This is a genomic window from Pseudomonas sp. HMWF032 (genome assembly GCF_003060885.1).
Taxonomy (GTDB): Bacteria; Pseudomonadota; Gammaproteobacteria; order Pseudomonadales; family Pseudomonadaceae; genus Aquipseudomonas.
In genome coordinates this window covers 526,588-569,371 of sequence record NZ_QAIG01000013.1, presented here as the reverse complement: position 1 = coordinate 569,371, position 42,784 = coordinate 526,588, and the positions used below count along the sequence as shown (strand labels likewise).

The 42,784-nt window shown below is 61.8% G+C and carries 40 protein-coding genes and 3 riboswitches; of the genes, 8 read left to right on the top strand and 32 right to left on the bottom strand.

The window, feature by feature from the left end; all coding sequences use genetic code 11:
* The 4 genes from DBR00_RS20365 to cbiE all read right to left on the bottom strand — a co-directional run.
* The coding region (locus DBR00_RS20365; protein WP_256583096.1) for a TonB-dependent siderophore receptor at positions 1 to 2,019 on the bottom strand (2,019 nt) is incomplete at its 3' end.
* 173 nt (positions 2,020 to 2,192) lie between these two features.
* A riboswitch (cobalamin riboswitch) is annotated at positions 2,193 to 2,398 on the bottom strand.
* Positions 2,399 to 2,460: 62 nt separating this feature from the next.
* On the bottom strand, positions 2,461 to 3,177 hold the full coding sequence (locus tag DBR00_RS20360) for a (2Fe-2S) ferredoxin domain-containing protein (protein ID WP_108487980.1): 717 nt from the start codon (positions 3,175 to 3,177) through the stop codon (positions 2,461 to 2,463).
* 225 nt (positions 3,178 to 3,402) lie between these two features.
* Entirely contained in the window at positions 3,403 to 4,119 is a 717-nt protein-coding gene (locus tag DBR00_RS20355) for a cobalt-precorrin-6A reductase (protein WP_108487981.1), read from the bottom strand.
* On the bottom strand, positions 4,116 to 5,318 hold the full coding sequence (gene cbiE, locus DBR00_RS20350) for a precorrin-6y C5,15-methyltransferase (decarboxylating) subunit CbiE (protein ID WP_108487982.1): 1,203 nt from the start codon (positions 5,316 to 5,318) through the stop codon (positions 4,116 to 4,118). Before cbiE ends, DBR00_RS20355 begins: the two co-directional genes overlap by 4 nt.
* A 58-nt stretch (positions 5,319 to 5,376) precedes the next feature.
* Positions 5,377 to 5,578: riboswitch (cobalamin riboswitch) on the top strand.
* Between the two features lie 237 nt (positions 5,579 to 5,815).
* On the opposite strand from cbiE, the gene cobG reads away from it, so the two are divergent.
* The 6 genes from cobG to DBR00_RS20320 all read left to right on the top strand — a co-directional run bounded on the left by cobG (position 5,816) and on the right by DBR00_RS20320 (position 12,313).
* Positions 5,816 to 7,171 carry a precorrin-3B synthase gene (cobG, locus tag DBR00_RS20345; protein WP_108538114.1) on the top strand — a complete coding sequence of 452 codons (1,356 nt, stop codon included), beginning with the start codon at positions 5,816 to 5,818 and terminating at the stop codon, positions 7,169 to 7,171.
* Entirely contained in the window at positions 7,164 to 7,790 is a 627-nt protein-coding gene (locus tag DBR00_RS20340) for a precorrin-8X methylmutase (protein WP_108488673.1), read from the top strand. Before cobG ends, DBR00_RS20340 begins: the two co-directional genes overlap by 8 nt.
* Positions 7,787 to 8,539, top strand: coding sequence for a precorrin-2 C(20)-methyltransferase (locus tag DBR00_RS20335; RefSeq protein ID WP_177480037.1), 753 nt, complete (start codon positions 7,787 to 7,789; stop codon positions 8,537 to 8,539). The genes DBR00_RS20340 and DBR00_RS20335 overlap by 4 nt, the downstream gene beginning before the upstream one ends.
* Positions 8,540 to 8,673: 134 nt before the next feature.
* Positions 8,674 to 10,335 carry a precorrin-3B C(17)-methyltransferase gene (cobJ, locus tag DBR00_RS20330; protein ID WP_108538108.1) on the top strand — a complete coding sequence of 554 codons (1,662 nt, stop codon included), beginning with the start codon at positions 8,674 to 8,676 and terminating at the stop codon, positions 10,333 to 10,335.
* Positions 10,336 to 10,625: 290 nt separating this feature from the next.
* Positions 10,626 to 11,252 carry a GNAT family N-acetyltransferase gene (locus tag DBR00_RS20325; RefSeq protein ID WP_108489268.1) on the top strand — a complete coding sequence of 209 codons (627 nt, stop codon included), beginning with the start codon at positions 10,626 to 10,628 and terminating at the stop codon, positions 11,250 to 11,252.
* A 272-nt stretch (positions 11,253 to 11,524) separates the two neighbouring features.
* Entirely contained in the window at positions 11,525 to 12,313 is a 789-nt protein-coding gene (locus DBR00_RS20320) for a PDZ domain-containing protein (RefSeq protein WP_108489267.1), read from the top strand.
* A gap of 45 nt (positions 12,314 to 12,358) precedes the next feature.
* Here the strand turns inward: DBR00_RS20320 and cobF are convergent, their stop codons facing one another.
* Genes cobF through cobW form a run of 5 tightly spaced genes read right to left on the bottom strand, consistent with a single transcriptional unit; the run spans position 12,359 to position 19,691 of the window.
* Positions 12,359 to 13,132 (bottom strand): precorrin-6A synthase (deacetylating), encoded by a 774-nt coding sequence (cobF, locus tag DBR00_RS20315; protein WP_108489266.1) that lies wholly within the window; start codon positions 13,130 to 13,132, stop codon positions 12,359 to 12,361.
* Entirely contained in the window at positions 13,129 to 13,815 is a 687-nt protein-coding gene (locus DBR00_RS20310) for a VWA domain-containing protein (RefSeq protein WP_108489265.1), read from the bottom strand. The genes cobF and DBR00_RS20310 overlap by 4 nt, the downstream gene beginning before the upstream one ends.
* A 2-nt stretch (positions 13,816 to 13,817) precedes the next feature.
* Positions 13,818 to 14,834, bottom strand: a complete 1,017-nt coding sequence (locus DBR00_RS20305) for an ATP-binding protein (RefSeq protein ID WP_108489264.1) — start codon at positions 14,832 to 14,834, stop codon at positions 13,818 to 13,820.
* Between the two features lie 10 nt (positions 14,835 to 14,844).
* The gene (gene cobN / locus DBR00_RS20300) at positions 14,845 to 18,579 is read right to left on the bottom strand and encodes a cobaltochelatase subunit CobN (RefSeq protein ID WP_108538107.1); all 3,735 of its coding nucleotides are present in this window, start codon (positions 18,577 to 18,579) and stop codon (positions 14,845 to 14,847) included.
* Positions 18,580 to 18,638: 59 nt separating this feature from the next.
* Positions 18,639 to 19,691 (bottom strand): cobalamin biosynthesis protein CobW, encoded by a 1,053-nt coding sequence (gene cobW / locus DBR00_RS20295; RefSeq protein ID WP_108486397.1) that lies wholly within the window; start codon positions 19,689 to 19,691, stop codon positions 18,639 to 18,641.
* Between the two features lie 99 nt (positions 19,692 to 19,790).
* Positions 19,791 to 19,987, bottom strand: a riboswitch (cobalamin riboswitch).
* On the opposite strand from cobW, the gene DBR00_RS20290 reads away from it, so the two are divergent.
* Positions 19,954 to 20,517, top strand: coding sequence for a cobalamin biosynthesis protein (locus tag DBR00_RS20290; RefSeq protein ID WP_256583095.1), 564 nt, complete (start codon positions 19,954 to 19,956; stop codon positions 20,515 to 20,517). (Overlaps the previous riboswitch by 34 nt.)
* A complete protein-coding gene (gene cobM / locus DBR00_RS20285; RefSeq protein WP_108486396.1) occupies positions 20,514 to 21,269 on the top strand; it encodes a precorrin-4 C(11)-methyltransferase in 756 nt (251 codons plus the stop codon). Before DBR00_RS20290 ends, cobM begins: the two co-directional genes overlap by 4 nt.
* Before the next feature lie 7 nt (positions 21,270 to 21,276).
* Here cobM and DBR00_RS20280 read toward each other — a convergent pair whose 3' ends face one another.
* From DBR00_RS20280 to rpmH, 23 genes are all read right to left on the bottom strand, one after another.
* Positions 21,277 to 21,507 carry a hypothetical protein gene (locus tag DBR00_RS20280; RefSeq protein ID WP_108486395.1) on the bottom strand — a complete coding sequence of 77 codons (231 nt, stop codon included), beginning with the start codon at positions 21,505 to 21,507 and terminating at the stop codon, positions 21,277 to 21,279.
* A 14-nt stretch (positions 21,508 to 21,521) separates the two neighbouring features.
* Positions 21,522 to 23,372, bottom strand: coding sequence for a glutamine--fructose-6-phosphate transaminase (isomerizing) (gene glmS / locus DBR00_RS20275; protein WP_108486394.1), 1,851 nt, complete (start codon positions 23,370 to 23,372; stop codon positions 21,522 to 21,524).
* 15 nt (positions 23,373 to 23,387) lie between these two features.
* Positions 23,388 to 24,155, bottom strand: coding sequence for a DeoR/GlpR family DNA-binding transcription regulator (locus DBR00_RS20270; RefSeq protein ID WP_108486393.1), 768 nt, complete (start codon positions 24,153 to 24,155; stop codon positions 23,388 to 23,390).
* Between the two features lie 98 nt (positions 24,156 to 24,253).
* Positions 24,254 to 24,763: a M23 family metallopeptidase gene (locus DBR00_RS20265; RefSeq protein WP_108486392.1), complete on the bottom strand. Its 510-nt coding sequence runs from the start codon at positions 24,761 to 24,763 to the stop codon at positions 24,254 to 24,256.
* A gap of 14 nt (positions 24,764 to 24,777) precedes the next feature.
* Positions 24,778 to 26,139 carry a bifunctional UDP-N-acetylglucosamine diphosphorylase/glucosamine-1-phosphate N-acetyltransferase GlmU gene (glmU, locus tag DBR00_RS20260; RefSeq protein WP_108486391.1) on the bottom strand — a complete coding sequence of 454 codons (1,362 nt, stop codon included), beginning with the start codon at positions 26,137 to 26,139 and terminating at the stop codon, positions 24,778 to 24,780.
* 130 nt (positions 26,140 to 26,269) lie between these two features.
* Positions 26,270 to 26,695 (bottom strand): F0F1 ATP synthase subunit epsilon, encoded by a 426-nt coding sequence (locus DBR00_RS20255; RefSeq protein WP_108486390.1) that lies wholly within the window; start codon positions 26,693 to 26,695, stop codon positions 26,270 to 26,272.
* 83 nt (positions 26,696 to 26,778) lie between these two features.
* On the bottom strand, positions 26,779 to 28,155 hold the full coding sequence (gene atpD, locus DBR00_RS20250; RefSeq protein ID WP_108486389.1) for a F0F1 ATP synthase subunit beta: 1,377 nt from the start codon (positions 28,153 to 28,155) through the stop codon (positions 26,779 to 26,781).
* A 30-nt stretch (positions 28,156 to 28,185) separates the two neighbouring features.
* Positions 28,186 to 29,046: a F0F1 ATP synthase subunit gamma gene (atpG, locus tag DBR00_RS20245; protein ID WP_108486388.1), complete on the bottom strand. Its 861-nt coding sequence runs from the start codon at positions 29,044 to 29,046 to the stop codon at positions 28,186 to 28,188.
* A gap of 50 nt (positions 29,047 to 29,096) precedes the next feature.
* Entirely contained in the window at positions 29,097 to 30,641 is a 1,545-nt protein-coding gene (gene atpA / locus DBR00_RS20240; RefSeq protein WP_108486387.1) for a F0F1 ATP synthase subunit alpha, read from the bottom strand.
* Between the two features lie 21 nt (positions 30,642 to 30,662).
* A complete protein-coding gene (locus tag DBR00_RS20235; RefSeq protein ID WP_108486386.1) occupies positions 30,663 to 31,199 on the bottom strand; it encodes a F0F1 ATP synthase subunit delta in 537 nt (178 codons plus the stop codon).
* Between the two features lie 15 nt (positions 31,200 to 31,214).
* Positions 31,215 to 31,685 carry a F0F1 ATP synthase subunit B gene (locus tag DBR00_RS20230; RefSeq protein WP_108486385.1) on the bottom strand — a complete coding sequence of 157 codons (471 nt, stop codon included), beginning with the start codon at positions 31,683 to 31,685 and terminating at the stop codon, positions 31,215 to 31,217.
* Between the two features lie 56 nt (positions 31,686 to 31,741).
* Positions 31,742 to 31,999: a F0F1 ATP synthase subunit C gene (gene atpE, locus DBR00_RS20225; protein WP_003097235.1), complete on the bottom strand. Its 258-nt coding sequence runs from the start codon at positions 31,997 to 31,999 to the stop codon at positions 31,742 to 31,744.
* 114 nt (positions 32,000 to 32,113) lie between these two features.
* On the bottom strand, positions 32,114 to 32,983 hold the full coding sequence (atpB, locus tag DBR00_RS20220; RefSeq protein WP_090378672.1) for a F0F1 ATP synthase subunit A: 870 nt from the start codon (positions 32,981 to 32,983) through the stop codon (positions 32,114 to 32,116).
* Positions 32,984 to 32,997: 14 nt separating this feature from the next.
* Positions 32,998 to 33,405 (bottom strand): F0F1 ATP synthase subunit I, encoded by a 408-nt coding sequence (locus DBR00_RS20215; protein WP_108486399.1) that lies wholly within the window; start codon positions 33,403 to 33,405, stop codon positions 32,998 to 33,000.
* 157 nt (positions 33,406 to 33,562) lie between these two features.
* Positions 33,563 to 34,435, bottom strand: coding sequence for a ParB/RepB/Spo0J family partition protein (locus DBR00_RS20210; RefSeq protein WP_108486384.1), 873 nt, complete (start codon positions 34,433 to 34,435; stop codon positions 33,563 to 33,565).
* Positions 34,436 to 34,445: 10 nt separating this feature from the next.
* Positions 34,446 to 35,234, bottom strand: coding sequence for a ParA family protein (locus DBR00_RS20205; protein ID WP_108486383.1), 789 nt, complete (start codon positions 35,232 to 35,234; stop codon positions 34,446 to 34,448).
* 12 nt (positions 35,235 to 35,246) lie between these two features.
* Positions 35,247 to 35,894 carry a 16S rRNA (guanine(527)-N(7))-methyltransferase RsmG gene (gene rsmG, locus DBR00_RS20200; protein WP_108486382.1) on the bottom strand — a complete coding sequence of 216 codons (648 nt, stop codon included), beginning with the start codon at positions 35,892 to 35,894 and terminating at the stop codon, positions 35,247 to 35,249.
* Positions 35,894 to 37,786: a tRNA uridine-5-carboxymethylaminomethyl(34) synthesis enzyme MnmG gene (mnmG, locus tag DBR00_RS20195; RefSeq protein WP_108486381.1), complete on the bottom strand. Its 1,893-nt coding sequence runs from the start codon at positions 37,784 to 37,786 to the stop codon at positions 35,894 to 35,896. Before mnmG ends, rsmG begins: the two co-directional genes overlap by 1 nt.
* A 621-nt stretch (positions 37,787 to 38,407) precedes the next feature.
* Complete coding sequence (mnmE, locus tag DBR00_RS20190; protein WP_108486380.1) at positions 38,408 to 39,775, bottom strand: tRNA uridine-5-carboxymethylaminomethyl(34) synthesis GTPase MnmE; 1,368 nt, start codon at positions 39,773 to 39,775, stop codon at positions 38,408 to 38,410.
* 75 nt (positions 39,776 to 39,850) lie between these two features.
* Entirely contained in the window at positions 39,851 to 41,599 is a 1,749-nt protein-coding gene (yidC, locus tag DBR00_RS20185) for a membrane protein insertase YidC (protein ID WP_108486379.1), read from the bottom strand.
* Between the two features lie 2 nt (positions 41,600 to 41,601).
* Entirely contained in the window at positions 41,602 to 41,847 is a 246-nt protein-coding gene (yidD, locus tag DBR00_RS20180; protein ID WP_108486378.1) for a membrane protein insertion efficiency factor YidD, read from the bottom strand.
* Positions 41,840 to 42,241 (bottom strand): ribonuclease P protein component, encoded by a 402-nt coding sequence (gene rnpA / locus DBR00_RS20175; protein ID WP_108486398.1) that lies wholly within the window; start codon positions 42,239 to 42,241, stop codon positions 41,840 to 41,842. The genes yidD and rnpA overlap by 8 nt, the downstream gene beginning before the upstream one ends.
* A 14-nt stretch (positions 42,242 to 42,255) precedes the next feature.
* Positions 42,256 to 42,390 carry a 50S ribosomal protein L34 gene (rpmH, locus tag DBR00_RS20170; RefSeq protein ID WP_002551315.1) on the bottom strand — a complete coding sequence of 45 codons (135 nt, stop codon included), beginning with the start codon at positions 42,388 to 42,390 and terminating at the stop codon, positions 42,256 to 42,258.
* Positions 42,391 to 42,784 lie beyond the last annotated feature (394 nt).

The window sequence follows — 42,784 nt, the reverse complement described above, 5'->3', positions numbered from 1 at the left end:
GTCGAACAGGTTGTTCAACTCCAGGCCCATACGCACATCCGCCTGCACCTGCCAGCCGACAGTGGCATCGACCACGGTGTAGCTCGGCAGCGTCACGCTGTTCGCCGTGTCGGCGTAGCGCGCATCGACATAACGTGCGCCGAGCCCGGCATCCACCTGCTCGCTCAGCGCCTTGCTCAGCCACAGGTTGGCGGTGCGCCGTGGCACGTTGGTCGGCCGATTACCACTGCGGTCACCACCGGCTTCACGGAAGTCGTCGTACTCGGCACGCACCCACGCGGCGTTGGCCGAGACCTGCCAACCCTGGCCCAGCGCCAGCTCCAGGGTGGCTTCCAGGCCGTCGGAAGACTGCTGGCCGATCTGTTCGGTCGGCGCGGTCGGGGTGGCGCGGCTGAGCAGCTTCTCCTTGACGATGTGGTAAGCGGCCAACGTCCATTCGCCCTGGCCATTCCAGAACGCCTGCTTAAGGCCGATTTCGGTCTGCTTGGCCTCGCTGAGGTCGAACTGCTGCTGCGTCGGATTGAGCGTCAGCAGGTTGCTCACGCCTTCGGTGCTGGTGGCGTACTGGCCGTACAGCGACAGCTCGGGCGTGACCTCGAAGACCAACCCGGCACGCCAGTTGTCGCCCGTCAGGCTGCGGTCGGCGCTGCTGTCGTTCAGCAGGTTGTCGCGCTGGATATGCAGCTGATCGCGGCGCACACCGCTGACCAGCGACAGGCGTTCGGTCAGCTGAGTGCGGTTCTCGGCGAACAGCGAGAACTGCCGCGCCAGGTTGCGTTCGCGCGGCCCATACCCCAGCGGATCGGTGCTCTGGTACTGACCGCCACCGCTGCCGGCGAGCGGCACGCTGTCCGTGAAGCTGCTGGCAAAGTCGTGCTGGCGGGCGAAGTGGATGCGGTTGTAATCCACGCCCACCACGCTGCGGCTATCCAAGCCGAACAGGGCGTGCTCCAGGGTGAAGGTCTGGCGGTCGCCGACCTGCTCCTGGGTGTGCTTGATCTCGTAGAAATCGCTGCGCTTGACCTGATCACCCGGCTGCCAGCGATAGGACTCGGCATTACGCCAGTAGCGCTGGGTCTTGATGTAGTAGAGCTGGTTGCTGGCGCTCAGGGCATCGTTGATGCGCCAGTCACTGACCAGTCGGGTGATCTGGTCGTTGTAGCGAACCTCGGCGTTATCAACGTTGTAATTACGCTCGCGCAGGCGCTCGCGGTACTGGCCGGCGACCAGCGGCGTGCCCAGGTAGCGCTGCGGGTCCTGATCGCCGTGATCATGAGACAGGGTAAAGCTCAACGCATCGCTGGCATCCCAACGCAAGGCGGCGCTCAGCGCCTGGCTCTGCGACTCACCGTCATCGACCCAACCGTTGCTGGCCAGCTGATTGAGGTTGAGGCGGTAGCTCAGTGCATCGCTCAGCGAGCCGCCGCTGTCCAGCGCAGCCTGGCGGCGGTCGTCGCTGCCGTAGCCGAGGCGCAGCTGGTTGCTGATGGCGCCGCTGAACGGCTTTTTCGGCACCACGTTGATCACCGCGCCGGTCGCGCCTTCACCGTAGAGCACCGAGGCCGGGCCGCGTAGCACATCAACGCGCGCCACCGACCAGGTGTCGACCGGGAAGGTCACGGTGCCGGCCCCGACATACTGACGGGTGCCGTCATACAGCTGCATGGTCGCACTGTGCCCGGTAAAGCCACGCGCCGACAGCGCGGTGCCGCCATTGCCAGGGCTGCCGATGCTGCTGATGCCAGGGGTGCGGGTGACCGCGTCCTGCACGCTGAGGTTGTTACGCCCGCGCACCTGCGCGCCGCTCAGGCTGCTGGTGCTGGCCGGGGTTTGCAGGGCGCTCAGGCCCAGGCGCGAACCGCTGCTGGTGGGCGTATGCAGATCGCTTTCGCCCTCCGCAGCAGCCTTGGCCTGAACGGTCGTGGCCGGCAAATTGACCGGGGGCTCGCCCGCCACAGCCGTACCGGCCAGGCACAGGGCAAGGGAAACAGAGAGTTGAGACAGGGGATAGCGCGCCATGATGCTTCCATCGCAAAAGGGATAGGCACGGCAATCCCGATGGAAACGCGCAACAGCAAAACACGGGCGCACAGGCACCCACGATCGGCGTCAACGCCCGCCCACCGCGGGTTGCCAAACAGTTGGGAGTTGCCGCTGCATCACGGGCAGCGCACAACATCCCTAAGAACCTATTCAGGCTCTTAGAATCAGGCCGGTCTCCGGGCTTACGAGGGTCATGAAGCCATCGCCTTCCCATGCAGAAACTGCACAGTGGCATCGTGATGACGTCGCTCGCTTACCGTTGCGGGGGCAGCGTCGGACTGGCCCAAAGGGCGCACCGACTTCCCGTTTAACCTCACGCACGGCGGCGTGAGACACCTGAAACGGCGCGGATATGACCATTCAGGCCAATCCGCGTCAAGTTTTTAGCTGTTGCCGAATGGCTCTACAGCGGTCTTCTCAGCCTTGATCAATGCGCAGCTCGGGCACGGCGCGACCAGCCACCAGGCGCTCATCGACCAGACGGATCAGCTCGGCTTCATCACGCACGCGAAACCACTCACCGGCCGGATAGAGGCTGGCGGTCGGACCCAGATCACAGGGGAACTGACACTGCGTACGGGTGATATGCACACCACCCTCGCACTCCAGTTTGCCGGCGGCCTTGAGCCGCTGACGCAGGGTTTTCCACAGGTCCAGCGCGCCACGCCGGGTGCAGCGCGGACCGTTGCACAGCAGCAGGCGCTGCGCGTGCGGCGGAATCTGCGACCAGGCGTGATGCCCCGGCACGGCGGCCACCCCCACACAGGGCAGGTGCAGCTCGGGGCGCTCGATCAGCGCGCAGGCAGCCTCCACCGGCAGGCCTTCAGCCTGGCCAATGGCGCTGGCGACAAACAGCTGCTCAGGGTTGGCCTGCTGGCACAGTTCGCTGCGCAGCCAATCGAGGTGCGGGCTGCTGCTCTGCGGCTCCAGGTCGATCACCAGCAACGGCCGCTCAGCCTCGGCCACGCGCTGCCAAAGCGGCGCATAGCCCGCGCTGGTATCGACGATATCGGCCAGCGCCGCTTCCCCGCGTAGCTCAACCAGACGGCGGCGCAGCAGCTCGGCAAACGAGCCCTCGGCCAGGTCGGGGCCGACAAACAGAATGCGGGCGTAAGGGGAAACGGGCGTGGTCATGGCGGCCTCCAAAGCGGGGCGGCAGTCTAACAGGCGCTGTTTTCCGTTGGGCAACCCAGCCGCCCCGTAGGGTGGGTTAGGCGCATAGAACAGGTCGTGAGCCAGCTGCATTGCCCGATGCGCCGAAACCCACCGTGGCAGACTCAGCCGCTATTCGATGGGTGACGCGCTGCGCAGGACTCAGTGGCTGTCCGCCTGACCGTCGATTGGCAGCGCTAACCCATCCTACGACAGCGCCTCGGCCAGCGCTTCAAGGCTGACAAACTCGCGATCCACCGCTGGCAACTCGGGCCGACGCAGCAGCAATACCGGCAAACCCAACTCCCGCGCCACCTGCAGTTTCGGCTCGGTGGACTGGCTGCCGCTATTCTTGCTGATCAGCACATCGGTGCCTAAACGAGCAAATAACGCACGCTCCTCATCCAGCGCAAACGGCGCGCGCGCGCCGATAATCTCCGCACGCGGCACGCCTTGCTGGGCCGTCAGGCAGCGCACGGTCCAGTGCTGATGCGGGGGTATCTCGTGCAGGTGTTCCAGCGGCTCGCGGCCGAGGGTAAATAGCGGACGGCGGAAATCCTTCAGGGCTTCGATCAAACCGGCCCAGTTATCCACTTCACGCCAGTCATCACCCTCGCCGGCCTGCCAGCCGGGGCGGCGCAGCGCCCAGCAGGCAATCCCGCTCAGCTCGGCGGCGCGGGCGGCATTGGCGCTGATCTGCGCGGCATAGGGGTGGGTCAGGTCGAGCAGCAGTTCGATGCCCCGCTGGCGGATAAACGCCGCCAATCCTTCCGCCCCGCCAAAGCCGCCAACACGCACCTGACAGGGCAAATCATCCGGCACCCGGCCCAGCCCGGCCAGGCTGTAGATGCTTTCAGGGCCAAGGCGGCGCGCCAGACGCAAGGCCTCGGTGGTGCCGCCGAGCAGCAAGATGCGCGGACTCACGGCTTGCGCACCACCAGCAGGGTGATCGGCAAGGCGCTGCGCCAGGTGTCGAAGCCGCCCAGCGGCTGCGCCTGGGCCACGCTGATGCGCGTCAGCTCGCCGCCCACCTGCTCGCGCCAGGCCACCAGCGCCGCTTCGCTTTGCAGGGTCACGGCATTGGCCAGCAAACGCCCGCCCGGCTTGAGGCTGGCCCAGCACTGCTCGAGCACGCCAGGGATGGTCACCCCGCCACCAATAAAGATCGCATCCGGCGCGGCCAATCCGGCCAAGGCTTCGGGCGCGCGGCCGGCCACCAATTGCAAGCTGGGCACGCCGAGGGCATCGCGGTTGTGCTGGATATGCGCCTGACGACCGGCATCAGCCTCGATGGCCAGCGCCCGGCAGCTGGGGTGCGCGCGCATCCACTCAATGCCGATGGAGCCGCAGCCGGCGCCGACATCCCAGAGCAGCTCACCGGGTTGCGGCGCCAGGCGCGCCAGGGTGATAGCGCGCACATCGCGTTTGGTCAGCTGGCCGTCGTGCTGATAAGCATCGTCCGGCAAACCTGGCGTGAGCGGCAGCAAACGCGCACAGGCGCCCGCCACACAGTCGATTGCCAGCAGATTGAGGTCAGCGACGTGCGGCGCGGTCCAATCACTGGCCAGGCCGTCGATGCGACGCTCCTGATCGCCGCCCAGATGCTCCAGCACGGTCAGCCGGCTGGGGCCAAAACCGCGTTCACGCAGCAACTCGGCCACCGCCGCCGGGCTGTCGCCGTCATTGCTCAACAGCAGCAGCCGCGCGCCGGGGAAAATCTGCGCCTGCAGCGCCGCCAACGGCCGCGCCACCAGCGACAGCACCGTCACGTCCTGCAGTGGCCAACCCAGGCGAGCAGCAGCCAGTGAGACGGATGAGGGCGCAGAGAACACCCGCAATTCATCCGCCGGCAGCTGCCGCGCCAGGCTCGCACCCACGCCATAGAACAGTGGGTCACCGCTGGCCAGCACGCACACCGGCATCCCGCGCCGCGCCATTACCGGCTCCAGGCTAAAGGGGCTGGGCCAGCGCTCGTGCTGCCCTGGCAGATCGCTGGGCAGCAGCGCCAGCTGGCGTGGGCTGCCGACAATCCACTGCGCCTCGCCCAGCGCCTGGCGCGCTGCCTCACCCAGCCCGGCGTAACCGTCTTCACCAATGCCCACCAGGGTTAACCAGGCCGTCATACCCACTCCTCTGCCCCCGCCCGACAAGCTAGGGTGTCAGCGCATCAAACAAAGCGGGCATAATACAGCCTTCGTCGGTGCCCACCGCCATGGTGCGAGGGGCCTAAGAGGGAATCCGGAACGATCCGCTGATCGTGACCGAGCTGCCCCCGCAACTGTAAACAGCGAGTCTGCCGCCACTGCGCCACTGGGAAACTGGGAAGGCCGCGCCAGATGATGACCTGTCAGCCAGGAGACCTGCCGACGACGCGAGTCGCGAGTGCCAACATCGGGCGGGGTGTACCGATGCCATGAAATCCCCTGTGGGCGGATTTCGCTGGTTCGGTCGCCGCGTCGTAGAACCTGTTTTCGATCTAGCGAGCTAGAGACCTACAAGGCAAAAACAGGCGAGGAAGCGGAATGTACGAGCTGTACATGAGCATTCCGAGCCTGGTTTTAACGCAGTAGGGCCGACGCGCAGCAGATCGTAGACAGGTTCGTTGTTGCTGGTGAACTTGTTGCGCGACCTTGCCACCACTGTCGAGATACCGGCCCCACGCCCCGATAAACCGGGATCGGCGTGCCCCGGCCTGCTGCGTATCGTTCCGGCGCTGGACGGCGGCATCTGCCGGGTCAAGCTGGCCGGCGGCGTACTCAGCAGCCAACAGGCACGCGCCATCGCCGAAGCCGCCGAGCGCTGCGCCAGCGGTGTGCTGGAGCTGACCAACCGCAGCAATCTGCAGATTCGTGGCGTATTGCCCGGCCAGCAAGCCGAGCTGATCGAGCGCCTGCTGGCTGCCGGCCTCGGCCCGAGCAACCCGGCCGCCGACGATGTGCGCAATCTGCTACTCAGCCCTGCCGCCGGCATCGATCCGCAGGCCTTGCTCGACACCCGCCCGCTGGCCGCCGCGCTGCTTGAGCTGCTGCAAACCACCCCGGCGCTGCATGGGCTATCGGCCAAGTTCGCTATTCAGCTGGACGGCGGCGAAGCCCTGGCCATGCTCAAACACCCCCACGATATCTGGCTAAGCGCCCTGCCCGGTAAGTCAGCTCGCTTGGCCTTTGGCCTGGCGGGTTGCCCAGGTGATCAGCCGCTGGGCGTGGTCAACGTTGAGCAAGCCGTGCCGTTGGTGGAACAGCTGCTCAGGCTGTTCCTCGATCTGGCTGGCAGCGAACACAGCCGGATGCGCCAGCTGCTCAGCGTGATTCCAGCCAACCAGCTGCTTCAGCAGCTGCAAAAGCGCCTGCCCTTTGCCATCCAAGTGCCACCGACCGACTGGCAACGCAAACCAGTCAGCCCGCGCGCGCCGATGGGCATTTATCCACAGCAGCAAGCGGACCTGCGCCTGGTCGCCGCCGCCTCGCGCCTGGGCCGGATCGACGGCGCACAACTCAAAATCCTGGCCGATCTGGCCGAGCACTGCGGCGATGCCAGCCTGCGCCTGACGCCCTGGCAGGGTCTGTTGCTGCCGAATATCCCCGAGCACTCGGCAGACAACCTGCTGCACACACTGGCCGAACTCGGCCTGCTGATCGATGCGCAGGAACCACTTAGCAATCTGATCGCCTGCACCGGCTCAGCCGCCTGCGGCAAAGGCCTGAGCGACAGCAAGGCCGATGCCCTGCGCCTGGCCGAACGCCTGCGCGCCAGCACAGCGCGGCCGCAGGTGCATCTCAGTGCCTGCCCACGCTCCTGCGCCGCCGCGCACACCGCGCCCTTTACCTTGCTGGCCAGCAGCGCCGGGCATTACCAGCTTTATCAACGCACGCCTGAAGCGGCCGGTTTCGGTCAGCTGCTGGCCAGCGCCATGACTATTGACGAGGCCGGCGACTGGTTCGCCGCCCACTGCGCAACAGGAAACAGTGATGCTTGAGTACATCCGCGACGGCCAGGAAATCTACCGCCAGTCCTTCGCCACCATCCGCGCCGAGGCTGATCTCAGCGCTATTCCGGCCGATCTGGAAAAGCTCGCGGTGCGGGTTATCCACGCCTGCGGCATGGTCGATGTGGTGCAAGACCTGCGCTTCTCCCCCGGCGCAGGCGCTGCCGGCCGCGCCGCGCTGGCCAAGGGGGCGGCGATTCTCTGCGATGCGCGGATGGTCGCCGAAGGCATCACCCGCTCACGCCTGTCTGCCGCCAATCCGGTGATCTGCACGCTGCATGAGGCCGATGTTCCGTCCCTCGCCCGCGAGCTGGGCAACACCCGCTCGGCAGCGGCACTTGAGCACTGGCGCGAGCACCTGGAAGGCAGCGTGGTGGTGATCGGCAACGCCCCCACCGCGCTGTTCTACCTACTGGAAATGCTCGACGCCGGCGCACCGAAACCGGCGCTGATCATCGGCATGCCGGTGGGCTTTATCGGCGCCGCCGAATCCAAGGACGCCCTGGCTGCCGACAGCCGTGGCGTGCCCTATGTGATCGTGCGCGGCCGGCGCGGCGGTAGCGCCATGGCGGTGGCGGCGGTCAACGCCCTGGCCACGGAGGTGGAATGATGACGCTACAAAAAGGCCGCCTGCTGGGGCTCGGCGTCGGCCCCGGCGACCCCGAGCTGATCACCCTCAAGGCCCTGCGCCTGCTGCAATCGGCGGCGGTGGTTGGCTACTTCGTGGCCAAGGCTAAAGCCAACAAAGGCCAGGGCGGCAATGCCTTCGGCATCATCGAGCAGCACCTGACGGACGCCCAGCAGCGCCTGCCGCTGGTCTACCCGGTGACCACGGAAAAACTCGCCGCACCGCTCAGCTATGAAGATGTGATCAGCGACTTCTACGACACCTGCGCGGTGCAGATCGCCGCCCGACTCGACGCCGGCCAGGATGTGGCGGTGATCTGCGAAGGCGACCCGTTTTTCTACGGCTCCTACATGTACCTGCACGACCGTTTGGCCGGCCAGTACGACGTCGAAGTGGTGCCCGGCGTGTGCTCCATGCTCGGTTGCGCCTCGGTGCTCGGCACCCCGCTGGTGTACCGCAACCAATCGTTAAACGTGCTCTCCGGCGTGCTCCCCGAAGACGAACTCAAGCAGCGCCTGCACAGCGCCGAAGCCGCCGTGATCATGAAGCTCGGGCGCAATTTCGAGAAAGTCCGCCGTGTGCTGCAGGAGCTGGGCATCGACCAGCGCGCGCATTACGTCGAGCGCGCGACCATGGGCAACCAGCGCATCGTGCCGCTGGACGAAGTGGAGCCGATGTCCTCGCCCTACTTCTCGATGATCGTCATCCCCGGCGAGAAATGGCGCGGTTAGCAAACTGCAAACAACCCGTGGGAGGGGCTTTAGCCGCGACATGCTGTGGCCATTGCGGCTAAAGCGGATCGCCCCCCGACCACGCCCACAAAAGCGCCATCGCACAGCCCACTCACCGTAGCCTGGAACACCTTATGACCGCCGCTCCCGCCATCATCATCCTCGGCCCCTCTGCTCTGCCCTGCGCGCGGCGCATCCAGGCGCGGTATCCGCAGGCTGAGATCCACGGCCAGGGCAGCCGAGTGACAGACGTTGAGCGCACCTATGAGGATTTCGGCGATAACCTGCGTGCGCTCTACCGCACCGGCACGCCGCTGATCGTGCTGTGCGCCGCCGGCATCGTGATTCGCAGTTTGGCCGCCGTGCTCGGCGAGAAAGACCGCGAGCCGCCGGTGCTGGCCGTGGCCGAAGATGGCAGCGCCGTGGTGCCGCTGCTTGGCGGCTTGGGCGGGGTCAACCGCATGGCGCGTGAGTTGGCCGCGCACCTGCAGGTCAGCGCGGCGATCACCACCAGCGGCGAACTGCGTTTTGGCACCTGCCTGCTCGAGCCGCCCGCTGGCTATGTGTTGGCCGATCTTGAGCAAGGCAAAGGCTTTGTCAGCGACCTGCTCGGCGGCCAGGCCGTGCGTATCGAAGGTGACGCGCCCTGGCTGATCCAGGCCAAGCTGCCGGTGACTGACGACGCCGCACGGGTGATCCATATCAGCCCACACAGTCGAGCGGCGAATGCCGATGAACTGCTGATCCACCCGCAGCAGGTCGCCGTATGGATCGACCGCGCCAGCGCCGACTTACTCAGCGAACTGCAACAGGCGCTACAAGCCAGCAACCTGGCCGCGCAAAGCCTGGCCTGTCTGCTGGCCGCACCAGAGTTGATGGCCAACGCCGGCCTGCACGCCGCCGCCGCACAGCTCAACTTGCCGCTGCGTTTTATCGACGACGCGCAGCAACTGCCGCCGCTGCACAGTCAGCACGCCAACCTGCGCCTGCTGCTGGCCGCAGCACCCATCGATGCCAGCCAACTCGGCCGCCCCCGTGGCCGCCTGACGGTGATCGGCCTCGGCCCCGGCGCCGCCGAATTTATGGTGCCCGCTGCGCGCCAGGCGCTGGATGAGGCGCAGGACCTGCTCGGCTACGAAACCTATATCAAGATGGCCGGCCCACTGCGCCCGGAGCAGGTGCGCCACTGCACCGATAACCGCGAAGAAATGCAGCGCGCCCGCCATGCCTTTGCACTGGCCGCCAGCGGTCGGCGCGTGGTGGTGGTGTCGTCCGGTGACCCCGGCGTGTTCGCCATGGCCGCCGCCGTGCTGGAAGCCCTGCATGAATCGACCGACGCCGAATGGCAGCGGGTCGACTTGCAGGTGTTCCCCGGCGTTTCCGCTGCGCTGGCCACCGCCGCCAAAGCCGGCGCGCCGCTGGGCCACGACTTCTGCCTGATCTCCCTGTCGGACAACCTCAAGCCCTGGGCGATTATCGAAAAACGCCTGGCCCACGCCGCCGCCGCCGACCTGGTGATGGCCTTCTACAACCCCATCTCCAAAGCCCGCCCCTGGCAGCTCGGCAGCGCGCTGGATATCGTCCGCCAGCAACGCACACCAGACACCCTGGTGGTCCTCGGCCGCGACATCGGCCGCCCCGGCGAAACCCTGCGCACCCTCACCCTGGGCGAACTGACGCCAGAGATGGTTGATATGCGCACCCTGGTGATTATCGGCTCCAGCCAAACCTGCCGCTTCCCCCGTGCCGAGGGTGGGGAGTGGGTGTATACGCCGCGCAGCTACCCACAGACGTAACAAACGTAGGACGGGTTGAGCGTGCGATACCCATCAGGGTTTTTACGGTTCATAAATGATGGGCTTGCAGCAGCATGGGTATCGCTGCGCTCAACCCATCCTACGAGATTCAAGCGCTGGGCGGAAAACGCCCAGCAGCCGCCTGACAGCGGTAAATAAATCTGTGCCACTTTATTCCTTGTCCCACTTTGTTCTTCTCTGTACCACCCAACCCCCGCCTAGCTGTCCCTGTGCTCCTGTACCCTTTGCTGCGAGCATACCGGCACTGAACTAATCCTATGAGTCGGACCATGAAGTACCTTCCTGACGAGTTTCCCGAATTCTGCCTGCCCCGCTGCACGCTGCGGCGGATTCAGCGCCGTGACGTCAATGCGATTTTCACTGGGCTATCCCATCCGCAGGTGATTGCCCACTACGGAGTGTCTTACGACAGCCTCGAAGCGACAGACGAGCAGATGCGTTGGTACGACGCGTTGCTGGAAGAGCGCCGGGGCATCTGGTGGGGCATCGCCTTGCCGGGGAGAGATGAGCTAGTGGGCGCCTGTGGCTTCAATGAAGGTTCCTACACCGACCGCTGCCTGGACATCGGCTACTGGCTGATGCCGGAGTACTGGGGGCGGGGGCTGATGCAAGACTGCCTGCCCACCATCCTGCGCTTTGCCTTGGGCACCCTCGACGTGCACCGCATCCACGCCGATGTCGAGCCAGAAAACCCCGCCAGCGGCCGCTTGCTGGAGCGGCTTGGCTTTGTACTTGAGGGAACTCTGCGGGATGTGGAGTACAAAAACGGACGTTTCCTCAGCCTGCACCAATACAGCCTGCTGGCCACCGATCCGGCGGCGCGCACGTTGCTGGCGGACGACACACCGACCCTGCGCCCGGCCCGTGGAGAGGACGCACCAGCGCTCAGCAAGTAGCTTGGAGATCTGCTGGTGGGCAACGCTTTGCTTACCCATCAAGTGCCCGCCATTACCCCTTACGCAATAACTAGCTATCCATAATCCATCCATGCTGCTCACGCAGCTCCGCAGGCGGCTGCGGATAATCTCGGCGACCTCGCTTAGCGGCCCGGCGACCAGAACGTAGGATGGGTTGAGCCGCACCCGCGTTGGGGGGCTGACAGCGCAAAGTTGAGGCGCTATACCATTACGCTGAACGAGTTCACGTGACTAACAGGGAGTATCGATGCATGAGTGGCGTTATTAAATACAGTGCTGGTCTTGCCATCGCCGCGTCTTTCATGGGCTTGGCTGGCTGCGCCGGCGATAACGCGGTGGGGGGTGCAGCCCTTGCTGCCTCCATGATGGGTGCCGATGTCGGGATGTTAGCGCCAGTTGCCGAGATGGCGGCGGGAGCCTATGTAGCCTCTGCGGTTATGGGCCCCGATGGAGAAACGATCGCTCCAGCTTCAGCCGCAGCATCAAGCCCTGCGCCCACCGTAGCATCCTCATCGCCCTCTGCTTTGGCCATGACCGGAACCAAGACGCTGCCTCTGGAGACACCTGAGCGCTATCGCCACAAGTCATGCGAGTACATTGAAGTGTCGCTTACAGATGCTCATGCCTATGAGACAAGCGGGGATCCCGTTTGGAAGCAGGTCGGAACAACCCGCAAAGCATTAGCCAACCAGGCATGGTTTGACAAAGGCTGCCAGCGCGCCAATTTACCATGGGGCAAAATTGGCTTGAGTATTCATACCGTCGACCCGCAGCTGGCGCAGCTTAGATCCTATCCAACAAGTGGAGTAGTGGTTGTCTCCGCTCTGCCAGGCAGTCCAGCCCAGCAAGCGGGAATGTTGCCCTGGGACATCGTGATTGCTGTCGGCGACCAGCCTGTTGCCGACTCCGAGGATTTCCGGATTCAAGTCGGCAAGGTGGCTATTGGTTCATCTATCACGCTGAAGACATGGCGTGCAGGAACCTATTCGAACATACCGGTTGTGGTAACAGCGGGAGATACGCAGAAAGCCACAAAATAATTGACTCGCTCTGCAGGATGGACACTTGCTTGTCCACCCTGAACCTCAAGCCCTCGCCTTTTCCAGTTTGCGCAGCAAATAACTATCCATAATCCACCCGTGCTGTTCGCGCAGTTCGGCGCGGCGGGTGCGGATGGTGTCGGCGACCTCACTCAGCGGGCCGGCGATCAGCACTTCGTCCGGAGTGCCTATATAGGCACCCCAGTAGATGTGCATGGCTTGCTCGACAAAGCGTTGGTAGGTGTCCTGGGCGTCGAGCATCACCAGCACGCTGTCCAGCCCATCCGGAAAGCCGTCTTCGGCCAGGCGGCGCGCCGGGGTGATCTGGAAGGCCTGGCCGATGCTGTTGAAGCAGACCTTATGCTTGGCCGCCAGGGCTTGCAGGCTGGTGATGCCGGGGATCACTTCGTACGCAATCTGCTCGCTGCTGTTGGCCACGATCTGTTCGACGATGCGCAGGGTGCTGTCGTACAGCGCCGGGTCGCCCCAGACCAGAAAGGCGCCGGTTTCGCCATCGCGCATCTGCTCGCGGATCATGCCTTCGAACACCTGCTGCTTGTCCTGATTCAGGTCGACCACGCTGCCGCGATAGTCCGGCACATCGCGCACCCGCTCCGGGCAATCGGCGCTGACAAAGCGGTAATCGCGGCCCTGGATAAAGCGCTCGCAGATGGTCTTGCGCAGGCCGATCAAGCTGTCTTTGGCGCTGCCCTTGTCCATCAGGAAGAACACGTCCGTGCGGTTAAGGGCGTTGATCGCCTGCACGGTCAGGTAGTCCGGGTCGCCGGCACCGATGCCGATGATCAACAGGGTTTTCATAAAGCGGTCTCCAGGCTGCCGGCTAACAGCGGCAGCGAATCAATATGGCGGTAGTCGGCGCCCAGCTCAGTGGCCAATTGGCGCGCTCGGCCGAGGCGGATCGGCGCACTTTCGATATCCACCAGCAGCGCCGGGCAAGCGCTCGGCGCTAACGCCGGCCAATCGCGCAAGCGGCCATCGGTGATGATCAACACACGCTGACGCTCGCCCGGGTGCAACCGCTGACGCCGCGCCTGCCAGTCAGCGCCCTGCTGCAACGCATCAAATAGCGGCGTGCCGCCGCCCGCGCCCAACTCGGCCAACCACTGCTGCAAGGCCTGGGAAGCTTTCTGCCCTTGCCATAGCCATTGCGCCTGACGGCCGGTGGCGTGCAATAAAGCCAGCCGCGCGCGTTGCCGACGGGCCTGCTCGAACACCTCACTGAGCAGGCCTTTGGCTTTGCTCAGCGCGCCATGCCGGCGGGTCGAGGCCGAGGCGTCGACTATTACCAACCAAAGTTCGCCGGGCTTGGCGCTGCGCGGGCGCAGCACGAGATCATGCCGAGTGCGCGGGCGGCCTTTAAGCAGGCTCGCCGGCCAGTCGATACGCCCCGCCGCGCCATTGCGACTGGCACCGTTGCGACCATTGCCGAGTGTGCCGGGAGCGGCCCGGGCATCCGCGCCTGGGGCTGTGCGCGGGCGGATGCCTAGGGCTTTTTTGACCAGCGCGGCGGTTCACGCCGGACGCCGAGGCTCTGCGCCTGGGCGGGTAATTCGCCCCATTGCCCTTCGCCTTGCGGCGCTTGTGGCTGCTCACTGGCGGCGCTGTGGTCGGGTTGCGCTTGCGACTGCGGCGGTTGTGCAGCAGACGGCGGATTATGGCGGCGACGATGACGCAGAACGAAGTCGGCCACCGCGTCGATATCCTCCACTTCAATCCGCTCGACGCCACGCCAGGCGGCATGGGCGCGGGCGGCGCGCAGCCAGACCAAATCGGCGCGCAGACCATCCACCGCTGCTGCGAAACAGCGCTGGCTGATCTGCTCCAGAGCGGCGTCATCCAGCGGAATCGCCGCCAGTCGCACACGGGCACTCTGGCAACGCTCGCGCAGTTCATCCTGCTGCGCTTGCCAGCGCTCAAGAAACGCCTGCGGATCGGCATCGAAGGCCAGGCGGCGGCGAACGATTTCGGCGCGCTGGGCCGGTTGCGGCTGGGCGTCCAGGGCCAGGTTAAGGCCGAAGCGATCGAGCAACTGCGGGCGCAACTCGCCCTCTTCCGCGTTCATGGTGCCGATCAGCACAAAACGCGCGGCATGCCGATGGGAGATGCCGTCGCGCTCGATATGGTTGACCCCGCTGGCGGCGGCATCCAGCAGCAGGTCGACCAGATGATCGGGCAGCAGATTGACCTCATCGACGTACAACACGCCGCCATTGGCCTTGGCCAGCAAGCCCGGAGAAAACTGCGCGCGACCCTCACCCAGGGCGGCGTCGAGATCGAGGGTGCCGACGATGCGCTCCTCACTCGCGCCCAGCGGCAGGGTGACAAAGGTGCCGCTGGCCAGCAGATCGGCCAGGCCACGGGCCAGGGTCGATTTGGCCATGCCGCGTGGGCCTTCGATCAGCACGCCGCCAATGGCCGGATCAATGGCCGCCAGGCACAGCGCGAGTTTCAGGTCATCAGCGGCGACCACGGCAGCGAGGGGGAAGTGGCTATCGGTCATGGCAGGTTCTCTAGGATTCTTCGCTATCAATCAGCAGGTTTTCCAACGCCTCGCGGTACTCGCCGGGATCTTGCCAGAGGCCGCGTTGCTGGGCTTCAAGCAGACGTTCGAGGATGTCCTGCAGGGCGCCGGGGTTGTGCTGCTGGATAAAGTCGCGGGTGTTTTTGTCGAGCAGATAGGCATCGGTGAGCAGTGCGTACTGGTGGTCGTCGACCAGCTCGCTGGTGGCGTCGAAGGCGAACAGGTAGTCGATGGTTGCCGCCAGCTCGAACGCGCCCTTGTAGCCGTGGCGCTTCATGCCGTCGATCCACTTGGGATTGGCCGCACGGGCGCGTACCACGCGGTTGAGCTCTTCCTTCAGGGTGCGGATGCGCGGCGTGTCCGGCTGACTGTTGTCGCCGTGATAACTCGCCACCTTGGCCCCGCGCAGGGTTTCCACGGCCGCGAGCATGCCGCCCTGGAACTGGTAGTAGTCGTTGGAGTCGAGAATGTCGTGCTCGCGGTTGTCCTGGTTGTGCAGCACCGCCTGCATCTGCTCCAGGCGCTCGGCGAACTGCGCGCGCGCCGGGGTGCCTTCGCTGTGGCTGCCGTAGGCGTAGCCGCCCCAATTCAGGTAGACCTCGGCGAGGTCCTCGCGGGTTTGCCACAGGCGTTCTTCGATGGCGTTCTGCACGCCCGCGCCATAGGCCCCCGGCTTGGAGCCGAACACCCGCCAGCCCGCCTGTTTGCGCGCCTCGTGTTCGTCCAGGCCCCTGTCCTGCAGGGTCAGGGATTCGCGCCAGACCCGCGCCGACAGCGGGTTCATGTCTTCCGGCTCATCGAGATCCACCACCGCCTGCACCGCGTCATCGAACAGACGAATCAGGTTGCTAAAGGCATCGCGGAAGAAGCCGGACACGCGCAGGGTCACGTCCACCCGTGGGCGGCCGAGTTGCGCCAGCGGCAGCACCTCGAAACGCTCGACGCGCTGGCTGCCGGCCTGCCACAGCGGACGCACGCCGAGTAGGGCCAGGGCCTGGGCCATATCGTCGCCGCCGGTGCGCATGGTCGCCGTGCCCCACATCGACAGGCCGAGCTGACGCAGGTGGTCGCCGTGGTCCTGCAGATGCCGCTCCAGCAGCCGATCCGCCGCCTGCACGCCGATACGCCAGGCGGTCGGCGTGGGCAGGTTGCGCACATCGACGCTGTAGAAATTGCGCCCGGTGGGCAGTACATCCAGACGGCCACGACTCGGCGCGCCACTTGGCCCGGCCGGGACAAAACGCCCACTTAGCGCCGCGAGCAGGCCGTACATTTCGGCCGGGCCGCAGGCGTCCAGCAGTGGCGCGATCTGCTCATGCAAACGCTGCAGTACCTGGCTACTTTCCATACCAACGGATTCGAAACCCGCTGTATCGATCAGACGCAGCGCCAGCAGCTCAAGGCGTTCGCGGGTATCGCCGGCACTGCGCCAGGCATCACTGCTCAGCTCTGCCAGCACGGCCGGGCGCGGCCCCTGCCAAGGTGCAGCCATGTCGCAGTCGAGCGGATCGAAGCCCAGCGCCAGATCGCGGGCCAGAGCCCGCAGCAGGCTGGCATTACCGCCCTGGCCGTCGCCACGGGGAATGCGCAGCAGCGCCAGCAGGGTGTCGCGGCGCAGGGTGCCGGCCGGTGACTCGCCGAATACATGCAGGCCATCGCGGATCTGCGATTCCTTTAAATCGCACAGGTAGGCGTCGATCTGCGGCAGCCAGCTGTTGGGATCTTCATTCAGTTGCAGGCCCAGCTCGCGGTCGAGGCTGGCCTCGCGCACCTTGAGCAGAATCTCGCCGCGCAATTCGGCGGCGCGACGCAGGTCGAGTTGGCTGGCTTCGTAGTACTCGTCGGCCAGGCGCTCCAGATCGCGCAGCGGGCCGTAGCTTTCCGCGCGAGTCAGCGGCGGCATCAGGTGATCGATGATCACCGCCTGAGTACGGCGCTTGGCCTGGGCGCCCTCGCCCGGATCGTTGACGATAAAGGGGTAGATATTCGGCAATGGACCGAGAATCGCGCTCGGCCAGCACTGCTCGGACAGGCCGACGCTCTTGCCCGGTAGCCATTCCAGATTGCCGTGCTTGCCGACGTGGATCACCGCGTCACACGCAAAGGCGCGGCGCAGCCAGCAGTAGAACGCCAGGTAGCCGTGCGGCGGCACCAGGTCAGGATCGTGATACACCGCCGCCGCGTCCAGCTGATAACCGCGCGCCGGCTGGATGCCGACAAAGGTCAAACCAAAACGCAGGCCGGCGATCATCAGCCGACCGCTGCGGAACATCGGGTCCTGCTGCGGCTCGCCCCAACGCTCGCGCACCGCCTGCTGGTTGGCTTGCGGCAGGCTGTGGAAGAACGCCAGGTACTCATCCAACGCCAGGCTCTGGGCGCAGGGCCGCGCATCGAGGCTGTCCAGATCATTGGTCACGCCGCCGAGCAGCTGGTGGATCAATGCGGTGCCGCTGTCGGGCAAGCCTTCCACTGGATAGCCCTGCTGTTCGAGGGCGCGGAGGATATTCAGCGCCGCCGCCGGGGTATCCAGGCCGACGCCATTGCCGATGCACCCATCGCGGGTCGGGTAGTTGGCCAGCACCAGGGCGATGCGCTTGTCGGCGTTGTGTTTGTGCGCCAGGACGACCCAGTTGCGCGCCAGTTCGGCGACGAAATCCATCCCCGGCAAATGAGGCTGGTAACAGACCACATCGCTCTGGCTGCGCTCGCTACGCCAGGCCAGGCCCTTGAAGCTGATCGGCTGGGTAATCAGCCGGCCGTCCAGCTCGGGCAGCACGATATGCATGGCCAGGTCGCGGGAACCCAGGCCCTGGGTATTGGCCTGCCACTGCTCATGGTTATCCAGCGCGCAAATGGCTTGCAGCACCGGAATATCACGGCGGAAAGGTCGTGCGCTCGGCGCTTCCGGGTTAGACAGGGCGAAGGCGGTGGTGTTGATAATCAGACGGGCATCGGCTTCGTCCAGCCAGTCCTCGACCTGAGCCAGGCAGGCGGCTTCCTTGAGGCTGGCCACGGCAATCGGCAGCGGATTAAGGCCCTGGGCCTGCAAGCGCTGGCAGAACACATCGATAAACCCGGTATTCGCCGCCTGCACCTGGGTGCGGTAGAACAGCAGCGCCGCCACCGGCGCACCGACCTGCCAATGGGCTTGCCAATCGACCAGGCTCGGGGTGCTCAGCTGCGGGTGATACAGGCCCACGCGCGGCAGCGGCTGCGGTTCGCCCCAGGGGTAGTCACGCTGCAACCAGTGGCTGGCGATGCAGTTGAACAGCTGCTGGGCATTGGCCGCACCGCCCTGGCGCAGGAACTGCCAGAGCCGCTCGGCCTCCGCCAGCGGCACGCTACTCAACGCCATCAGTTCTGGATCAGGGTTGTCGCAACCCGGCACCATGATGACCTGCGCGCCGCGCTCGGCCAGTTCGACCAAGCGCTCGATGCCGTAGCGCCAGTAACTGACGCCGCCGTGCACGGAAATCAGAATGACCTTGGCGTGCTGCAACACCTGCTCGACGTAGAAGTCCACCGAGGCGTGATTGCTCAGCTGCGCCGGACTGGCCAGGCGCAGGCTCGGGTAATCCGCCGGCAACTGCCGCGCCACCTCCGCCAACAGCGACAACTGCGAATCGCCGGTGCACAGAATCACCAGCTCGGCCGGGGTCTGGCCGAGGTCGGCAATGCTGTCGACCGGCAGCTGGCTGCCGGGTTGGGTGCGCAATAGATGCATGATCGCTCTTCTTGTGGGTGGGGTCGGGCCTAGTCGCGGCTAAAGCCCCTCCCACCTATTTAGGCCAGCGCTGCTTGCAGCTCAGCTTCGATGGCGGCCTGATCCAGGGTCTGGCCAATCACCACCAGGCGGGTGATGCGCGGCTCATTGACCTGCCAGGCGCGGTCGAAGTGTTTGTCGAAACGCTGGCCGACGCCTTGCAGCAGCAGGCGCATCGGCTTGCCGGGAATCGCCGCAAAACCCTTGATGCGCAGGATGCCGTGTTTGCTGACCGCCTCCTTCAGCGCTTGCAGCAAACGCGTTTCCTCGGCTTCAGGCAGTTCCACGTGGAACGAGGCGAACTCGTCGTGATCGTGGTCTTCATGGCCTTCCAGGTCATGGTGGGTCTTGCGGCCCTCGATATGTAGCTCGGTCTCGCAGTTCAGCCCCAGCAGCACGTCCAGCGGCAGCTCACCGCCATGGGCTTCGATGATTTTCACTGCGGGCGGCAGCTCTTCCGCCACTTCCGCGCGCACCGCCGCCAGGGCGGCGGCGTCGAGCAGGTCGGCCTTGTTGAGGATCACCAGGTCGGCGCTGGCCAGCTGGTCGGCGAATAGCTCGTGCAGCGGCGATTCGTGGTCCAGATTGGGGTCGAGCTGGCGCTGCGCATCGACCTGATCGGGGAAGGCGGCGAAGGTGCCTGCGGCCACGGCCGGGCTGTCGACCACGGTGATCACCGCATCCACCGTGCAGGCGTTGCGGATTTCCGGCCAGTTAAAGGCCTGTACCAGTGGCTTGGGCAGGGCCAAACCCGACGTTTCAATCAGGATATGGTCGAGCTCGCCGCGACGTGCCACCAGCTCGCGCATCACCGGGAAGAACTCTTCCTGCACGGTGCAGCACAGGCAGCCGTTGGCCAGTTCGAAGATGCGCCCGTTGGCTTCTTCTTCGCTGCAACCGATGGAGCACTGCTTGAGGATTTCGCCGTCGATGCCCAGCTCGCCAAACTCGTTGACGATCACCGCGATACGCCGCCCGTCGGCATGGCCGAGCATATGCCGCAGCAGGGTGGTTTTGCCGGCGCCGAGAAAGCCGGTAACGATGGTGACGGGGAGTTTGGCGAGGGTTTGCATGGCGAGTCCTGCGTGACGTCGAAAGAAAGACGAGCAGGAGGTGGCACAGACATGACAGCCACGGGGCGTCAGCCAACACCACCGGATCACCCCGCCCGGTTGTCGAAAACGTGACGAGGCAGGTCTCCTGGCTCACGGTCTGCGCATTGCGCGACCCTTCACCTTCCCGCCATACGGCAGTGGTGTATCGAAGGGCTTTGGACCGTTTACAGTTGCGGGGGCAGCCAAGGCATCAACCTTGTTCCCTCTTAGCTTCATGGGCATGCCCACGAAGAACCTCGAACGCGACAAGGCTACGCAGGCCATGGCGGCCGGTCAATCGCGGTTGACCGGTGCCGGCCGCCATGTTGAGCTACGCCGCCGCACACACCGAGTCGCCTTGATGATGTCCAGCCCTGCCCATACTCGCCCCGCTGCCGCCGTTCAGGTGGTCGCCGGGTTGGGCTGCCGCAGTGGCTGCAATGTGGAGGACTTACTCAACCTGCTGCTGCACAGCCTGCAGGCGCATGGCCTGACTGTGGATAACCTGGCGGGGCTGGCCAGCATCACGCACAAACAGAGCGAGCCGGGCCTGCTGGCACTGGCTCAGCGCCTCGGTTTGCAGTTGAGCTGCTTTAGTGCCGAAGAACTGCAGCCCTATCAGCAGGGTGTGCAAGGCTCGCCGCTGACCCTGGCCGCCACCGGCAGCCCGGCCGTCGCCGAACCCTGCGCCCTGGCCCTGGCTGAACACCTGAGCGGCCAACCGGCGCGTCTGCTCGGCGAAAGAACCCGCAACGCCAGCGCCACCTGCGCGCTGGCGTCGAGTGCACCCAAGGATCTGTCATGACCGTCTACTTTATCGGCGCCGGCCCCGGCGACCCCGAGCTGATCACCGTCAAAGGCCAACGCCTGCTGCGCAGCTGCCCGGTGATTCTCTATGCCGGTTCGCTGGTGCCCGAGGCGGTACTACAGGGCCATAGCGCCGAACAGGTGATCAACACCGCCGAGCTGCATCTGGATGAAATCATCGAGCTGATCCGCCAGGCCGATGACAAAGGCCAGGATGTGGCCCGCGTGCATTCCGGCGACCCGTCGCTGTATGGCGCGATTGGTGAGCAGATCCGCCACCTGCGCCGGCTGGGCATCGCCTTCGAGATCATCCCAGGGGTGACGGCCACGGCCGCCTGTGCTGCCCTGCTGGAAAGCGAACTGACCCTGCCCGAGGTGTCGCAGACGCTGATTCTCACCCGCTACGCGAGCAAGTCGAACATGCCCGAGGGCGAGGCACTGGGCGACCTGGCGCGCCACGGCGCGACCATGGCCATCCACCTGGGCGTGGTGCACCTGAGCAAGATCGTCACTGAGCTGCTGCCGCATTACGGCGCGGATTGCCCGATTGCCGTGGTGCATCGCGCCAGCTGGCCGGATCAGGATTGGGTCAGCGGCACCCTCGCCACCATCGTGGAACAGGTGCGCGCCAAGGGCTTTCGCCGCACGGCGCTGATCCTCGTCGGCCGCGTGCTGCATGCCGAACAGTTCGCCGACTCGGCGCTGTACAACGCCGAGCATCGGCACCTGTTCAGGTCGGCAGATGATTAACAGGCTGCTAGAGATGAATCTCCGCAGCTTTGATCCCCAGTAAACGCAGTTCCTCGATCAACCCATTGAGATCGGCGAAGGACTCCACCTGCTCCTGGTCATCGACCAGAAAGAAGCTGGTGCCTGCGCCTTTCTTCAACAGCACGATCCATTCCCGGGTATTGGCCGGGTTGGCGATGATATGGGTATCAAAGAGCACGCCTTGAGCCTGCTTGCTCTTTACATCCTCACGCCGCATCGGCTGGCTCCTGCTTACTCAACCGTTACGCTCTTGGCCAGGTTGCGCGGCTGGTCGACGTCGGTGCCCTTGAGCACGGCGACGTAGTAGGACAGCAGCTGCAGCGGAATGGTGTAGAGGATCGGCGCCAGGGCGTCGTGGATATGCGGCATGTTCACCACATGGGTGCCCTCGCCATTGCTCATGCCGGCCTGCTCGTCAGCAAACACCACCAGCTCGCCGCCGCGGGCGCGCACTTCCTGCAGGTTGGATTTGAGCTTTTCCAGCAGCTCGTTGTTCGGCGCCACGGTGACCACCGGCATGTCGCTGTCCACCAACGCCAGCGGGCCGTGCTTGAGCTCGCCAGCCGGGTAGGCTTCGGCGTGGATATAGGAAATTTCCTTGAGTTTGAGCGCGCCTTCCATCGCCACCGGGTACTGCGCGCCACGGCCGAGGAACAGGCTATGGTGCTTCTCGGCGAACAATTCGGAGACTTTCTCCACCACGCTGTCCATCGCCAAGGCTTCACCCAGGCGAGTTGGCAGACGGCGCAGTTCTTCGACCAGTTCAGCTTCCAGGGCCTTATCCAGGGTGCCACGCACCTGGCCGAGGGACAGGGTCAGCAGCATCAGTGCGACCAGCTGGGTGGTGAAGGCCTTGGTCGACGCCACGCCAATTTCCGGGCCGGCCTGGGTCAGCAGGGTCAGGTCGGATTCACGCACCAGAGAGCTGATGCCAACGTTGCAAATCGCCAGGCTGGCCAGGTAGCCGCCCTGGCCAGGCGCATGCTCCTTGGCGTTGCGCAGCGCGGCCAGGGTGTCGGCGGTTTCACCGGACTGGGAGATGCTGACAAACAGGGTATCCGGCTGTACCACCACCTTGCGGTAGCGGAACTCGCTGGCCACTTCGATCTGGCAAGGGATGCCAGCCAGGCCTTCCAGCCAGTAACGGGCGACCATACCGGCGTGGTAACTGGTGCCGCAGGCGACGATCTGCACGTTGCGCACCTTGGCGAACAGCTCGGCGGCCTGCGGACCGAAGGCCTGAACCAGTACGTGGTCAGAACCCAGACGGCCTTCCAGGGTGCGTTGCACAACCTTGGGCTGCTCGTGGATCTCCTTGAGCATAAAGTGGCGGTACTCGCCCTTGTCGGCGGCCTCGGCACCTTCGTGGTACTGCACACTTTCGCGTACCACCGGCTGGCCGGATACATCCCAGATCTGCACGCTGTCGCGCTGGATTTCGGCGATATCACCTTCTTCCAGGTACATGAAACGGTCGGTGACCTGACGCAGAGCCAGCTGGTCGGACGCGAGGAAGTTCTCACCCAGGCCCAGACCGATCACCAGCGGGCTGCCGCTGCGAGCGGCGAGCAGGCGGTCCGGCTGCTTCGCGCTGATCACCGCCAGGCCGTAGGCACCGTGCAGTTGCTTGACCGCCTGTTTCAGTGCGTTAGTCAGATCAGCTTGCGTTTTGAGGATGTGATCGAGCAGGTGGACGATCACCTCAGTGTCGGTATCGGAGCTGAACACATAGCCCAGGCCCTTGAGTTCAGTGCGCAGTTCTTCGTGATTTTCAATAATGCCGTTGTGCACCACGGCCAGATCATGGCCGGAGAAGTGCGGGTGGGCATTGCGCTCGCTCGGTGCGCCATGGGTCGCCCAGCGGGTGTGCGCGATACCCAGACGGCCGGCCAGTGGTTCTGCACTCAGCGCGCTTTCCAGCTCGCTGACCTTGCCCACGCGGCGGCGGCGGTCAAGGCTGCCCTGCTCAGTCAGCAGCGCCACACCGGCACTGTCATAGCCGCGGTATTCCAGGCGCTTGAGGCCTTCAACCAGCACGGCGGTGATATTGCGTTCCGCGATTGCACCTACGATGCCACACATATGTCTCTCCTTAACTCAGGCGTCTAGCGCAGCGCAGATCAGCTTGATCCCGCGTGCACTCAATTGTTCACGGGCCTCGGGGCTGAGGCGCTCGTCGGTTATCAGGGTGTGGATGCTGCTCCAGGGCAGCTCCAGATTAGGGATCTTGCGACCGATCTTGTCGCTTTCGACCATCACCACCACTTCACGGGCCACGTCCGCCATCACCCGGCTCAGGCCGAGCAATTCATTGAAGGTAGTGGTGCCACGGTTCAGGTCGATGCCATCGGCGCCAATAAACAGCTGGTCGAAGTCATAAGAACGCAGCACTTGCTCGGCGGTCTGGCCCTGGAACGACTCAGAATGCGGGTCCCAGGTCCCTCCGGTCATCAACAGCACCGGTTCATGCTCCAGTTCACTGATGGCGCGGGCCACGTTGAGCGAGTTGGTCATCACCACCAGGCCGGGCTTGTGGCCGAGTTGCGGGATCATCGCTGCAGTGGTGGTGCCGCTGTCGATGATGATCCGCGCATGTTCGCGAATGCGCGCCACCCCTGCACGGGCAATGGCCTGCTTGTACTGGGAGATCGGCTGGATATCGCTGATCAGCTCCTGCGGCATGGGCACAGCACCGCCGTAACGACGCAGCAGCAAGCCGCTTTTTTCCAGGGCAGCAAGGTCTTTGCGAATGGTCACTTCCGAGGTGGCGAACGCTTTCGACAACTCGTCAACACTCACCTCGCCTTGCTCGGCGAGCAGGGCAAGAATAGTGTGACGGCGTTGCGGAGTGTTGCGTTTCGACATACTAAGTTTCGATTCGAAAGATATTGGCGCGAATCAAAACCTAATGAAGCTTTTTCGTCAAGCGCGAATCGACATCTGGCAGCTACAGCCAGGCCAATTCAGCGTGTCTGCAGGAGCTGGCTGGGGTCCAGATAGAACATCTTTTTCCAGCCTTGGGTCGACTCGTCTGCCCGCCAAGGCAACGGCAGCAGGCTGACAATCGAGTAATGCAAATGCGCCGGTTTACCCTGAGCGTTCCCCGTATCGCCAACCGTGCCCAGCTGACTGCCCGCCAGTAACGGCTGGCCTGGGTAGGCGTCGATGGTTTGCAGATGGGCGTAATAATGAATGCGCCATTTCGGCCCGAGGGCGACCACCACCTTGCCACCCTGCGCGATCTCACCGCGAAACAGCACCACCCCATAACTGCTGGCGCGCACCGGCGTGCCGCGTTTGGCGAAGATGTCGATGCCCTTGTGCACGCCGGAGCGGCCCCAGGGTTCAAACCAGAAAGTGCGCGGATTCCAGTCCCGGGGACTGGCGCCTTGCACCGGAATCTGCGGCCACTCAGGCAGCAAGGCCCAGATCAGAAACAGCGTCGGTATTATCCAGCGTTTACGTAACGGCATCCTTGCCAACTCCATCAGGTCTTCTTGGTCGGACGCTTCCAGCCTTCGATATTGCGCTGCTTGGCGCGGCCGACGGCCAGGGTGTTATCCGGCACATCGCCGGTAATCACCGAGCCGGCGCCGGTGGTGGCGCGATCACCCAACGTCACCGGAGCAACCAAAGCGCTGTTGGAACCGATAAACACGTCCTCACCGAGTACGGTCTTGAACTTGTTGGCGCCATCGTAATTGCAGGTGATGGTGCCGGCACCGATATTGGTCCGCGCGCCGATTTCGGCGTCGCCCAGGTAGCTCAGGTGGCCAGCCTTGGCGCCCTCACCCAGCTTGGCGTTCTTCAGTTCGACGAAGTTACCCACATGGGCTTTAGCGCCCAGCACCGAACCCGGACGCAGACGCGCGAACGGCCCACAATCGGCACCCTCACCCACTTCTGCGCCTTCCAGGTGGCTGTTGGCTTTGACGATGGCGCCTTTGCGCAGAATCGAGTTCTTGATCACGCAGTTGGGACCGATCTGTACGTCGTCCTCAATCACCACCTTGCCTTCGAGGATTACGTTGATATCGATGGTGATGTCGCGGCCGACGCTGACTTCACCCCGCACATCAAAGCGGAACGGATCGATCAGGGTAACGCCTTGCGCCATCAGACGGTTGGCGAAGCGTTGCTGGTAATGACCCTCCAACTGCGAAAGCTGGATACGGTCGTTGGCACCCAGCACTTCCATCTCGTCGGCCGCTTGCTCGGTGGCGACCACCAGGCCATCGGCTACGGCCATGGCGATCACGTCGGTGAGGTAGTACTCACCCTGGGCGTTGCTGTTGGACAGACGACCGAGCCAGTCGCCCAGTTTTTCCCCCGGTACGGCGAGGATGCCGGTGTTACCTTCACGGATCAGGCGCTGCTCGGTGCTGGCGTCCTTGTGCTCGACGATGGCCTTTACCACGCCGTGCTCATCGCGCACGATGCGGCCGTAGCCAGTCGGGTCGTTCAGATTGACCGTCAACAATCCAAGCTGCTGCTCGCTGACCTGTTGCAGCAGACGCTGCAGGGTTTCCACTTCGATCAGCGGCACATCGCCGTAGAGAATCAGCACACGCTCAGCGCTCAATGCCGGCAGCGCCTGGGCTACCGCATGGCCGGTGCCCAGCTGCTCGCTCTGCAGCACGAAATTCAGATCATCCGCCGCCAGTCGCTCGCGCACCCGTTCCGCGCCATGGCCGATGACCACATGAATGCCTTGCGGTTTCAGCAGGCGGGCGGTGTCTATCACATGCCCGAGCATGGGTTTACCGGCAATAGGGTGCAGGACTTTCGGCAAAGCCGAACGCATACGGGTGCCTTGGCCGGCGGCGAGGATAACGATATCGAGTGACATAAGAGCGGATTCCAGGCAGACGAAGGCGGGCTAAATCCCTAGCCCGACCCACTGAAAAGGTAAAAACAGCAGGCAAAGAAAAAGGGTAGCCAAGGCTACCCTTTTACTCGTTTGCGATGAAGCGCCGGAATTAACCGCCGAACTTCTTGCGCAACTGCTGAACGGTACGCAGCTGAGCTGCGACCTCGGCCAGGTGAGCAGCAGCGGAGCCGTAGTCGAACTCCGCGCCTTTCTCATTCAAGGCTTTCTCGGCAGCCCGAAGGGCTTCCTGAGCAGCAGCTTCATCGATATCGGCAGCACGCTGCACGGTATCGGCGAGAACTTTCACCACACTCGGCTGAACTTCGAGGAAGCCGCCGGAGATGTAGAACACCTCGGCTTCGCCACCCTGTTTGACCAGACGAATCGGACCCGGTTTGAGATCGGTGATCAGCGGCGCGTGGCCTGGAGCGATACCGATATCACCCAGGTTACCGTGCGCAATCACCATCTCGACCAGACCGGAGAAGATCTCGCCTTCTGCGCTGACGATGTCGCAATGGACTGTCATAGCCATGTCTAACCTCACGTATCGATCTGCTTAGCCACTACTACGCGGATAAACAGACCGTAAGCGCCCGTTGCCGGGCGCACGGGTGATTACAGTTTCTTCGCTTTCTCAACAGCTTCTTCGATGCTGCCAACCATGTAGAACGCCTGCTCTGGCAGATGATCGTAGTCACCTTTCAGAATGCCGCTGAAGCCGGCAATGGTGTCCTTCAAGGAAACGTACTTGCCTGGCGAACCGGTGAAGACTTCGGCCACGAAGAACGGCTGGGACAGGAAGCGCTGGATCTTACGAGCACGGGATACCAGTTGCTTGTCTGCTTCGGACAGTTCGTCCATACCCAGAATCGCAATGATGTCCTTCAGCTCTTTGTAACGCTGCAGAACGTACTGCACGCCACGAGCGGTGTCGTAGTGATCCTGGCCGATAACCATCGGGTCCAGCTGGCGCGACGTCGAGTCGAGTGGATCGACCGCTGGGTAGATACCCAGGGAAGCGATGTCACGGGACAGTACAACGGTAGCGTCCAAGTGGGCGAAGGTGGTCGCCGGGCTTGGGTCGGTCAGGTCGTCCGCAGGTACGTATACGGCCTGGATCGAGGTGATCGAACCGGTCTTGGTCGAAGTAATACGTTCTTGCAGAACGCCCATTTCTTCGGCCAGGGTCGGCTGGTAACCCACCGCGGAAGGCATACGGCCCAGCAGTGCGGATACTTCGGTACCGGCCAGGGTGTAACGGTAGATGTTGTCCACAAAGAACAGAACATCACGGCCTTCATCACGGAACTTCTCGGCCATGGTCAGGCCGGTCAGGGCTACGCGCAGACGGTTGCCTGGTGGCTCGTTCATCTGACCGTAAACCAGGGCTACCTTGTCGAGAACGTTGGAGTCCTTCATCTCGTGGTAGAAGTCGTTACCCTCACGAGTACGCTCACCCACACCGGCGAACACGGAATAACCGCTGTGCTCGATGGCGATGTTACGGATCAGTTCCATCATGTTTACGGTTTTGCCTACACCGGCACCACCGAACAGACCCACTTTACCGCCCTTGGCGAACGGGCAAACCAGGTCGATAACCTTGATGCCGGTTTCCAGCAGCTCGTTGGAGCCAGCTTGCTCGGCGTAGGTCGGTGCGGCACGGTGAATGCCCCAACGCTCTTCTTCGCCAATCGGGCCGGCTTCGTCGATCGGGTTGCCCAGCACGTCCATGATACGGCCCAGGGTTTTCACCCCAACCGGTACCTGGATACCTGCGCCAGTGCTGCCGACGCTCAGGCCACGCTTGAGGCCTTCGGTCGAACCCATCGCAATGGTACGTACCACACCGTCGCCCAGCTGCTGCTGAACTTCCAGGGTGGTTTCGGCGCCGTCTACTTTCAGCGCTTCATAAACACTCGGCACTTGATCACGCGGGAATTCCACGTCGATAACGGCGCCGATGATTTGAACGATACGTCCGCTACTCATCTTTGGTTCCTCTGAATATTTGAACCGTGCTTAAACCGCGGCAGCGCCGCCGACGATTTCCGAAATTTCCTGGGTGATCGCTGCCTGACGTGCCTTGTTGTAAACCAACTGCAGGTCTTTGATCAGATCGCCAGCGTTATCGGTGGCGTTCTTCATCGCGATCATCCGGGCCGCTTGTTCAGCCGCATTGTTCTCGACCACCGCCTGGTACACCTGCGACTCCACGTAACGCACCATCAAGCCGTCGAGCAGCTCCTTGGCGTCGGGTTCGTACAGGTAATCCCAGTGATGCTTGAGATCCTGATCCGGATCAGCCACCAGCGGAATCAACTGCTCCACTGTCGGCTTTTGCGTCATGGTATTGATGAACTTGTTCGAGACCACGGACAAACGATCGATGCGACCATCGAGGTAGGCATCGAGCATAACCTTGACGCTACCGATCAGATCATTGATCGACGGTTCTTCGCCCAGGTGGCTGATCGCAGCAACGATGTTGCCACCAAAGTTGCGGAAGAACGCCGCACCCTTGCTGCCAACCACGCAGAGATCGATCTCTACGCCTTGCTCGCGATTGCTCGCCATGTCCTTGACCAGAGCCTTGAACAGGTTGGTGTTCAGACCACCACACAGACCACGGTCCGAGCTCACCACGACATAACCTACACGCTTGACTTCGCGCTCGATCATGAACGGGTGACGGTATTCCGGGTTGGCGTTGGCCAGATGACCAATAACCTGGCGGATACGCTCCGCGTAGGGACGGCTAGCAGCCATGCGCATTTGTGCTTTGCGCATTTTGCTGACCGCCACCTTTTCCATGGCGCTGGTGATCTTCTGCGTGCTTTTGATGCTCGCAATCTTGCTGCGAATCTCTTTTGCGCCTGCCATTTGACACCTATCGGGTTAGCAAGCGGGGACCTCGCGGTCCCCGCTGCGGCTTACCAGGTTTGGGTGGCCTTGAACTTCTCGATACCGGCTTTCAGGCCCGAATCGATTTCGTCGTTAAAGTCACCCTTCTCGTTGATCTTCGCCAGCAGTGCGGCGTGATCCCGGTTGAAGTAAGCAATCAGGGCCTGCTCGAATGCACCAATCTTGGCGACTTCGATATCGACCAGGAAACCACGCTCGGCGGCATACAGCGACAGCGACATATCAGCAATCGACATCGGCGCATATTGCTTCTGCTTCATCAGCTCGGTAACGCGCTGACCGTGCTCAAGTTGCTTACGAGTGGCTTCGTCCAGGTCAGAAGCGAACTGAGCAAATGCCGCCAGTTCACGGTACTGAGCCAGAGCGGTACGGATACCACCAGAGAGCTTCTTGATGATCTTGGTCTGTGCAGCACCACCCACGCGGGATACCGAAATACCGGCGTTGACCGCAGGACGGATACCCGAGTTGAACATAGCCGATTCCAGGAAGATCTGACCGTCGGTGATCGAAATCACGTTGGTCGGAACGAACGCGGAAACGTCGCCCGCCTGGGTTTCGATGATCGGCAGAGCGGTCAGGGAACCGGTTTTGCCAGTCACAGCGCCATTGGTGAACTTCTCAACATACTCTTCGGATACGCGGGAAGCGCGCTCCAGCAGACGGCTGTGGAGATAGAACACGTCGCCAGGGTAAGCTTCACGACCTGGCGGACGGCGCAGCAGCAGGGAAATCTGGCGGTAGGCCACTGCTTGCTTGGACAGATCGTCATACACGATCAGCGCGTCTTCACCGCGGTCGCGGAAGTATTCGCCCATGGTGCAACCGGCGTACGGTGCAATGAACTGCAGTGCAGCGGATTCGGAAGCGGAAGCGGCAACGACGATGGTGTTAGCCAGCGCGCCGTTTTCTTCCAGCTTGCGCACCACGTTGGCGATGGTCGATTGCTTCTGACCAATTGCTACGTAAACGCACTTAATGCCGCTGTTTTTCTGGTTGATGATGGCGTCGATGGCCAGAGCGGTTTTACCGATCTGACGGTCACCGATGATCAGCTCACGCTGGCCACGGCCAACCGGGATCATGGCGTCAACCGACTTGTAGCCGGTCTGTACCGGCTGGTCGACCGACTTACGCCAGATCACGCCCGGCGCAACCTTTTCAACAGCGTCGGTAGCGACGTTGTTCAGCGGGCCTTTGCCGTCAATTGGGTTGCCCAGTGCGTCAACGACGCGGCCCAGCAGTTCCGGACCAACCGGAACTTCCAGGATGCGACCAGTGCACTTGGCGCTCATGCCTTCGGCCAGGCTGGTGTAAGCACCCAGCACTACAGCACCAACGGAGTCTTGCTCCAGGTTCAGCGCCATACCGTAGACACTGCCCGGGAACTCGATCATTTCGCCGTACATCACATCGGCGAGACCGTGAATGCGCACGATACCGTCGGAGACGGACACGATGGTGCCTTCGTTACGGGCTTGAGAGGCGACATCGAGTTTCTCGATACGCCCCTTGATGATTTCACTAATTTCGGAAGGATTGAGTTGCTGCATAGCTCTGCTGCCCCTTCAAACTCAAGATTTCAATGCTTCGGCCAGCTTCGCGATTTTGCCGCGAACTGAGCCATCGATAACCAGGTCGCCGGCGCGGATCACAACACCACCGATGAGGGTGGCATCTTCCGCGGCGTGCAGACGCACTTCTCGGCCGAGCCGTGCACTGAGAACCTTGGCGAGTTTGTCTTGCTGTTCATCGCTCAATGCGAAGGCACTGGTAACGTCCACATCAATCGACTTTTCCTGCTCGGCTTTGTAAAGCTCGAACAGTTCAACGATCTGTGGCAACAGGGCCAGACGATCGTTTTCAGCGACGACATGAATGAAATTGCGTACCTGGGCGTCGAACTTGTCACCACACACCTCGACAAAGGTGGTGGCCTTGTCTGTACTCGTCAAACGCGGAGCCTTAAGCACGCGCTGCATGGTGTCGTCTTGCGACACCGCTGCAGCCAGGCCGAGCATGGCTGACCAATTGGCCAGTTGCTGGTGGGCCTGGGCGTACTCGAAAGCAGCCTTAGCGTAAGGTCGGGCCAGCGTGGTCAGTTCTGCCATGATCGCGCCCCTCGCTTAAATTTCGGCTGCCAGTTTGGAAACCAGCTCCGCATGCGCGTTTTGGTCGATAGATGCGCCCAGGATCTTCTCGGCACCGCTAACGGCCAGGCTACCCAGTTGGGCACGCAGCGCGTCTTTGACACCGTTGATTTCCTGCTCGATCTCGGCCTGAGCCTGAGCCTTCACACGGTCAGCTTCGACACGGGCCTGTTCACGGGCTTCGTCGACGATCTGGGTACCGCGTTTCTTGGCTTGCTCAATGATCTCGGCTGCCTGGCTTTTGGCTTCGCGCAGTTGCTGACCCACTTTCTCTTGGGCCAACTCCAGGTCACGAGCCGCACGGCTAGCAGCATCCAGGCCATCTGCGATCTTCTTCTGACGTTCTTGCAAAGCCGTAATGACCGGAGGCCACACGTACTTCATGCAGAACAGCACGAAGATGAAGAAGGCAACGGACTGGCCAATCAGGGTTGCATTAATGTTCACGCCAACACCTCGCTCGTTCGTTGTCCATCAAACCAATTCACTCAAAAACGAGTGGATTAGCCTGCGATTTGACCAACGAAGGGGTTCGCGAAGGTGAAGAACAGTGCGATACCAACACCGATCATGGTCACGGCGTCGAGCAGACCAGCGACGATGAACATTTTCACTTGCAGCATCGGAACCATTTCCGGCTGACGCGCAGCGCCTTCCAGGAACTTGCCGCCCAGCAGGCCGAAACCAATGGCGGTACCCAGGGCACCCAGGCCAATCAGCAGTGCAACAGCGATAGCGGTCAGACCAACTACAGTTTCCATCTTTCCTCCCGACTTTTTATGTCGTATTGGTTAAGGTTTTCTAAGGTAAAGCAGTAAAGCAAATCGGTACTTCTGGTGCCCTTGCGGGCGTCCACTGTGAGCGCCAAGGCGCTCTTAGTGGTTGTCTTCGTGCGCCATCGACAGGTAGACGATGGTCAGCATCATGAAGATGAACGCCTGCAGCACGATGATCAGGATGTGGAACACTGCCCACGCCCACTGCAGGGCAACACCCAGCGCGCCGAGCAGCAGACCGCCGCCGAACATGATCGCGATGAGGATGAAGATCAGCTCGCCGGCATACAGGTTGCCGAACAGTCGCAGTGCCAGGGAAATCGGCTTGGCGATGAGGGTCACGAACTCTAGCAGGAAGTTGACCGGAATCAGCAGCGCCTGAACCACGATGTTCTTGCTACCGAACGGGTGGAGGGTTAGCTCACCGATGAAACCGCCAATGCCTTTGACCTTGATGCTGTAGTACAGGATCAGGGCGAATACCGACAGAGCCAGACCCAGGGTGGCGTTCGGGTCAGTGGTCGGTACGACACGGAAGTACAGGTGCGGATCACCTGAGATTTTTGCCGCCAGCATAGGCAGCCAGTCTACCGGGATCAGGTCCATGAAGTTCATCAGGAAGACCCAGACGAAAATGGTCAGACCCAGCGGTGCGATCAGGGCATTGCGACCGTGGAAGGTGTCTTTGACGCTGCCGTCAACAAACTCAACCAGCACTTCAACAAAATTCTGCAGTTTGCCCGGTTGCCCGGAAGTGGCGCGCTTAGCGGCGGCACGGAACAGCAGGATGAAGAACAGGCCCAGCACGACAGATACCGCGAGGGTGTCTACGTGAAATGCCCAGAAGCCCATTTCCTGAGCTTCTTTTGCGTTGTGGGCGAAACTCCAGCCGTTGACCGGGTGCTGACCATAGGTCAGGTTGGTCAAGTGGTGCTGGATATAACCCGAAGCGGTTTCTGCTGCTGCCATATATCCCTCGAGCGCTAAGGTCTTAAAAGTCTTGTTTTCATCAGCAGGGGCGAAAACCAATTGACCAACTGGGTCAGGAAGAACACGCCAAATACCGCCAGCGGTTCCAGAGGTTTCACACCTGCAAAGGTCAGTGCAAACAGCACTGCCGTTAAAACCAGTTTGCCCGCCTCACCGGCATAAAAAGACCGGACGATGGCTTGAGCAGCCCGCGCTCCAGTGAAACGGAACGCCTTGTGGGCAAAGTACATATTCGGCAACCAGGCAATCAGGCCACCACACAATCCCGAGTAACCCGCTACTGCACCCTGCCACTGCCATAACACCAGGGACAGAAGCAGCAGAACCAGAAGTTGCACCAGCAGTACCGGGAAAACAGCCAAACGATGGAAGGGCAGGCGATTCGGCGTGCGAACGTCCATCTTGTTTTCCTGAAAGCTGAACTCGGGCGTCGGCACCTGAAATCAATAACTTGGCATACTTTGTGCCGACGAAATGCGCGCAGAGTATAGGGGGGCTTCCCCCCCCATTCAACTGCCGGGTAGTGATTTCCGACTAGTCGCTACATGCGCAATTGTTTCAGCGAATGTGGGCCAGCACACCCTGCAGCTCATCCAGCGAGCTGTAGCTGATGACCAGCTGCCCTTTGCCCTTCTGCCCATGCTTGATCTGCACCGGTGAGCCCAGGCGCTCAGCCAGGCGCTGTTCAAGGCGGGTGATGTCCGGATCGGTTTTGACCACTGCTGCAGGCTTCTCTTTGCTGTTCAGCCACTGCCGAACCAGGGCTTCGGTCTGACGCACTGTGAGGCCGCGTGCGACAACGTGTCGCGCACCTTCAGTCTGCTGTTCGGCGGGTAAACCGAGCAAGGCACGGGCATGCCCCATCTCCAGGTCACCATGGGACAACAGGGTCTTGATCTCTTCCGGCAAGGCAATCAGGCGCAACAGGTTGCTGATAGTGACTCGCGACTTACCCACAGCATCGGCGACCTGCTGTTGGGTCAGCTGGAACTCCTGCTGCAAACGCTGCAACGCCATGGCTTCTTCGATGGGGTTGAGGTCTTCACGCTGGATGTTCTCGATCAGCGCCATGGCGATGGCGGCTTCATCCGGCAGTTCGCGGACCATGGCCGGAATCTTGTCCAGGCCGGCCTGCTGGCTGGCGCGCCAGCGGCGTTCACCGGCGACGATCTCGAAACGTCCTTCGCCAATCGGACGAATCACGATGGGCTGCATCACGCCGTGGCTCTTGATCGACTGAGCGAGTTCTTCCAGCGCGGTGGCATCCATATCACGGCGCGGCTGGTATTTACCGCGCTGGATCAGGTCCAGCGGCACGTAGTGCAGTTCACGGCTGTCGACCTGGGTGGCTTCTTCCTGCAACGCGCTGACGCTGGTCCCGCCCAGCAGGGCATCCAGACCGCGTCCCAGTCCTCGTTTTTTCACAGCCATGCGAATTTCCTTATGCGGTTGCAGTGTGGGCGCTAGCGCGCTGGCGACGCACCAGTTCACCGGCCAGTGCCAGGTAGGCAATGGCACCACGGGATTGCTTGTCATACACCAGCGCCGGCATGCCGAAACTCGGGGCTTCGGCCAGGCGCACATTGCGTGGGATGACCACGTCATACAGCTTGTCGCCAAAGTGTTGCTTGAGCTGGGCGCTGACATCGTTGGTCAGGCTGATGCGCGGGTCATACATGGTACGCAGCAGGCCTTCGATTTTCAGGTTGGGATTGAGCAGCTCCCCAATCCGCTGAATGCTGTTGACCAGATCGGACAATCCTTCCAGCGCGTAGTACTCGCATTGCATGGGGATGATCACCCCATCGGCCGCGACCAAGGCGTTGACCGTGAGCATCGACAGCGCCGGCGGACAGTCGATGAGGATGTAATCGTAATTCTCGCGGATCGGCGCCAGCGCATAACGCAGGCGGCTTTCCTTCATTTTCATTTCCAGTAGGGAAACTTCCGCAGCGGTCAGGTCACGGTTGGCCGGCAACAACTGGTAGCCGCCGTGCTCAGAGAACTGCATGGCATCGACCAGGTTGCATTCACCGATCAGCACGTCGTAGACCGAGTGCTCCAGACCATGCTTATCCACACCGCTGCCCATAGTGGCGTTGCCCTGGGGGTCGAGGTCGATCAGCAGCACGCGGCGCTTGGTTGCCACCAGCGAGGCAGCCAGATTGATGCAGGTGGTGGTTTTGCCCACGCCGCCTTTCTGGTTAGCGATTGCGAATACCTTAGCCATGCTGCGTTCCCCCTAGACCGAGCGACGCAGTATCAGCAGATGGCGCTGACCTTGGCAACCGGGAACCTTGAGTACATGGGTGGCAGTGAGACGAAAGTCCGCTGGGAGGGCCTGCAGCTCATCGTCCGGGTGCACGCCTTTCATCGCCAGCCACTGGGTATGGCCATCGCCGAGATGGCGAGTCCAGTTGCTGAAATCTTCCAGCGAACTGAAGGCCCGCGAGCAGATACCGCTGAACGGCACAGCTGGGGTGAACTCTTCGACGCGGCTGTGGATAACTTGCAGGTTGGCCAGTTTCAACTCCAGCTTCACCTGAGTCAGGAAGCGGGTCTTCTTACCATTGGAGTCCAACAGGGTGAACTGCCGCTCGGGAAACAGGATGGCTAGCGGAATGCCCGGCATGCCGCCGCCGCTGCCGACGTCCAGCCAGTTATCCCCAGCCTCAGCGACGAAAGGCACCACGGAGAGGCTGTCGAGCAAATGGCGCGAGACCATTTCATTCGGGTCACGCACTGCTGTGAGGTTGTAAGCCTTGTTCCACTTGATCAGCAGGGCCAGATAGGCCAACAACTGTTCGTGCTGCTGTGCGCTGAGTTCAACACCCAGCTCGAGAGCGCCCTGGCTCAGTTCTTCGGCGTGACGTGCGGTGACCAACGACATCAGGCGCTGTGCTCCAACTGCTGACCGGCAGTGCGCTTTTTCAGGTGGATCAGCAGCAGGGAAATCGCTGCCGGGGTAACGCCGGGAATCCGCGAGGCCTGGCCCAGGGTTTCCGGGCGGCTATTGCCGAGTTTGTGCTGGATCTCTTTGGACAGCCCGGAAATCCCTGCGTAGTCGATATCGAGCGGCAACTTGGTGTCCTCACTGGCGCGCAGCCGAGCGATTTCATCCTGCTGCCGGTCGATATAGCCGGCGTACTTGGTCTTGATCTCAACCTGCTCGGCCACCTGTGGGTCCTGCGCACCGCCACCGGTGATAGTCATCAACCCGGTGTAATCGATTTCCGGACGCGAGAGCAGGTTGAGCAGGTTGTACTCATGGGTCAGCGGCGTGCCGAACTGGGCGGCAATCGCATCCCCCTGAGGGGTACCCGGGCGCACCCAGGTACTTTTCAGGCGCTGCTCTTCCTGGTTGATACCTTCACGCTTAGCTTCGAACGCGGCCCAGCGCACGTCATCGACCAGCCCCAGTTCACGACCTTTCTCGGTCAGGCGCAGGTCGGCGTTGTCCTCACGCAGGATCAGCCTGTATTCGGCGCGCGAGGTGAACATGCGGTAGGGCTCTTGGGTACCCAGGGTAATCAGGTCGTCGACCAGCACGCCGATGTAGGCCTCATCGCGACGCGGGCACCAGCTGTCTTTGCCCTGGGCACGCAGCGCAGCGTTACAGCCGGCAAGAAGGCCCTGGGCGCCGGCTTCTTCGTAACCGGTGGTGCCGTTGATCTGCCCGGCGAAGAACAGCCCGGCGATCACTTTGGTTTCCAGGCTGTACTTGAGATCACGCGGGTCGAAATAGTCGTACTCGATGGCGTAGCCAGGCCGCACGATATGCGCGTTCTCCATGCCACGGATGCTGCGCACGATCTGCAATTGCACATCGAACGGCAGCGAGGTGGAGATGCCGTTGGGGTAGAGCTCATGGGTATTCAGACCTTCTGGCTCGATAAATACCTGATGGCTGTCCTTGTCGGCAAAACGGTGAATCTTGTCTTCGATCGACGGGCAGTAACGCGGGCCAACCCCTTCGATCACCCCGGAATACATCGGTGAACGATCCAGGTTGGCCGCGATGATTTCGTGGGTATGTGCGTTGGTGTGAGTAATCCAGCAGCTGATCTGGCGTGGTTGCTGTTCTGCACGTCCGAGGAAGGACATCAGCGGTGTTGGTGTATCGCCCGGCTGCTCAGTCATTACCGAGAAGTCCACGGAACGACCATCAATGCGTGGAGGTGTGCCGGTTTTCAAACGGCCGACACGCAGTGGCAATTCACGCAGCCGGTGCGCCAGGGCAATCGAGGGCGGATCGCCTGCACGGCCGCCGGAGTAGTTCTGCAGGCCTATGTGGATAAGTCCGCCGAGGAAGGTGCCTGTGGTCAACACCACGGAATCCGCGAGGAAGCGTAGGCCCATCTGAGTGACTACGCCTTTAACTTCGTCGTTTTCGACGATCAAGTCATCGGCTGCCTGCTGAAATATCCACAGGTTGGCCTGATTTTCCAGGGTTTCGCGAATAGCTGCTTTATACAGCACGCGATCAGCCTGGGCGCGTGTGGCGCGCACTGCTGGGCCTTTGCGGCTGTTCAGCACACGGAACTGGATACCACCTTTGTCGGTGGCTTCAGCCATGGCGCCGCCAAGGGCGTCGATTTCCTTGACCAGATGGCTCTTACCGATCCCGCCAATGGCTGGGTTGCAACTCATCTGCCCCAGTGTTTCCACGTTATGGGTCAGCAGCAGGGTTTTTACCCCCATGCGTGCAGCTGCCAACGCAGCTTCGGTACCGGCATGACCGCCGCCGATGACGATCACCTGAAAACGGGAAGGGAAATCCACCACGCACCTCGTGCCTGTTGAGAAATGGGGGGCTTTTGGTCTGAAAAGCGGGAAAGGCGGTAAGTATAGGGATTTAGGCAGTGTGAAAGAAGCCTTTTGCACAAAAAATAGCCAGCTGCTTGGGTGCTGTTCAGGTGTGTCGGTTAATAAAAAATAAAAGAGAGAATTTTTATAAAGCCTTGTTTATATGTTTATTACTTAGCAACGGCTTTTCTGTGGATAGATTTCTACAGCTCAATGGATTCAATGCTTACAGCGTTTAAAAAGTCTGTGCTGATCCTGCCATCTGCTTGTTCAGTTGCCGTACGCAAGCTGTGGATTAAACCTATGTTTATCCACAAGGGCCGTCATCCTCAGTTTTATCACCGGGTTATAGGCAGGGCTTAGGCCGGTTTTTCCACAGGGCTTAGGTGGATAAATAAGTGGTAGGCCGTACTTATGCATCCAGGCGTAGGGCTGCCTGAATGGCATTGTTGCTATCTCTGGACGTCGGATGGGGTGGCGCAGGGAGGAATTGCAGATTCAGTGGACGATTCGATGCGCCGTAACCCATCAGAAATTATCGTGCAGCTGATGGGGTAGGCGATGCGTTGGCAGGTAAGACGGCGTGCGCCGCCCAGCCTATTTGCCGATACAAAAGCTGGAAAAGATTCGCCCCAGCAGGTCATCGGAACTGAACGCACCGGTGATTTCGCCCAGGGCCTGCTGAGCCATACGCAGGTCTTCAGCCAACAATTCGCCAGCGCCGGCCAGGGTTAGCTGGGCATGACCATGCTCAAGGTGAGCGGCCGCCTGACGTAGCGCTTCCAGGTGACGCCGGCGTGCGCTGAAGCTGCTCTCTGAGGTCTGTTCATAGCCCATGCAGGCCTTGAGGTGTTCTCTCAGCAGGTCAAGGCCCTCAGTGGATTTGGCCGACAGACTGATAGTCACGTGGCCGTCATTGCAGACTTCCAGGACCACTGATTCGCCTGACAGGTCGGCTTTGTTACGAATCAAGGTGACCTTGGCTGGGTCAGGGCGCCGGTCGAGGAACTCCGGCCACAGGGCAAAGGGGTCGTCGGCCTCGGGGGCTGTGGCATCCACCACCAGCAGGATGCGGTCGGCTTCACCAATGGCTTTCAGCGCACGCTCGACTCCGATGCGTTCGACCTGATCCTCGGTGTCACGTAGACCGGCGGTGTCCACTACGTGCAGCGGCATGCCATCGATGTGGATATGTTCGCGCAATACGTCGCGGGTGGTGCCGGCGATCTCGGTGACGATGGCGGCCTCGCGACCGGCAAGGGCGTTGAGTAGGCTGGACTTACCCGCGTTAGGCCGGCCAGCGATCACCACCGTCATGCCGTCGCGCAGCAGCGCACCTTGGCCGGCCTCACGCAGCACACCGGCGAGGTCTGTGCGTACCTCATCGAGCAGGTTGAGTACATGGCCATCGGCGAGAAAGTCGATTTCCTCTTCGGGAAAATCGATGGCTGCTTCGACGTAGATGCGCAGGCTGATCAGTCGCTCAGTCAGGCCATGCACGCGGCGGGAAAACTCGCCCTGCAGCGAGCGCAGGGCATTGCGCGCGGCTTGCTCCGAGCTGGCTTCGATCAGGTCGGCAATCGCCTCGGCTTGTGCGAGGTCGAGTTTGTCATTGAGAAACGCGCGCTCACTGAATTCCCCGGGTCGTGCCAGGCGAGCGCCGAGTTGTACACAGCGGCGCAGCAGCAGATCGAGCACCACTGGCCCGCCGTGGCCCTGCAATTCCAGCACATCTTCACCGGTAAAGGAGTTGGGGCCGGGGAAGTACAGGGCCAGGCCTTCATCCAGCACCTGCTTGGCGTCGGCGAAGAACGGCCCGAAGTGCGCATAGCGCGGTTGCAGTTCGCGCTGACAGATTGCTTGCGCCAATCGTCTGGCCAGTGGCCCGGACACCCGCACGATGCCAACCCCTCCACGGCCCTGGGCGGTGGCGACGGCAGCAATGGTTTCGACGACGGTTTGCATGCGGCTCTCCTGAATTGGGCATAGCAAAACGCCCCTGAAAAGGGGCGTTTGTTACAGCTTAGAAGCGTGCAGGACTCAGGCGTTGGCAGCCTTGGTCGCCGCTTCGATTTTGCGGGTAATGTACCACTGCTGAGCGATCGACAAGACGTTGTTGACCACCCAGTACAGCACCAGACCAGCCGGGAACCAGAGGAAGAAGAAGGTGAAGATGATTGGCATCATTTTCAGTACCTTGGCTTGCATCGGGTCCGGCGGTGTCGGGTTGAGTTGCTGCTGGATAAACATGGTCGCGCCCATGATGATCGGCAGGATGAAGTATGGATCCTTGATCGCCAGGTCTGTTATCCACAGCAGCCAAGGCGCTTGACGCATTTCCACGGATTCCAGCAACACCCAGTAGAGGGCAAGGAATACCGGCATTTGCACCAGGATCGGCAAGCAGCCGCCCAGCGGGTTGATCTTCTCTTTCTTGTACAACTCCATCATCGCCTGCGACATCTTTTGACGATCGTCACCGAACTGCTCTTTCAACTGAGCGAGTTTCGGTGCAACGGCACGCATGCGCGCCATGGATTTGTAGCTGGCAGCGGACAGGGGGAAGAAGATCAGCTTGATGATCACGGTCAACATGATGATCGACCAGCCCCAGTTGCCGAGCAGGTTGTGGATAACTTCCAGCAACCAGAAGATCGGCTGAGCCAGGAACCACAGAATGCCGTAGTCGACGGTCAGTTCAAGGCCAGGAGACAGCGTCTTCAGATGGCCTTGTAGTTTCGGGCCGGCATACAGAACTGCACTGGTTTCACCCTGAGCGCCGGCAGCAACCTGAATGGCCGGGCCGGTAAAGCCGACAATGTAGTTACCTTGGCTGTCTTTGCGGGTCTGTATTTGGTTAGTGCTGTCTTTGCTTGGGATCCAGGCAGTGACGAAGTAATGCTGTAGCCAGGCAACCCAGCCTCCTTGAACGGTTTCTTTGAAGGCTTGTTTGTCGATGTCTTTCATCGACACTTTTTTGTACGGCTCTTCACTGGTCCACAGCGCGCCACCGAGGTAGGTCGCAGTGCCGGTTGCGGTGGTGGAGGACGGATCGTCGCTACCATCACGCTTGAGCTGGGCAAACATGTTGCCGCTCCAGGCCTGACCACTCTGGTTGTCTATCAGATAGCTGACCGTTACCTGATAGGACGAAGGATCGACGCAGCCGGGTTTCTTTTGCTGCTGTTCCTTTGTGGAACATTCAGCGTTCAGACCGCGTTTGAAGGTAAAGCGTTTGATGTAGTTAACACCGTTCTCGCTGAGCTTGAGGTCAACCTGCAGCTGATCCTGACCGTCGGTCAGTTCATAGCTCTTCTGCGCGCTGCTCCAAAGGGCACGACCGCTGGATTTGTCCGGCGCATTGCTGCCGATCAAACCGCTTTGCGCCAGGTAGGTACGCTCGCCGCCGTTATCGAACAGCTGGAACGGCACATCAGGACGATCCTGACGACGTGGGTACTGCGGCAAACGCAGTTGCACCACATCACCACCGCGCGGGTCGATGGCCAGGTCCAGCACATCGGTCTTCACCCGAATCAGCTCATCACTGGCAGCAGGCGCGGCACTGATGGCGCTGGGTTCAACAGCAGGGGTGGCGCTCGGAATATCGTCGCTACCCGCAGGGCTTGAAGTGGTGGCAGTGGTATCCGGCAGGCCGGGTACAGTGCTGCTGGTCGCGGCAATTTCTGTCGGCAGGGCAGCTTGACCGTAGTCCTGGTTCCACTGGAGAACCATCATATAGGACACGATTGCCAGGGCGACGATCAGGATCGAGCGTTGAATATCCATGATTATTCGGCCATCGAAGAGGAACGGGAGGTTTTCACGCAGGGAACCGGGTCGTAGCCACCGGGATTCCACGGGTGACAGCGGCCAAGCCGACGCAAGGTCAGCCAGCCACCGCGAATGACGCCATGATGTTCAATGGCGTCAAGCGCGTAGCAAGAACAGCTTGGGTAGAAACGACAGTGACTGGCCATCAAGGGGCTGATGGCGTAGCGGTAGAACTGGATGGGAAGCAAAACCAGTTTACGCATGGGGACTGTCGTTCACCCCAGATGGCGCGACAGCTTCCGGGCTTGGTTTGCTGCGTTCGAGGCGTTTCCAGAGTTTGCCAAACTGGCGAACCAGTTCGCTATTTTCCAGATCACCAAGGCCCTTACGCGCAACAACCACGATGTCCCATCCAACCAAGTTGTCTTGGTTCATACGGAACGACTCGCGGATCTGGCGTTTCAGACGATTGCGCTCAACGGAGAGTTTGACGCTCTTCTTGCCGATCACCAGACCCAGACGGGGGTGATCCAGCTCATTGTTGCGCGCCAGCAGCAGGACATTTTTGCCCGGAGCTTTGCCGCTAGGGGAGTCGAAGACTGCCTTGAATTGCCGGGGAGTTAGCAGACGCTTTTCCCGACTGAAGTCTCGACTCACCACAAGACCGAAATTTAGACGGCGAGACGCTTACGGCCCTTGGCGCGGCGACGCGACAGGACAGCACGACCGTTCTTGGTGGCCATACGAGCACGGAAACCGTGGGTGCGAGCGCGTTTGATAGTGCTGGGTTGGAAAGTACGTTTCATGGTGCGGTACCTGGGTGGTCGACTACGGGCCGGAATGGCCCCCGTTTTAAGAGACCGGCAATTCTAGAGAAACCCGAGGGTCAGGTCAATTTCCAACCAGGCTTTTCCTGAATAAAGAAATATAAAAAAGAGAATATTTAAAGATGTTTAGTAGAGTTAGTAGCTATTAGCGTAACTAAGATCTGTGTATAACTCACTCAAGGTCTTGGATTTAAAGGCTTTCGGCTAGGGGTAAGTCTGTCAGAAAGAGGTGCTGCACCTGTGTGGAAGCCGCGTACAAGCTGAGGATGGAATGCCACTTTACCCACAGCTGGGTTGTCCACTGGCTTTTGCCTGGGTTTATCCCATGATCTTACAGGTGCTTATCCACAGCCTTTTGAAAATTTTCTGGATA

Coding starts and splice junctions, on each gene's coding strand:
- DBR00_RS20360 (WP_108487980.1), bottom strand. CDS start 3,177: ATGACCACGCCCGTTTCCCCTTACGCCCGCATTCTGTTTGTCGGCCCC.
- cbiE (WP_108487982.1), bottom strand. CDS start 5,318: ATGACGGCCTGGTTAACCCTGGTGGGCATTGGTGAAGACGGTTACGCC.
- DBR00_RS20340 (WP_108488673.1), top strand. CDS start 7,164: ATGCTTGAGTACATCCGCGACGGCCAGGAAATCTACCGCCAGTCCTTC.
- DBR00_RS20335 (WP_177480037.1), top strand. CDS start 7,787: ATGATGACGCTACAAAAAGGCCGCCTGCTGGGGCTCGGCGTCGGCCCC.
- cobJ (WP_108538108.1), top strand. CDS start 8,674: ATGACCGCCGCTCCCGCCATCATCATCCTCGGCCCCTCTGCTCTGCCC.
- DBR00_RS20325 (WP_108489268.1), top strand. CDS start 10,626: ATGAAGTACCTTCCTGACGAGTTTCCCGAATTCTGCCTGCCCCGCTGC.
- DBR00_RS20320 (WP_108489267.1), top strand. CDS start 11,525: ATGAGTGGCGTTATTAAATACAGTGCTGGTCTTGCCATCGCCGCGTCT.
- cobF (WP_108489266.1), bottom strand. CDS start 13,132: ATGAAAACCCTGTTGATCATCGGCATCGGTGCCGGCGACCCGGACTAC.
- DBR00_RS20305 (WP_108489264.1), bottom strand. CDS start 14,834: ATGACCGATAGCCACTTCCCCCTCGCTGCCGTGGTCGCCGCTGATGAC.
- cobN (WP_108538107.1), bottom strand. CDS start 18,579: ATGCATCTATTGCGCACCCAACCCGGCAGCCAGCTGCCGGTCGACAGC.
- cobW (WP_108486397.1), bottom strand. CDS start 19,691: ATGCAAACCCTCGCCAAACTCCCCGTCACCATCGTTACCGGCTTTCTC.
- DBR00_RS20290 (WP_256583095.1), top strand. CDS start 19,954: ATGCCCACGAAGAACCTCGAACGCGACAAGGCTACGCAGGCCATGGCG.
- cobM (WP_108486396.1), top strand. CDS start 20,514: ATGACCGTCTACTTTATCGGCGCCGGCCCCGGCGACCCCGAGCTGATC.
- DBR00_RS20280 (WP_108486395.1), bottom strand. CDS start 21,507: ATGCGGCGTGAGGATGTAAAGAGCAAGCAGGCTCAAGGCGTGCTCTTT.
- glmS (WP_108486394.1), bottom strand. CDS start 23,372: ATGTGTGGCATCGTAGGTGCAATCGCGGAACGCAATATCACCGCCGTG.
- DBR00_RS20270 (WP_108486393.1), bottom strand. CDS start 24,155: ATGTCGAAACGCAACACTCCGCAACGCCGTCACACTATTCTTGCCCTG.
- DBR00_RS20265 (WP_108486392.1), bottom strand. CDS start 24,763: ATGCCGTTACGTAAACGCTGGATAATACCGACGCTGTTTCTGATCTGG.
- glmU (WP_108486391.1), bottom strand. CDS start 26,139: ATGTCACTCGATATCGTTATCCTCGCCGCCGGCCAAGGCACCCGTATG.
- DBR00_RS20255 (WP_108486390.1), bottom strand. CDS start 26,695: ATGGCTATGACAGTCCATTGCGACATCGTCAGCGCAGAAGGCGAGATC.
- atpD (WP_108486389.1), bottom strand. CDS start 28,155: ATGAGTAGCGGACGTATCGTTCAAATCATCGGCGCCGTTATCGACGTG.
- atpG (WP_108486388.1), bottom strand. CDS start 29,046: ATGGCAGGCGCAAAAGAGATTCGCAGCAAGATTGCGAGCATCAAAAGC.
- atpA (WP_108486387.1), bottom strand. CDS start 30,641: ATGCAGCAACTCAATCCTTCCGAAATTAGTGAAATCATCAAGGGGCGT.
- DBR00_RS20235 (WP_108486386.1), bottom strand. CDS start 31,199: ATGGCAGAACTGACCACGCTGGCCCGACCTTACGCTAAGGCTGCTTTC.
- atpE (WP_003097235.1), bottom strand. CDS start 31,999: ATGGAAACTGTAGTTGGTCTGACCGCTATCGCTGTTGCACTGCTGATT.
- atpB (WP_090378672.1), bottom strand. CDS start 32,983: ATGGCAGCAGCAGAAACCGCTTCGGGTTATATCCAGCACCACTTGACC.
- DBR00_RS20215 (WP_108486399.1), bottom strand. CDS start 33,405: ATGGACGTTCGCACGCCGAATCGCCTGCCCTTCCATCGTTTGGCTGTT.
- DBR00_RS20210 (WP_108486384.1), bottom strand. CDS start 34,435: ATGGCTGTGAAAAAACGAGGACTGGGACGCGGTCTGGATGCCCTGCTG.
- DBR00_RS20205 (WP_108486383.1), bottom strand. CDS start 35,234: ATGGCTAAGGTATTCGCAATCGCTAACCAGAAAGGCGGCGTGGGCAAA.
- rsmG (WP_108486382.1), bottom strand. CDS start 35,894: ATGTCGTTGGTCACCGCACGTCACGCCGAAGAACTGAGCCAGGGCGCT.
- mnmE (WP_108486380.1), bottom strand. CDS start 39,775: ATGCAAACCGTCGTCGAAACCATTGCTGCCGTCGCCACCGCCCAGGGC.
- yidC (WP_108486379.1), bottom strand. CDS start 41,599: ATGGATATTCAACGCTCGATCCTGATCGTCGCCCTGGCAATCGTGTCC.
- yidD (WP_108486378.1), bottom strand. CDS start 41,847: ATGCGTAAACTGGTTTTGCTTCCCATCCAGTTCTACCGCTACGCCATC.
- rpmH (WP_002551315.1), bottom strand. CDS start 42,390: ATGAAACGTACTTTCCAACCCAGCACTATCAAACGCGCTCGCACCCAC.